Genomic DNA, 56,775 nt, shown 5'->3' with positions numbered 1-56,775 from the left:
CGGCGGAGCAGGGCGGCTGGACGGTGGGTGTGCTGGTCCAGGCCAACCACGGCCAGCGCCGCGAACTGCGCGTCGACGGCTACCCGGTGGGCCGGGTGCTGGGCGACATTCCCTCGCCCTTCGCGGAAAAGGGCGAGCCGGGCATGGGCTCGATCGTAGTCATCATCGCCACCGACGCGCCGCTGCTGCCGCACCAGTGCCAGCGCCTGGCGCAGCGTGCCTCCATCGGCATCGCCCGCACCGGCGGCGGCACCGAGGACAGCAGCGGCGACATCTTCCTGGCCTTCGCCACCGGCAACCGGGACCTGCCGCCGGCCGACTACGGGCGCAAGGGCCTGCCGCAGAGCACGCCGCTGCAGATGCTCAACAACGAGCACATCTCGCCGCTGTTCGCCGCGGCGGCGGAGGCGGTGGAGGAAGCCATCGTCAACGCCATCCTGGCCGGCCGCGAGATGCGCACGGCGGACGGCACGCTGGTGCCGGCATTGGGCGGGGAGCGCCTGCTGGAGGCGTTGCGCGAGGTGGGGTGGCGGCCGCGTTGAGGAAGCGGGGGCTCCGTCCGCGATTCATGCGCAGGGCGTGCTCCTACCTGGGAATGACATCGGCGCGCGGGTTTTCCCTCACCCCAGCCCTCTCCCGGAGGGAGAGGGGGCTGGTCCGTGCCGAGAGGCGGCCTGGTTTCAGCCGGCAATCCCTGTGCTGGCCGGTTAACGCCGAAATACCAACGCACTCCGAACGGTCCCCTCTCCCTCTGGGAGAGGGTTAGGGTGAGGGAGCCGCAGGCTTGCCCAGGCCGAGAGGCACGGCATTTCCCCTGCCCGCGAATCGCGCGCAGGGCGCGCTCCTACAGGGGAATGGAGCGGTGGGGCAGCGTAGGAGCGGATCTCATCCGCGAATCGCGCCGGGACGTCCGGCCATCGCGGACAAGGTCCTACGGTTCCAGGAAGCACGGCTTTTCGTAGGATGGTGTTGAGCGAAGCGATACCCATCACCACGGCAGCATGGGTATCGCAAGCTCAACCCATCCTACGAAGAGCGCCTCGGCGCAGCTTGCGCTATCAGTTACCGCTGTAGATCTGGTCGAACACCCCGCCATCGGCGAAGTGGGTCTTCTGCACCGTGCGCCAGTCGCCGAAGGTCTTCTCCACCGAGAAGAAGTCCACCTTCGGGAAGCGGTCGGCGTACTTGGCCAGGATCGCCGGGTTGCGTGGGCGCAGGTAGTTGTCGGCGGCGATGGTCTGGCCCTCGTCGGACCACAGGTACTTCAGGTAGGCCTCGGCCTGTTCGCGGGTGCCTTTCTTCTCGACCACCTTGTCGACCACTGCCACCGGCGGCTCGGCCTCGGCGGAAACGCTCGGGTAGACCACCTCGAAGCCGCCGCGGCCGAATTCGCGGGCGATCATCTCGGCCTCGTTCTCGAAGGTCACCAGCACGTCGCCGATCTGGTTCTGCATGAAGGTGGTGGTCGCCGCGCGGCCGCCGGTATCCAGCACCGGTACGTGCTTGAACAACTGGCCGACGAATTCCTTGGCCTTGGCTTCATCGCCGCCGTGCTTGAGCGAGTAGCCCCAGGCGGAAAGGTAGGTGTAGCGGCCGTTGCCCGAGGTCTTCGGGTTGGGCACCACCACCTGCACGCCGTCCTTGAGCAGGTCCGGCCAGTCGTGCAGGCCCTTGGGGTTGCCCTTGCGCACGATGAACACGGTGGCCGAGGTGAAGGGCGCGCTGTTGTTCGGCAGGCGGGTGGCCCAGTCCTTCGGCACCAGGCCGCCGTTGTCGGCCAGGGCGTCGATGTCGGTGGCCTGGTTCATGGTGATGACGTCGGCCGGCAGGCCGTCGATCACCGAGCGCGCCTGCTTGCTGGAGCCGCCGTGGGACATCTGGATGGTGATCTTCTCGCCTTTCTCCGCTTCCCAGTGCTTCTGGAAGGCGGGGTTGTACTCCTTGTAGAAGTCGCGCATCACGTCGTAGGAGACGTTGAGCAGCGGCGGCGCGGCCTGGGCGGCGCCGGCCAGGGCCATTCCGGCGGCCAGCAGGGAGGCGGCGAAGAGTCGTTTCACGGGCGGTTCCTTCTCGGCAGTGTTGGATCGCCCGATTATGCCCATGGGTTATATGCCGCTTAAATACCCAAAGGCTATTTACTTATGCAGGGACGCGCCCCGCGGGGCGCGTCGCCTGGTTCAGCGCTTCTCGCCCAGGTCCGCCTCGGCGGCTGCCGGTTCCTCGGCCAGGCAGGCCGCGGCGGTGAAGATCACGTCGGTGGAGGAGTTCAGCGCGGTTTCCGCCGAGTCCTGCAGGATGCTGATGACGAAGCCCACCGCCACCACCTGCATGGCCACCTCGCCGGAGATGCCGAACAGCCCGCAGGCCAGCGGGATCATCAGCAGCGAGCCGCCGGCCACGCCGGAGGCGCCGCAGGCGCACACCGCCGAGACCACGCACAGCAGCAGGGCGCTGGGCAGGTCGATGGCGATGCCCAGGGTGTGGGCCGCGGCCAGGCTCAACACGCTGATGGTCACGGCGGCGCCGGCCATGTTGATGGTGGCGCCCAGCGGGATCGACACCGAGTAGGTGTCCTCGTGCAGGCCCAGGCGTTCGCACAGCTGCAGGTTGACCGGGATGTTGGCCGCCGAGCTGCGGGTGAAGAAGGCGGTCACGCCGCTCTCGCGCAGGCAGGTGAAGACCAGCGGGTAGGGGTTGCGGCGCAGCTTCCAGAACACGATTGCTGGGTTCACCACCAGCGCCACGAAGAGCATGCAGCCCAGCAGCACAGCCAATAGCTGCAGGTAGCCGAGCAGGGCATCGAGGCCGGATTCGGCGAAGGTGCTGGCCACCAGGCCGAAGATGCCCAGCGGGGCGAAGGCGATCACCACGCGGACGATCAGCGTCACCCCGCCGGCCAGGTCGTCGAGCAGGTCGCGGGTGCTCTGCCGGGCATGGCGCAGGGCCAGGCCGAGGCCCACGGCCCAGGCCAGGATGCCGATGAAGTTGGCCTCCAGCAGCGCCTTCACCGGGTTGCTGGCGACGCTGAACAGCAGGCCATTGAGCACGTCGCCGATGCCGCCGGGCGGAGCGTTGCCGCTGGCCGGGGCGTCGAGCACCAGGGTCGAGGGGAAGGCGAAGCTGGCCGCCACCGCCACCACCGCGGCGGCGAAGGTGCCCAGCAGGTACAGCGCCAGGATCGGGCGGATGTGGGTGCGCTGCCCGGCCTTGTGGTTGGCGATGGAGGCGCAGACCAGCACCAGGACCAGCACCGGCGCCACGGCCTTGAGCGCCGCGATGAACAGTTTGCCGAGCAGGCCGACGGCCAGGGCGGCGTCGGGCGCGACCAGCGCCAGGGCGATGCCGGCCAGCATGCCGACGAAGATGCGCATCACCAGGCTGCTGCGCTGGATGCGTTGGAACAGGGTGGGGGAGGGAAGTGTCATGACCTTACCGCTGCTTGCAAATGGAAACGCGAACCCGGCGGGCCGCGGAAGGGCGCGGATTATGCCGTCACGGGCGGGAAAATGCGCGGCGGTCGTCGGAAACCACGCCCACGCCTCGCCAGCATGGCGGCGTGGAGCCGGGCCGGCCTTGACCTGTGCCGGCCTGGATGGGATTGCCATGTGACATGGCGTCACGGTTGGCGCTCGGCGCAATCCGCCTCAGCTACCGGCCAGCGGGGCGCGGCGCGAGGCCGGGCGCAGCAGGCGTTCGCCCAGCAATACCAGCAGGCAGGCGAAGATGAAGGGCGCGGTCATGAAGGGGATGCCCAGGGCGACCATGGCCTGTTGCAGGATGAGCGCCAGCACGGCGCCGGCCAGCGGGGCGAAGGGGCCGGGGCCGCGCAGGGCCAGGGCGAGGGCGGCGAGGGCGCTGTTCATGCCGAGCAGGCCGCTGTGTACGTCGCCCTGGGGAATGCCGGCGAACACCGCCACCGGCAGCACCATCACCGCGCCGAACAGCGCCCAGGTGGCGGCGCGCGGGGCGCCCAGCAGCAGGCCGAGGAAGATCAGCGCGCCGGCCAGCGGGGTGTCGAGGAAGATCACCTGGCCGAAGGCCCGGGAGGTGGCTTCGAGCAGCGTCGGCAGCGGCAGCTCGACCAGCCCGGCCAGGGGCGCGGCAGCTGGCAGCGACAGCAGCGTGCCCAGCGCCGGCAGCGTCCAGCCGAGCAGGACGAAGGCCAGGGTGTAGGGCGGCAGGCCGTGGCGCTGGCGCGAGGCGCGCAGCAGCAGGCGCTGCAGCAGCACGCTGGCGAGGCTGGCGAACAGCACGAGTGCCACCAGCGTTGGCGACCAGGCGAACTTCAGCGGCAGCAGCAGGCCGATCAGCACGGCGTTGTAGCCGTACAGGCCGTCTTCCCTATCCGTCTGGCCACAGCGCAGCAGGCGGGCGAAGGCCGGGCCGGCAGTGGCGCCGAGCAGGGCGCCGGGGAGCAGACCGGGGGCGCAGGCGCCGATCAGGGCCAGGCAGAGCAGGCCGAACAGCGGCGAGGGTTGCAGGAACACCTGGCTGAAGCCGCGCAGCCAGAGGGTCAGTAGCGGTAGTGGGCGCATCGAGTGTCTGGGCAGTTGAAGGGGATGTCCGGGGCGTCTCCGGTTCCGCGTCGGCGGCCGTGCCTTCCATCGGGGGAGGGCATCGCGGGAAGCTCCGTGGGCTGTGTCAGTGGGCGCATTCTGCCATGGCACCATTTTGGGGCGTGAATAAAAAAGAGGCCGGTCCCCGGGATCGCCGGAGGGTGGCCTCGAATGTCCATAGCCTGCGTGGGAGGGTGCGAGGGTGGCTATGGCCGACAGAACTGCTGGCCGTTCAAGGCCAATCCCGGACGGACGGGGTCGCGGCCCCGTTTTCCCGGCCCCGTCCGTCCGGGAGTGACGCGGTGTGGAACCCGGCTTTGGCAGGGTTCCGGAACTCTGTTTTTTCTCTCCAGGCTTTTTCCTGAAGAGGGGGAGGGGCCAGGCCTGGCTCCGGTGTTGGCGGTGGGCCTGGTTCCCTCACCCTAGCCCTCTCCCAGAGGGAGAGGGGACTTGTGTGGCAGAAGGCGGGGCGCCGGAGTTACCGGTGGCGCCTGGTTCCCTCACCCTGGCCCTCTCCCAGAGGGAGAGGGGACTTGTGCGGCAGAAGGTGGGGCGCTGAAGTTACCGGTGGCCTGGTTCCCTCACCCTAACCCTCTCCCAGGGGGAGAGGGGACTTGTGTGGCAGAAGGCGGAACACCGGCATTACCGGCGGCGCCGAACTGCCCCCTCTCCCTCCGGGAGAGGGCTGGGGTGAGGGGCTCTTCAGGCCGACAACGCCGGCGCCACCGTCTCGATCCTCAGCATATTGGTGCTCCCCGGCTGCCCGAACGGCAGCCCCGCCGTCACCACCACGGTATCGCCACGCTGGGCCATGCGCTGGGCCAGGGCGATCTCCAGGGCGGTGGCGCAGATCTCGTCGACGTGGGCCAGTTGCTCGTTGACCACCGAATACACGCCCCAGGCCACGCTCAGCCGCCGCGCCGCCTTGAGGTTGGGCGTCAGGCTGAGGATCGGCGCCTTCGGCCGTTCCCGCGAGGCGCGCAGGGTGGAGCTGCCGGACTCGGTGTAGTTGACCAGCACCGCCACCGGCAGGATGCGGCTGATGCGGCGGATGGCGCAGCTGATGGCGTCGGACACGGTGGCGTCCGGCTCCGGGCGGTTCAGTTCCAGCTGGCCCTGGTAGTCCGGCTCGGCTTCCACCTGGCGGATGATCTTGGCCATCATTTCCACCGCTTCCACCGGGTACTGGCCGGAGGCGGTCTCGGCGCTGAGCATCACGCAGTCGGCGCCCTCGCTGACCGCGGTGGCCACGTCGGTGACCTCGGCGCGCGTCGGCGCCGGGGAGAAGCGCATGGATTCGAGCATCTGCGTGGCCACCACCACCGGCCGGCCGAGCTGGCGGCAGACCTGGATGATGCGCTTCTGGATGCCCGGCACGTTCTGCGCCGGCACTTCCACGCCGAGGTCGCCGCGGGCCACCATGATGGCGTCGGCCAGGCGGGCGATCTCTTCGATGCACTGCACCGCCGAGGGCTTTTCGATCTTGGCCATGATGAAGGCCTTGTCGCCGATCAGCGCGCGGGCTTCCTCTATATCTTCCGGGCGCTGCACGAAGGACAGCGCCACCCAGTCCACGCCCAGCTCCAGGCCGAATGCCAGGTCGCGGCGGTCCTTGGCGGTCAGCGGGCTGAGCTTGAGCACCGCCTCGGGCACGTTGACGCCCTTGCGGTCGGACAGCTCGCCGCTGTTGAGCACGCGGGTCTCGATGGCGTCGCCGTGGTTGTTCAGCACCTGCAGGCGGATGCGGCCGTCGTCCAGCAGCAGGCTCATGCCCGGCTCCAGGGCCTGGATGATCTCCGGGTGCGGCAGGGTCACGCGGCGCTCGTCGCCGGCGGCATCCATCAGGTCGAGGGTGAAGCTCTGGCCCTTGTGCAGCATCACCGCGCCGTTCTCGAAGCGGCCGACGCGCAGCTTCGGCCCCTGCAGGTCCATGAGGATGCCGATGGGCGTGCCCAGCTCGGCCTCCACCTCGCGCACCCACTGGTAGCGCTGGGAATGGTCGGCGTATTCGCCGTGGCTGAAGTTCAGGCGGAACAGGTTGGCGCCGGCGTCCACCAGGGCGCGGATGTCCTCGCGGCCCTTGATGGCCGGGCCGAGGGTGGCGAGGATCTTGACCTTCTTGTCGCTGTTCATTGCTCGTCACTCTCGAGGATCAGGATGGCGCGGAAGTCGTTGACGTTGGTGCGGGTCGGCCCGGTGACCACCAGGTCGTCCAGTTCGGCGAAGAAGCCGTAGCCGTTGTTGTCGTCCAGTTCGTGCAGCGGGTTCAGCCCGGCGGCCAGGGCGCGCCGGTAGCTGCACGGGCTCATCAGCGCGCCGGCGTTGTTCTCCATGCCGTCGATGCCGTCGGTGTCGCCGGCCAGCGCCCAGATGCCCGGCTCGCCCTTGAGCGCGGCGGTGAGGCTGAGCAGGAACTCGGCGTTGCGCCCGCCGCGGCCCTTGCCGCGCACGGTGACGGTGGTCTCGCCGCCGGAGAGCACCAGGCAGGGCGCGGCCAGCGGCTGGCCGTGCTTGCGCACCTGGCGGGCGATGCCGGCGTGGACCTTGGCCACGTCGCGGGACTCGCCCTCCAGGTCGCCGAGGATCAGCACCTCCAGGCCGGCGGCGCGGGCCTTGGCGGCGGCCGCGTCGAGGGCCTGCTGCGGCGTGGCGATGAGGGTGAAGTAACTGCGCGACAGGCAGTCGGCGCCGGGCTTGACGGTCTCCGAGCGTGGGTCTTCCAGCCAGGCGCGGATGTGCGCCGGGGTGTCGATGGCGTAGCGCTTGAGGATGGCCAGGGCATCGGCGGAGGTGGTCGGGTCGCCCACGGTGGGGCCGGAGGCGATCACCGTGGCCTCGTCGCCGGGCACGTCGGAAATCGCGTAGGTGTACACGCTGGCCGGCCAGCAGGCGCGGGCCAGGCGGCCGCCCTTGATGGCCGAGAGGTGCTTGCGCACGCAGTTCATTTCGTCGATGGCGGCGCCGGACTTGAGCAGCGCCTTGTTCAGCGTGCGCTTGTCGTCGAGGCTGATGCCTTCGGCGGGCAGGGCGAGCAGCGCCGAGCCGCCGCCGGAGAGCAGGAAGATCACCCGGTCGTCTTCGCTCAGGTCGCTGACCAGCTCCAGCACGCGGCGGGCCACGCGCTCGCCGGCGTCGTCCGGCACCGGGTGCGCGGCTTCCACCACTTCGATGCGCCGGCAGTTGGCGCCGTAGCCGTAGGGGGCGACCACCAGGCCGTCCACCTGCTCGTCCTTCCAGTGCGCCTCGACCACTTCGGCCATGGCCCCGGCGGCCTTGCCGGCGCCGATGACGATGGTGCGCCCGCCATGCACCCGCGGCAGGTGGCGGGCCAGCGTCTGCGCCGGGTGGGCGGCGGCGATGGCGGTGTCGAACAGCTCGCGCAGCAGGGCGCGTGGGTCGAGGCTCATCTGGGGCTCCTCAGGTTCTTGTCGTTGTTCTTTCATTGCGGCATTGCGCAGGCGCCTGGGGGCAAGCGCCTGGGCAATGCCTTCGATACGCCCGGCCGGCGAAGCCGTGTTCACGCCGGCCGGGGTTCGAAGCCTTGCCTCGCCGCGTCACTCCCATAACGCAGCGGGGCTTTTCGTAGGATGGGTTGAGCTTGCGAAACCCATGCTGCATGAATCGATGGGTATCGCTGCGCTCAACGCCATCCTACGGTCCGCTTTCTCAGTCCTTGCGGATCGAGAAGTTGGCCATGTGCTCCAGGCCCTTGATCAACCCGGAGTGGTCCCAGTTGCTGCCGCCCAGGGCCGCGCAGGTGCTGAACACCTGTTGGGCGTTGGCGGTGTTGGGCAGGTTCAGGCCCAGTTCGCGGGCGCCGGCCAGGGCCAGGTTGAGGTCCTTCTGGTGCAGGCTGATGCGGAAGCCCGGGTCGAAGGTGCCCTTGACCATGCGCTCGCCGTGCACTTCGAGGATGCGCGAGGAGGCGAAGCCGCCCATCAGCGCCTCGCGCACCTTGGCCGGGTCGGCGCCGTTGCGCGCGGCGAACAGCAGGGCCTCGGCCACCGCCTGGATGTTCAGCGCGACTATGATCTGGTTGGCCACCTTGGCGGTCTGGCCGTCGCCGTTGCCGCCGACGCGGGTGATGTTCTTGCCCATGGCCTGGAACAGCGGCAGGGCGCGCTCGAAGGTGTTCGGGCAGCCGCCGACCATGATGCTCAGGCTGCCGGCCTTGGCGCCGACCTCGCCGCCGGAGACCGGGGCGTCCAGGTACTGCGCGCCGGTGGCCTTGATCTTCTCGGCGAAGGCCTTGGTGGCGGTGGGCGAGATGGAGCTCATGTCGATCACCACCTTGTTCGGGCCGACGCCTTCGGCGATGCCGTCCTGGCGGAACAGCACGTCCTCGACCTGCGGGGTGTCCGGCACCATGACGATGATGAACTCAGCTTCCTGGGCCACTTCCTTGGGGTTGGCCAGGGCCACGGCGCCGGCTTCGACCAGCGCGGCCGGGGCCTTGTCGTGGTGGCTGGAGAGGAACAGCTGGTGCCCGGCTTTCTGCAGGTTCTGCGCCATGGGCAGGCCCATGATGCCGGTGCCGATGAATCCGATCTTGGCCATGAGGGTGTCTCCTGGTTCTGTTTGTCTGTTGGCTGCCCGGTGAGACCGGGCAGCGGAGTTCTTTCGTAGGATGGGTTGAGCGAAGCGATACCCATCGATGCCGGTGGTGATGGGTATCGCAAGCTCAACCCATCCTACGGAGCTGTTTCGTTCACACGGCGTTATGGCTCTTCAGCCAGCCCAGCCCCGCCTCGGTGGTGGTGGCCGGCTTGTACTCGCAGCCGATCCAGCCCTGGTAGCCGATGCGGTCCAGGTGGCCGAACAGGAAGCGGTAGTTGATCTCGCCGGTGCCCGGTTCGTGGCGGCCGGGGTTGTCGGCCAGCTGGATGTGGTTGATGGCCGCCAGGTTCTTCTCCATGGTCCGGGCCAGGTCGCCTTCCATGATCTGCATGTGGTAGATGTCGTACTGCAGGAACAGGTTGGGGCTGCCGACCTTCTCGCGCACGTCCAGCGCCTGCTGGGTGGTCTGCAGGTAGAAGCCGGGGATATCGATCGTGTTGATCATCTCCATGACCAGCTTGATGCCCGCGGCCTCGAGCTTCTCGGCGGCGTACTCCAGGTTGTTCAGGAAGGTGTTCTCGATGGTGGCGCAGTCGTAGCCCTGCGGGCGAATGCCGGCCAGGCAGTTGACCTGCTTGTTGCCCAGCACCTTGGCGTAGGCGATGGCCTTGTCGACGCCGGCGCGGAATTCCTCGACGCGGTCGGGGTGGCAGGCGATGCCGCGTTCGCCCTTGCCCCAGTCGCCGGCGGGCAGGTTGAACAGCACCTGCTCCAGGCCGTTCTCCTGCAGCTTGGCCTTGATGACCTCGGCTTCGAAGTCGTAGGGGAAGAGGTATTCGACGCCGCTGAAACCGGCCTTGGCGGCGGCTTCGAAGCGGTCGAGGAAGTCCACCTCGGTGAAGAGCATGGACAGGTTGGCGCAGAAACGGGGCATGTCGGGGCCTCCTGGTGATGAAACACGTATTTCCGTAAGGGGTGGGCCCCGCCGTGCGCAGGCTGTGGTTTTCCCTGCCACGGCTCCCGCGCACGCGGGGCCCGGTACTTCGTCAGTCCAGTAGCGAGATGGCCGTGGGCGCGTCGTCGCGGCTCTGGGCCAGCTCCTCGAACTCGTTGATGGCGTTGATCTCGGTGCCCATGGCGATGTTGGTCACGCGCTCCAGGATCACTTCCACCACCACCGGTACGCGGTGCTGTTGCATCAGTTCGCGGGCCTGGGCGAAGGCCGCGCCGATCTGGTTCGGGTCGAACACGCGGATCGCCTTGCAGCCGAGGCCTTCCACCACGGCGACGTGGTCCACGCCGTAGCCGTTGAGTTCCGGCGCGTTGACGTTGTCGAACGCCAGCTGCACGCAGTAGTCGATCTCGAAGCCGCGCTGGGCCTGGCGGATCAGCCCCAGGTAGGAGTTGTTCACCAGCACGTGGATGTACGGCAGGTTGAACTGCGCGCCGGCGGCCAGCTCCTCGATCATGAACTGGAAGTCGTAGTCGCCGGACAGCGCCACCACCTGGCGGCTCGGGTCGGCCTTGACCACGCCCAGGGCCGCGGGGATGGTCCAGCCCAGCGGGCCGGCCTGGCCGCAGTTGATCCAGTGGCGCGGCTTGTAGACGTGGAGGAACTGCGCGCCAGCGATCTGCGACAGACCGATGGTGCTGACATAGCAGGTGTCCTTGCCGAAGAACTCGTTCATCTCCTCGTACACGCGCTGCGGCTTGACCGGCACGTTGTCGAAGTGGGTCTTGCGCTGCAGGGTGCGCTTGCGTTCGCGGCAGGCTTCGGCCCAGGCGCTGCGGTCCTTGAGCTTGCCGGCGGCTTTCCACTCGCGGGCCACTTCGAGGAAGGCGTCCAGCGCGGCGCCAGCGTCGGAAACGATGCCCAGGTCCGGGGTGAACACGCGGCCGATCTGGGTGGGTTCGATGTCCACGTGGATGAACTTGCGGCCGGCGGTGTAGACGTCCACGGAACCGGTGTGGCGGTTGGCCCAGCGGTTGCCGATGCCGAACACCAGGTCGGACTCCAGCAGGGTGGCGTTGCCATAGCGGTGCGAGGTCTGCAGGCCGCACATGCCGGCCATCAGCGGGTGGTCGTCGGGGATGGTGCCCCAGCCCATCAGGGTCGGGATCACCGGCACGCCGAGCAGTTCGGCGAATTCCACCAGCCTGGTCGAGGCATCGGCGTTGATGATGCCGCCGCCGGCGACCAGCAGCGGGCGCTCGGCGTCGTTGAGCAGGGCCAGGGCCTTCTCGGCCTGGGCGCGGGTGGCGCTCGGACGGTGCACCGGCAGCGGCTCGTAGGCGTCGATGTCGAACTCGATCTCGGCCATCTGCACGTCGAACGGCAGGTCGATCAGCACCGGGCCGGGGCGGCCGCTGCGCATTTCGAAGAAGGCCTTCTGGAAGGCGTAGGGCACCTGGCCCGGCTCCAGCACGGTGGTGGCCCATTTGGTCACCGGCTTGACGATGCTGGTGATGTCCACGGCCTGGAAGTCTTCCTTGTGCATCCGCGCACGCGGCGCCTGGCCGGTGATGCAGAGGATCGGGATGGAGTCGGCGGAGGCCGAGTACAGGCCGGTGACCATGTCGGTGCCGGCCGGGCCCGAGGTGCCGATGCACACGCCGATGTTGCCGGCGCTGGTGCGGGTGTAGCCTTCGGCCATGTGCGAGGCGCCCTCGACGTGGCGGGCCAGCACGTGGTCGATGCCGCCGAGCTTCTTCATCGCCGCGTACATGGGGTTGATGGCGGCGCCCGGCACGCCGAAGGCGGTGTCCACGCCTTCGCGGCGCATGACCAGGACGGCCGCCTCGATCGCTCTCATTTTGGCCATGACCTTTCCTCTTGAGTCGGTGGTTTTCTTGTTGGGGCCAAGGATGCCGGCTGTGCCAAAGCGACGGAATTGATGGATACTTCAGTTCTGTCGATATCTGGAGTATCGAATGGACCGCTATACCCTCATCCGCAGTTTCGTCCTGGTAGCGGACAACGGCAGCTTCGCCTCGGCGGCGCTCAGCGAAGGCGTGACGCCGGTGGTCATGGGCCGGCGCCTCGATGCGCTGGAGCAGCACCTGGGCGTGAAGCTGATGCACCGCTCGACCCGCGGCCTGCAGCTGACCGACCTCGGCGAGCAGTACCTGGAGCGCGCGCGCAGCCTGCTCAAGGACTTCGACGAGGCCGACGCCAGCGTCGCCCGCGGCGGCACCTCGGTGCGCGGGCACCTGGTGGTGTCGGCCCCGGCGGCCTTCGGCCGGCGCCACATCGCGCCCCACGCGCCGGCCTTCCTGGAGCGCTTCCCGGACCTGAAGCTGTCGTTCAACTTCACCGACAGCCTGGTGGACCTGGTGCGCCAGGGCTACGACATGGGCATCCGCATCGGCGAGGTCACCGACCCCAACTACGTGGCGGTGAAGCTGTTCCCCAACCGCCGGGTGGTCTGCGGCGCGCCCTCGTACTTCGAGCTGCACGGCGTGCCGCGCACTCTGGAAGACCTGGCGCGGCACAACTGCCTGGCCTTCAACCTGCAGGGTGGCCAGCAGCGCGGCTGGACCTTCCTGCGCGACGGCCGGCAGGTGGCGGTGCGGGTGTCCGGCAACCTCGACTGCAACGACGGCGAGTTGCTCTACGACTGGGTCAAGCAGGGCCTGGGCATCGGCTGGCGCTCCACCTGGGAGATCCAGGCCGAGCTCAAGGCCGGCGAGCTGGTGACGGTGCTCGACGAGTACGAGATTCCCGCCTACGACATCCAGGCGGTGTACCCGCAGCAGCGCTACCTGCCGGCCAAGGTGCGCTTTTTCATCGACTACCTGAAGGCCATCTACAACACCCCGGGGTACTGGGAAACCCGGCATCCTTGAGCGGCTGATTCGATACTGGCGTTGTATTTTTTTGTTTTTGTTGTTGTGTACAAAATGTCGCAGGATTGTATTTAATCGTTGCGTCCGGGGTTGCCTTCGGCTATTCCATCAAGGGCTTTGCAACGCCGCGCCGTTTTTCGGAAAAGGGCGCGGGCGAACGTCTCATCCCTTTGCGAGGAACCCCTCATGAGCGAAATCAACCTGGATACCGCCCTGGCCATCACCCACGGCGCCCTGGCCGCCGGCCGCGAACTGTCCACCGCGCCGCTGACCGTAGCGGTGCTCGACGCCGGCGGCCACCTGGTGGCCCTGCAGCGCGAGGATGGCGCCAGCCTGCTGCGCCCGCAGGTGGCCATCGGCAAGGCCTGGGGCGCGGTGGCCCTGGGCAAGTCCTCGCGCGCCCTGGCCGCCGACGCCCAGCAGCGCCCGTCGTTCATCGCCGCGGTGAACACCCTGGCCCAGGGCAACGTAGTGCCGGCGCCGGGCGGCGTGCTAATCCGCGACACGAGCAATCGGGTAATCGGCGCCATCGGCATCAGCGGCGACGCCTCGGACATCGACGAGCAATGCGCCATCCGCGGCATCCAGGCCGCCGGCCTGGTGGCCGACGCGGGGTAGGGTGAAAAGGGGCTGAACCCGGAGCGGCCGGATGCGAGGGCCAAACGGCGGATAACGCCTTAGGCGTTATGCGCCCTACAGCGGCAACGGCCGCATGCGGCCGCTGGCCTTGGCCGGCTCGCCGGCGTCCGGCGCGGTGCCGCGCAGCACCAAGCGGGTGATGGTCTCGGCGGCGGCCTCGAAGTCGGCATCGCTGAGGCTGTCCTTGCCGGTGACCATGGAAATCTGCCAGTCGAAGTCGGCGTAGGTCTGGGTCGCCGCCCAGATGGTGAACAGCAGGTGGTGCGGGTCCACCGGGGCCAATAGGCCGCGGTCGATCCAGCTCTGCAGGCAGGCGATGTTGCGCTGGGCCTGGGCGTTCAGCTCGTCCAGGTATTCCCTGGGCAGGTGCGGCGCGCCGTGCATCAGCTCGCTGGCGAACACCTTGGAGGCGTGCGGCAGCTCCTGGGAGATGCGCACCTTGGAGCGGATGTAGGCCTTGAGCGCCTCGGCCGGCTCGTCGTCCTCGCGGAACGGCGCGGAAGCCTGCAGCAGCGGCTCCACCACGCTTTCCAGCACGCAGCGGTAGAGGTTTTCCTTGGACTGGAAGTAGTAGTAGACGTTGGGCTTGGGCAGCCCGGCGCGCGCCGCGATGTCGCTGGTCTTGGTGGCGGCGAAGCCCTTTTCGGCGAACTCTTCGCTGGCGGCGCGGAGGATCAGGCGTCGGTTGCGTTCGCGAATGCTGGTCATGGTCTGCTGGGTCTTCTTGTGCGCGGGTAGCCCATGGCTGGGCCGGCGATGGTAGCACCGGCTCCGCGGGCCTCTCAAGCAAGGGCCTGGCGGCTGAAGTTGACCCGCGGTTCAGGTTTTCTGTAGAGTCTGCCGGACCCCGGTGCCGCCACGGCGCCCGGCCTTCCAAGAGCTCGCCGCCATGTCCGACAGCCAACTGGTCGACCCCTTCGGCCGCCGCATCACCTACCTGCGCCTGTCGGTGACCGACCGTTGCGACTTCCGCTGCACCTACTGCATGAGCGAAGACATGCAGTTCCTGCCGCGCGACCAGGTGCTGAGCCTGGAAGAACTCTACACGGTGGCCGACGCCTTCATCGCCCTGGGCGTGCGGCGCATCCGCATCACCGGCGGCGAGCCGCTGGTGCGCAAGGGCCTGAGCTCGCTGCTGGCGCGGCTCGGCGCGCGCCCCGAACTGGAAGACCTGGCGATCACCAGCAACGGCTCGCAACTGGCCGGCCGCGCGGCCGAGCTGCGCGCCGCCGGCGTGCGCCGACTGAACATCAGCCTGGACTCGCTGCGCCGCGAACGCTTCGCCGCCTTCACCCGCAGCGACCGCCTGCCCCAGGTGCTGGCAGGGATAGAGGCTGCGCGGGCAGCGGGTTTCGAGCGCATCAAGCTCAACTGCGTGGTGCAGAAGGGGCGCAACGACGACGAGGTCTGCGAACTGGTGGAGTACGCGCTGGCCCGCGGGCTGGACATCAGCTTCATCGAGGAGATGCCGCTGGGCAGCATCAGCAGCCACGACCGCGCGCAGACGCTGTGCAGCAGCGACGAGGTGCGCGCCCGCCTGGCCGAACACTGGCAACTGACGCCCAGCCTGGAGCGCAGCGGCGGCCCCTCGCGCTACTACCGCGTCGACGGGCTGCCCAGCCGCATCGGCTTCATCTCGCCGCACAGCCACAACTTCTGCGGCGACTGCAACCGCGTGCGCGTCACCGCCGAGGGCAAGCTGGTGCTTTGCCTCGGCCACGAAGGCGCGCTGGACTTGCGCCAACTGCTGCGCAGCCACCCCGGCGACGGTGCCCGGCTGCGCGCGGCGCTGGTCGAGGCGCTGCAGCTCAAGCCGCAGCGCCATCACTTCGACGCCGCCGAGCAGGTCCAGGTGCTGCGCTTCATGAGCATGACTGGCGGCTGAACGGAAGGCGGCAGTTCCTGCTTGGCAACTGACGGGGCCTTCCGTCAGCCGCAGGCTTTCCCTAGAATCACGCGGCCGATGTGCTGCGAGGCTGATGTGAGCGAGAGTCAACTGCGAATTCCACTGGGCGACTGCTGCCTGGTCTGCGAGGGTTTCCGCCAGCGGGTGGCGGGGCGGCCGTCGCTGGAAGTCGACGGCGATCTGCTCTGGGCCTTGGAGCACAGCAGCTGGCAGCCGCTGGCGGTGACGCTGGAACCGCTGGCCGACGGCGCCCGGGTCCGCCCGCTGCCGCTGGAGCGCCAGGCCGCCTTCGATGCGCCGCGGGCGCTGGACTGGCGCGACGACGAGGTGCGGATCGCCTGCCTGCCCGCCGTGCGCGATGCCCGGGCACTGCTCGACTGGTGCCGGGCGCGCTGGCCGGGGGCGGCCTTCGGCGCGCAGGCGCTCGATGCCCGGGCCTATGCCTGGGGCCGCCTGCTGCGCCTGGACTGCCGGCGCGCCGGGCTGGCCGTGGCCGGCCACGAGCATTTCCTGCTGCCCCATGCCTACCCTTGCGTGTACCTCGGCCACCTGGCCCTGGACTGGCGACGCTTGCGCTTCGAACCAAACGCCTGACGCCGTGATCTGAACAGAAGGTGCCTCGTTCGGCGACGGCGCCCGGGCTTTGCTTGTGCAACCGTGCTTGGCGGCGCGGAACCTCCGGCTTTCCCCGGCGGTCTGCTAGCGCGTCAAAGTGGAGGAGACCCAGAATGACAATCACAAAACGGGTAAGGCGCCTGGCGGCCGTGCTGGTGCTGGCGCAGTTGGGCGTGGTGGCCGAGGTGCCCCTGGCGCAGGCGGCCATGGTGGGCACCGGCGAGGTGCTGCAGGCGCAACAGCAGCACGTCGACCGCGAGCAGCTGCTGCGCATGCTCGATGACCAGGGCGTGCAGAAGAAGCTGCAATCCATGGGCGTGGAGCGCAGCCAGGTCGAGCAGCGCATCAAGAGCCTGTCCAACGAGGAGCTGGCGCAGTTCAACCAGCAACTGGATCAGGCGCCGGCCGGTGGCATCATCGGCATCATCATTCTGTTCCTGCTGATCTTCATCATCACCGACATGCTCTGCATCACGCATATCTTCACCTTCGTGCGGTGCCAGCGTTGAGGCACGCCGCCGCTGCCGTGGCCCTGGCCGCGCTGCTGCTCGGCGGCTGCGCCACGGCGCCGCGGTTGCCGGCGGAGGTCGACGCGCTGCCACGGCGCGTCGAGCTTTCCGCGGTGCAGTTCTTCCCGCAGCAGCAATACCAGTGCGGCCCGGCGGCGCTCGCCACCGTGCTCAACCAGCGCGGCGTGCGGGTGACGCCGAACCAGTTGAAGGAGCGGGTGTTCCTGCCGCAGCGCCAGGGCAGCCTGCAGGTCGAGCTGGTGGCCGCGGCGCGCGAGCGGGGCCTGCTGGTCTACCCGCTGCGCCCGCGCCTGGAGGACGTGCTCAAGGAAGTGGCCGCCGGCAACCCGGTGCTGGTGCTGCAGAACAACGGCCTGGACTGGTTGCCGATGTGGCATTACGCCGTGGTGGTCGGCTACGACCGCGACCGCCACGAACTGGTGCTGCGCTCCGGCATCACCCAGCGCCTGGTGATCGACTTCACCGCGTTCGACGTCACCTGGCGGCGCAGCGGGCGCTGGGCGGTGCTGACGCTGCCGGCCGACCGGCTGCCAGCCAGCGTCGAACCGACGCGCTGGCTGCGCGCGGCCCACGACCTGGAGGAAACCGGGCAACAGGCCCTCGCCGACCAGGCCTACCGCACCGCCACCCGGGCCTGGCCGCAGGAGCCGCTGGGCTGGTTCGCCCTGGCCAACGCCCGCTACGCCGCCGGCGACCTGGGCGAGGCCGAAGCGGCGCTGCGCCACAGCGTGGCCGCGCGGCCGGATTTCGCCGCCGCCTGGTACAACCTGGCCAACGTCATGGCCGAACGCGGCTGCGCCGAGCAGGCCCGCGCCCCGGCGAGCTGCGCGCACCAGCTGGCGCCGACGGATGCGCGTTTCCTCCAGGCGCCCCAGGCGGCACCGGTGGCTGCCGGGCAATGCAGCGCCGCGCCGGCCTGCCCCGTGCGCTGAGGCGCAGCGGGGCATTTTCTTTGAACCGCTGCGCTTGATCGCCGGCCTAAGTTGCATCCCTTGATGAGGTGCAACCCATGGCCAGCGACAAGCAGCAGCCGGCACGCGATACCGCCGGCAAGGGCGATACCGCGGACGATCTTTCCGCCGAGGAGCGCCGCAAGGTCGAGAAGGCCCAGCCACCCCGGGCGCTGGTGCTGCATGAGGTGATCCGCCTGCAGGGCAACCATGAGCTGGAGCGCACCCTGGCGGCGCTCTGGTGGTCGGCCCTGGCCGCCGGGCTGACCATCGGCCTGTCGTTGATGGCCATGGGGCTGTTCCGCGCCAAGCTGCCGGAGCACGACAGCGCGGCCATCGTCACCAGCCTGGGCTACCCGGTGGGCTTCCTCGCCATCATCCTCGCCCGCCAGCAGCTGTTCACCGAGAACACCCTCACCGCGGTGCTGCCGCTGATGAGCGAGCCGACCCTGCGCAAGGCTGGGCAGTTGTTGCGGCTATGGGGCGTGGTGTTGCTGGGCAACGTTGTCGGCGCGCTGCTGTTCGCCTACGCCATGCTGCACCTGCCGATCTTCGATGCGAAGACCGACCAGGCTTTCCTCGAGATCGGCCGCGAAGTCATGGAGAACGACGGCTGGCAGATGTTCTCCCGCGGCATCGTCTCCGGCTGGATGATCGCCACCATGGTCTGGCTGGTGCCGGCGGCGGAGAGCGCCAAGGTGTGGATCATCATCCTGGTCACCTACCTGATGTCGCTGGGCAGCTTCAGCCACATCGTGGTCGGCACCTGCGAGGTCGGCTACCTGATGTGGGCCGGCGAGCTGGGCTGGAAGGCCTTCCTGCTGGACTTCGCGCTGCCGACGCTGGCCGGCAACATCGTCGGCGGCAGCCTGATCTTCGCCCTGATCAGCCACGCGCAGATCCGCAGCGACAGCGGCGCGCCAACGAAAACGGCGCCCTAGGGCGCCGTCGTCGTCGTTCGCAGGGCGGGTTACACGCCCAGCTTGTCGCGCAGGTTGTAGTACCAGGCGCCGATCGCGGAGAACGGCACCTGGAACATGCGCCCGCCCGGGAAGGGGTAGTGCGGCAGGTCGGCGAAGGCGTCGAAACGCTCGGCCTGGCCGCGCAGGGCTTCGGCCAGCACCTTGCCGGCCAGGTGCGTGTAGGTGACGCCGTGGCCGCTGCAACCCTGGGAGTAGTAGATGTTGTCGCCGATCCGGCCGACCTGCGGCAGGCGCGAGAGGGTCAGCAGGAAGTTGCCGGTCCAGGCGAAGTCGATCTTCACGTTCTTCAGCTGCGGGAACACCTTGAGCATCTTCGGACGGATGATCGCCTCGATGTTCGACGGATCGCGGGCACCGTAGACCACGCCGCCACCGAAGATCAGGCGCTTGTCGCTGGTCAGGCGGTAGTAGTCGAGCAGGTAGTTGCAGTCCTCGACGCAGTAGTCCTGGGGCAGCAGGGTCTTGGCCAGCTCGTCGCCCAGCGGCTCGGTGGTGATCACCTGGGTGCCGCAGGGCATCGACTTGGACGCCAGTTCAGGGACCAGGCCGCCGAGGTAGGCATTGCCGGCGACCACCACGAACTTGGCCTTCACCCGGCCTTGCGGGGTATGCACCACCGGGTTGGCGCCACGCTCGATCTTCACCGCCGGGGACTGCTCGTGGATCACCCCGCCGAGGGATTCCACCGCCGCGGCTTCGCCCAGGGCGAGGTTCAGCGGGTGGATGTGGCCGCCGCTCATGTCGAGCATGCCGCCGACGTAGCTGTCGGTGGCCACGACTTCGCGGATGCGCTTGGCGTCCAACAGCTCCAGCTGGGTGTGGCCGAAGCGCTCCCAGAGCTTCTTCTGCGACTCCAGGTGGCCCATCTGCTTGGCGCTGAGGGCGGCGAACACGCCACCGTCCTTCAGGTCGCACTGGATGTCGTACTTGGCGATGCGCTCACGGATGATGCGGCCGCCCTCGAAGGCCATCTGGCCGAGCAGTTGCGCCTGCTTCGGGCCGACGGTGCGTTCGATGACGTCGATGTCGCGGCTGTAGCTGTTGACGATCTGGCCACCGTTGCGGCCGGATGCGCCGAAGCCGACCTTGGCGGCTTCCAGCACGGTCACCTTGAAGCCGTTCTCCAGCAGGAAGAGGGCGGTGGACAGGCCGGTGTAGCCCGCGCCGATGATGCACACGTCGGTTTCGGTCTCGCCCTTGAGTTCGGGGCGCGCAGGGACCGGATTGGCCGAGGCTGCATAGTAGGAAGTGGGATAAGAAGTGTGCGGCATATTGCACCTGTGTTTGTTATTTTTTACGAGATGGGCTGATGCTACCCGAGTCGAAATCACTCGGCTAGTGGCCGTGCAAAATTTTTTACGCAAGGACGAACATAAAAAAATTCCCTTTTTCAGGGGGTTAGCGAAAAAATGCTTGACGGTTCAACGCCTTCGCGTAGAATGCGCCCCCATCGCTAGGCACATAGCTCAGTTGGTTAGAGCACCACCTTGACATGGTGGGGGTCGTTGGTTCGAGTCCAATTGTGCCTACCAAATTCCCGCTTCGGCGGTAGCGAGAGGGCGATCTTAAGCGGTCGCCCTTTTCTTTAGGCACATAGCTCAGCTGGTTAGAGCACCACCTTGACATGGTGGGGGTCGTTGGTTCGAGTCCAATTGTGCCTACCAATTCACCGCTTCGGCGGTAGCAGAAAGGGCGATCCGAGAGGGTCGCCCTTTTTGTTTGCGCGCGATTTGGGCTGATCGCGGACGGAGTCCGCTCCTACCGCATGAGCGAGCATGGCTTTTTGTAGGATGGTGTTGAGCGAAGCGATACCCATCAGCGCAACCGCATGGGGTTCGCAAGCTCAACACCATCCTACGAAAAGCACCTCGGCGCGGCCCGCAGGAAAGCGCGGGCGTAGGAGCGGACTCCGTCCGCGATTGGATTCACCGGCCGCGCCGGGCGCCCCTGCGTGCTCAGCGGCGCTCGAAGCCGGGCCCGCCGCCATGGCCGCCACCGCCATGCCCGCCGCCTCCCGGCCCACCGAAGGGCGGGAAGAACGGCCAGCAGCCGGAGAGCGAGACGAGGGCGAGCAGCAGGGCGACTTTGGTCAATCTGGAAAGCATGGCGACACCAGGGTTGGAAAAATGGGCGCAAAGTAGACACGCCCGCACCGCGGGTGTCCCGAGAAACCTGGTATCGGCAGGGTAAGGTTTGTATCGGCGCCGATGCGTTCGTCCGGCGGCTCAGGCGGCGTTGGCGCTGTGCCTGAGGTCGGGGATCAGGGCGCGCAGCGCAGGGCGGGGCAGCGGACGGCCGGTGAAGTCGCCCTGGGCTAGGTGGCGGCCAGGCGCCGCTCCGGGGTGGCGACGATCGGCTGGTAGGCCAGGGGCAGTTCGCCGAATTGCAGCGCGCGGCTGGGTGTCCGCCACGCAGAGCACGCCCAGGGCGCGGCCGCTGGCGTCCTTGGATTTTTCGCTGCGCATCACGTATTCCCTCGTGGGCGTTGTCGGTCCCTGGCGTTGCGGGCGCATCGAGCGACGAATTGCCGGCCGGGGTTCAGCAGCCAATCGACGGCAATCGGTGTAGTTTGTCCGGCAAAAGTGCGGTGGCGTTTCGTGGCTACTGCTGGTCGGGAAGTGCGGGAGGCGTGGCATGAGTGGTGGGTGGGGCCGGGGGCTCGGGGTGTTTCTGCTGTGCGCGGCGAGTGGGTTGGCAACGGCCGCCGGGCTGGCGGAATGGCCGGAGGGCTGGCAGGTGACGCGTTCGCCCGAGGCGCCGGACGACGCTGCGGCGCTGCGCCGCGAGCGCGGCGTCAAGCTGGCGGCGGATGGCTCCCAGGCGCTGGTGGTGGAAATCACCCGCAGCCGCCTGGCCGAGGTGAAGGATGTGGATCTGCAGCGGGTGATCCTGCAGATGCGCAAGTCGCTGCAGGTCGACTTCCTGCGCCAGGGCTTCCAGGCGGCCTGCAGCAAGCCGCGGCAAGCTTCCCTTGGGGGCTTGGACGGCCTGGAGCTGGTCTGCTCGATCAGCCAGAACGGCAACGAGGCCATGAAGCAGGGTGTGCAGGTGGCGCTGGGCAGGGAGGCGGCCTATTCGCTGACCTATGCCGCGCCGGCGGCCGATTACCCGCAGCGACTTGCCGAGGTGGCGGCGCTCAAGGCTGGCCTGCGCCTGGAGTGAGCGGGCCGGAAATGAAAAAGCCCCGCATTCGCGGGGCTTTTCGTCGGGTGCCGGTCAGGCGGCCAGGGTGCTCTGCACGCGGGCGATGACGGCCTGCAGCGGCTCTGCGGCCTGGTACTGCTGCGGATAGAGCCGTTCGCTATGGCAGGCGACGCCGTATTCGTCCACCAGGGCGAAACTGAAGCTGTCTTTGCGCGGTGCCAGGATGATGCAGTTGAGCGGGGCGAAAGCTGCCTTGAGGGTGCCGATCGCCTCCTGGATCTGAGTGCTTTTTTTCATATTGTCTTTCTTCCAAATAGTCACGGTCTTATGACCGCGTGAAACGTAAAAAACTCCGGTCGAACGCAGAATGCGTGATATCCATGACCGGAATGTGGCAGCGAATGAAAACTCGAAGAGGTCTTTCGAGGGCGCCATGGCGGGAGAATACGCCAACCCCCGAAGTTCGGGCTTGCCAAATATGTAAGGACGATTTGCTGCGCCTTGAGGGGCGCGCTGGATGCGCCTGCCAGTGACTGGCTGCTGGCCGTGGCCCTGTGTGTCCCGGCTGCTGCGCCCTGGTTTGGGGTGGGCGGCGACGGGAGGGGCGACCTGAAGTTCATGACTCGCGGGCAGCATTATCCGGATACCGGGCGGGTCTTTCAAGTGCGGATCGTCAGAGGATGTTTCCGAGGAGCTTCCCGCGGCGGCGTCGGCCGCCGCGGGGCGGGCATCACTTCTGCAGCCAGGACTCCACGGTCTCGGCGCCGTACTGCTGTTTCCAGGCCTTCAGGGTCTTGTGGTTGCCACCCTTGGTTTCCACCACTTCGCCGTTGTTCGGGTTCTTGTACACCTTCAACTGGCGGCTGCGGCGCGGGGCGCTGGCGGCCGGCGCGGCGGCGGCGTTGTTGGCGGTGCCCTGCGGGTCGAGGATGTCGATGACGTTGCGCAGGTTCATGCCGTATTCGTCCATCAGGGCCTGCAGCTGATCCTTGAATTCCAGTTCCTTCTTCAGGGAGCTGTCGTTCTTCAGCTTTTCCAGCAGGGCCAGTTGTTCTTTGAGCAGGCGTTCGGCTTCACGGAATTCCGCGAGTTTGGACATGTTTGCACTCCAGGGCAGGTCATTCCGAAACGGATATCGGTGCGCAGCTATTCGGCGACCATTGTGTTCGGAAAGTTATGTGGGCGGCGAATTATTAATTTAAATAAGCGAGCGATGCAATAATTAATCTTCGATAAGGTGTTTTTCACGGCATTGCAAAGGTCCTTCCGAATGTATGGCTTTATCGCCATGCCGCGAATCGCGGATAATCGCCTCCCATCAACTAGATGGCGGTTCGCCATGGGGATCGCCGATATCTTGCGTGCGCCATGGGATAGGGGATGTAGATGCTTTCGAATGTCCAGTCGTATTCACTCAATGGACATGAACTGGTCTGCCTGGTGCAGGGGGAGGGGGTGCCGCTGGTATTGGTGCACGGCTCGCTTTGCGATTACCGCTACTGGCAATGGCAGTTGCGCGGTTTGGGCGAGCGCTATCGTCTGCTGGCGCCCAGTCTTCGACATTATTATCCGCAGCGCTGGAATGGCGAGGGCGCGGACTTCACTACCGCGCAACATGTCGAGGACCTGCTCGCGCTGATCGACATGCAGGGCGAGCCGGTACACCTGCTGGGGCATTCGCGCGGCGGCAATATCTGCCTGCGGCTGGCGCTGGAGGCGCCTGGGAGCCTGCGTTCGCTGGTGCTGTGCGACCCCGGCGGGGATTTCGCCGCCGACCTGTTCCAGGCGGCCGGCGTGCCCGTGCCGGCGGCGCCGGCCGAGCGCAACCGTTTCCGCGAGCAGGCGCTGCAACTGATCCGCCAGGGCGAGGTCGAGGCGGGCCTGGAGTTGTTCGTCGACACCGTCAGCGGGCCGGGGATCTGGCGGCGTTCCTCGCGGCACTTCCGCGACATGGCCACCGATAACGCCATGACGCTGATCGGTCAGGTCGCCGATCGGCCGGAGCCGCTCGGGCGCGCACGCCTGGCCACGCTGGCGGCGCCGACCCTGCTGCTGCGCGGCGAACTCAGCCCCGAGCCCTTCCCGCAGGTGGTCCAGGCCCTGGCGCAGACGCTGCCGGACGTGCACAGCCAAGTCATCGCCGGCGCTTCCCACGGCATGAACGCCACGCGCCCGGCCGCTTTCAATCGCGCCGTGCTGGAGTTCATCGACGCGCACTGATGCCGCTCGTCAGTTGCCTCCACATGCAGTACCATGGCGACCTGCCCCGCTTGTCGGGGCTTCGTTCGTTTTTCTTCCAGTGATCTCCGTCCGCGCGCGCAAGCGCAGGGTGCCGAAAAGGCGCCTGCCACTGTGAGGCAGGCCTGCCCGGCGGGCGACGCTTACTGGCACATCCCAACCCATGTGGCCTTTCGTAGGGGTCACCACTAGGAGAGGAGGCGCCATGCCCATCATTACTCTTCCCGACGGTAGTCAGCGGTCCTTCGATCACCCGGTCAGCGTGGCCGAGGTGGCGCAATCCATTGGTGCGGGCCTGGCCAAGGCCACCGTGGCCGGCAAGGTCAACGGCAAGCTGGTCGATGCTTGCGACAAGATCGAACACGACGCGACCCTGCAGATCATCACCCCGAAGGACGAGGAAGGGCTGGAAATCATCCGCCACTCCTGCGCGCACCTGGTCGGCCATGCGGTCAAGCAGCTGTACCCGAGCGCGAAGATGGTCATCGGCCCGGTAATCGACGAAGGCTTCTATTACGACATCTCCTTCGAGCGCCCCTTCACCCCTGAAGACATGGCGGCGATCGAGAAGCGCATGGCCGAGCTGATCGACAAGGACTACGACGTCATCAAGAAGATGACCCCGCGTGCCGAAGTCATCGAGGTGTTCAAGTCCCGCGGCGAGGACTACAAGCTGCGCCTGGTCGAGGACATGCCCGACGAGAAGGCGATGGGCCTGTACTACCACGAAGAGTACGTGGACATGTGCCGCGGCCCGCACGTGCCCAACACCCGCTTCCTCAAGGCCTTCAAGCTGACCAAGATTTCCGGCGCCTACTGGCGCGGCGACTCGAAGAACGAGCAGCTGCAGCGCATCTACGGCACCGCCTGGGCCGACAAGAAGCAGTTGGCCGCCTACGTCCAGCGCATCGAAGAGGCCGAGAAGCGCGACCACCGCCGCATCGGCAAGCAGCTGGACCTGTTCCACCTGCAGGAAGAAGCGCCGGGCATGGTGTTCTGGCACCCCAACGGCTGGACCGTCTACCAGGTGCTCGAGCAGTACATGCGCAAGGTGCAGCGCGAGCACGGCTACGTCGAGGTGCGCACCCCGCAGGTGGTCGACCGCATCCTCTGGGAGCGTTCGGGCCACTGGTCGAACTACGCCGAGAACATGTTCACCACTTCGTCGGAAAGTCGCGATTTCGCGGTCAAGCCGATGAACTGCCCGTGCCACGTGCAGATCTTCAACCAGGGCCTGAAGTCCTATCGCGACCTGCCGCTGCGCCTGGCCGAGTTCGGCGCCTGCCACCGCAACGAGCCCTCGGGCGCGCTGCACGGCATCATGCGCGTGCGCGGCTTCACCCAGGACGATGCGCACATCTTCTGCACCGAGGACCAGGTGAAGAAGGAAGCGGCCGACTTCATCAAGCTGACCCTGCAGGTCTACGCCGACTTCGGCTTCTCCGACATCTCCATGAAGCTGTCCACCCGTCCGGCCAAGCGCGTGGGCTCCGAAGAGCTGTGGGATCGCGCCGAAGGCGCGCTGGCGGACGCCCTGAACGAATCCGGCCTGGAGTGGGAATACCAGCCGGGCGAGGGCGCCTTCTATGGCCCGAAGATCGAGTTCACCCTGAAGGACTGCCTGGGCCGTAACTGGCAGTGCGGCACCCTGCAGTACGACCCGAACCTGCCGGAGCGCCTGGACGCCAGCTACATCGCCGAGGACAACAACCGCAAGCGCCCGGTCATGCTGCACCGCGCCATCCTCGGTTCCTTCGAGCGCTTCATCGGCATGCTGATCGAGCACTACGCCGGCCTGTTCCCGGCCTGGCTGGCGCCGACCCAGGCGGTGGTCATGAACATCACCGACAAGCAGGCCGATTTCGCCGAGGAAGTGGTCCGTACGCTCGAGGAAAGCGGATTCCGTGCCAAGTCCGACTTGAGAAACGAGAAAATCGGCTTTAAAATCCGCGAGCATACTTTGCTCAAGGTTCCCTATCTCCTGGTTATTGGAGACAGGGAGGTTGAATCGAAGGCCGTCGCCGTACGTACGCGCGAAGGGGAAGATCTCGGCTCGATGCCGCTTTCCCAGTTCGTCGAGCTGTTGACTCGGGCGGTTTCCCGGCGTGGTCGCCAAGACTCGGAGTAATCATTATTAAGCGTGAAATGAGACAGGATAAGCGGGCTCTCCCGAAACCACCGATCAACGAGAACATCACCGCACGCGAAGTGCGTCTGATCGGTGCCGACGGTCAGCAGATCGGCGTAGTGACCCTTGATGAGGCGCTGCGCCACGCCGACGAGGCCAAGCTGGACCTGGTTGAAATCTCTGCCGATGCGGCGCCTCCTGTCTGCCGCATCATGGATTACGGCAAGCACCTGTTCGAGAAGAAGAAGCAGGCGGCTGCGGCGAAGAAAAACCAGCACCAGCAACAGATCAAAGAAATCAAGTTTCGTCCAGGGACGGAAGAAGGGGATTACCAGGTAAAACTACGCAACCTGGTACGTTTCCTTAGTGAAGGGGACAAGGCCAAGGTATCCCTGCGATTCCGTGGTCGTGAGATGGCCCACCAGGAGCTGGGCATGGAGCTGTTGAAGCGGGTCGAGACCGACCTCGCCGAATACGGCACCGTGGAACAGCATCCTAAGCTGGAAGGACGCCAGCTGATGATGGTCATCGCTCCCAAGAAGCGTAAATAACCTCCCGGGCACTGGCAGGCCTGATGGTTATCAGTTGTTAACGAATGCGGAGTACTAAACATGCCAAAGATGAAAACCAAGAGTGGCGCCAAGAAGCGCTTCAAAGTGACTGCTGGTGGCATCAAGCACAAGCACGCTTTCAAGAGCCACATCCTGACCAAAATGACCACCAAGCGTAAGCGTCAGCTGCGCGGCACCTCGATGCTCGCTGCTTCCGACGTTCGCCGTGTAGAACGCTCCCTGCGTCTGCGTTGATTTCTGGTAGAGGATAGATAAATGGCTCGTGTTAAGCGTGGCGTGATTGCCCGTCGTCGTCACAAGAAGATTCTGAAACTCGCCAAAGGCTACTACGGCGCGCGTTCCCGCGTGTTCCGCGTTGCCAAGCAGGCGGTGATCAAGGCCGGCCAATATGCCTACCGTGACCGTCGTCAGCGCAAGCGTCAGTTCCGCGCCCTGTGGATCGCCCGTATCAACGCTGGTGCTCGTCAGAACGGTCTGTCCTACAGCCGTCTGATCGCCGGCCTGAAAAAGGCGGCCATCGAGATCGACCGTAAGGTCCTGGCCGATCTGGCTGTGAACGAAAAAGCGGCGTTTACCGCGATTGTCGAAAAAGCGAAGGCAAGCTTGGCTTAAGCCCTAAGACAATCACCGGATTTTTATCCGGGACGTAACGTCACCGATAGGGGAAGAGCCTAACCGCTCTTCCCCTATTTCGTATCTGGAGTTGGTACATGGAAAACCTGGACGCGCTGGTCTCCCAAGCCCTGGAGGCTGTGCGACATACCGAAGACGTCAATGCCCTGGAACAGATCCGGGTTCACTATCTCGGCAAGAAAGGCGAGCTGACCCAGGTGATGAAGACCCTGGGCGACCTGCCGGCCGAAGAGCGCCCCAAGGTGGGTGCGCTGATCAACGTTGCCAAGGAAAAGGTCCAGGAGGCGCTCAACGCCCGCAAGACCGACCTGGAAGGCGCCGCGCTGGCGGCGAAGCTGGCGGCCGAGCGCGTCGACGTGACCCTGCCGGGCCGCGGCCAGACCTCCGGTGGCCTGCATCCGGTGACCCGTACCAAGGAACGCATCGAGCAATGCTTCACCCGCATCGGCTATGAAGTGGCCGAGGGCCCGGAAGTCGAAGACGACTACCACAACTTCGAAGCGCTCAACATCCCCGGCCACCACCCGGCGCGGGCGATGCACGACACCTTCTACTTCAACGCGAGCATGCTGCTGCGCACCCACACATCGCCGGTACAGGTGCGCACCATGGAGAGCCAGCGCCCGCCGATCCGCATCGTCTGCCCCGGCCGCGTGTACCGCTGCGACTCCGACCTGACCCACTCGCCGATGTTCCACCAGGTCGAAGGCCTGCTGATCGATGAAGACGTCAGCTTCGCCGACCTCAAGGGCACCATCGAGGAGTTCCTGCGCGCCTTCTTCGAGAAGGAATTCTCGGTGCGCTTCCGCCCGTCGTTCTTCCCCTTCACCGAGCCTTCGGCGGAAGTCGACATCCAGTGCGTGCTGTGCAGCGGCAAGGGCTGCCGCGTGTGCAAGCAGACCGGCTGGCTGGAAGTCATGGGCTGCGGCATGGTGCACCCCAACGTGCTGCGCATGTCCGGCATCGACCCGGAGAAATACCAGGGCTTCGCCTTCGGCATGGGCATCGAACGCCTGGCCATGCTGCGCTACGGCGTCAACGACTTGCGCCTGTTCTTCGACAACGACCTGCGCTTCCTCGGGCAATTCCGCTAGGCCGCGTACGACGTCAACGAATTCTTAGGAGAGCAGGATGAAATTCAGTGAACAATGGCTGCGGAGCTGGGTGAACCCGCAGGTTTCCCGCGACGAGCTGGTGGCTCGTCTGTCCATGGCCGGCCTTGAGGTCGACGCCGTAATCCCCGTCGCCGGCGCCTTCAGCGGCGTGGTGGTGGGCGAGGTGCTGAGCACCGAACAACACCCGGACGCCGACAAGCTGCGCGTCTGCCAGGTCAGCAACGGCAGCGAGACCTTCCAGGTCGTCTGCGGCGCGCCCAACGTGCGCCCGGGCCTGAAGATCCCCTTCGCCATGATCGGCGCCGAACTGCCGGGCGACTTCAAGATCAAGAAGGCCAAGCTGCGCGGCGTCGAGTCCAACGGCATGCTGTGCTCGGCCAAAGAGCTGGAAATCAGCGACGACAACGCCGGCCTGATGGAACTGGCCGCCGACGCCCCGGTGGGCGCGAGCATCCGCGACTACCTGGAACTGGACGATGCCTCCATCGAGATCGGCCTGACCCCCAACCGTGGCGACTGTCTGTCCCTGACCGGCCTGGCCCGCGAAGTGGGCGCGCTGTACTCGGCGCCGGTCACTTTCGTCGATGTGAAGCCGGTCGCCCCCGGCATCGATGACGTCCGTCCCATCGAGCTGCTAGCGCCGAATGCCTGCCCGCGCTATTTGGGCCGCGTCATCCGCAACGTCGATCTGAGCAAGCCGACGCCGCTGTGGATGGTCGAGCGCCTGCGCCGTTCCGACATCCGCAGCATCGACGCCGCAGTGGACATCACCAACTACGTGATGCTGGAGCTGGGCCAGCCGATGCATGCCTTCGACCTCGACGAGATCAAGGGCGGCATCCGCGTGCGCATGGCCGAAGAGGGCGAGAAGCTGGTGCTGCTGGACGGCCAGGAAGTCGCCCTGCGTACCGACACCCTGGTTATCGCCGACCACGAACGCGCCCTGGCCATGGCCGGCGTGATGGGCGGCGAGCACAGCGGCGTCAGCGCCAAGACCCGTGACCTGTTCCTGGAAAGCGCCTTCTTCGACAACATCGCTGTTGCCGGCAAGGCCCGTTCCTACGGCCTGCACACCGACGCCTCGCACCGCTACGAGCGTGGCGTGGACTTCCAACTGGCCCGCCGCGCCATGGAGCGCGCCACCGAACTGCTGCTGCAGATCGTCGGCGGCGAAGCCGGTCCGGTGGTCGAGCAGGTCAGCCAGGCCCACCTGCCCAAGGTCGAGCCGGTGGTGCTGCGCATCGAGCGAGTCACCCAGATGCTCGGCATGGAAATGGATGCTGCGGAAATCGAGCGTCTGCTCACCGCGCTGGAGTTCCAGGTGCAAGCCGATGGGGAAGGGCGCTGGAAGGTCGGCGTGCCCAGCCACCGCTTCGACGTTTCCCTGGAAGTCGACCTGATCGAGGAACTGGGCCGCCTGTACGGCTACAACCGACTGCCGGTGCGCTACCCGCAGGCGCGCCTGGCGCCCAACACCAAGTCGGAAACCCAGGCCGAGCTGCCGGCGCTGCGCCGCCTGCTGGTCGCCCGCGACTACCAGGAAGCCATCACCTACAGCTTCATCGATCCCAAGCTGTTCGAACTGTTCAGCCCGGGCGTGCAGCCGCTGATGCTGGCCAACCCGATCTCCGCCGACATGGCCGCCATGCGCGCCTCGCTGTGGCCGGGCCTGGTCAAGGCACTGCAGCACAACCTGAACCGCCAGCAGACCCGCGTGCGCCTGTTCGAGAGCGGCCTGCGCTTCGTCGGCCAGCTCGAGGGCCTGCAGCAGGAAAACATGCTGGCCGGCGTCATCTGCGGCAGCCGCGAGCCAGAAGGCTGGAGCAACGTGCGCGAAGGCGTCGACTTCTTCGACATCAAGGCCGACGTCGAAGCGCTGCTGGCCAGCGCTAGCGCCGCCGATGCCTTCGCCTTCGTCCCCGGCGAACACCCGGCGCTGCACCCGGGCCAGACCGCCCGCGTCGAGCGCGATGGCGAACTGGTCGGCTACGTCGGCGCCCTGCACCCGGAACTGGCCAAGGCTCTGGACCTCGATCGTCCGGTCTACCTGTTCGAGCTGGTACTGGGCGAACTGGTCCGCGGCCGCCTGCCGAAGTTCAGCGAACTGTCGCGTTTCCCCGAGGTGCGCCGCGACCTGGCGCTGGTGGTCAACCGCGATATTCCAGCCGAATCCGTCCTGTCGACCATCCGCGAAGAGGCCGGCGAATTCCTGACCGACCTCAGGCTGTTTGATGTCTATCAGGGTAAAGGTATTGATCCGCTTGGAAAAAGCTTGGCCGTCGGCTTGACCTGGCAGCATCCATCACGCACTCTTAACGATGACGAGGTGAACGCGACTACGCAGAAAATCGTCGCCTCGCTGGAGCAAAGGTTCAACGCCACGTTAAGGAAGTAGCGTATGGGGGCTCTGACGAAAGCTGAGATTGCCGAACGTCTGTATGAAGAGCTGGGCCTGAACAAACGGGAAGCCAAGGAACTGGTGGAACTCTTCTTCGAAGAGATCCGCCAGGCGCTGGAGCACAACGAACAGGTGAAACTGTCCGGTTTCGGCAATTTCGACCTGCGCGACAAACGCCAGCGCCCGGGTCGCAACCCGAAGACGGGAGAGGAAATCCCGATCACGGCCCGCCGCGTCGTCACCTTTCGTCCAGGCCAGAAACTGAAAGCCAGGGTTGAGGCTTATGCTGGAACCAAGTCATAACGACGAACTGCCCCCCATTCCGGGCAAGCGCTACTTCACCATCGGTGAAGTGAGCGACTTGTGCGCAGTGAAACCGCACGTGCTGCGGTATTGGGAACAGGAGTTCCCGCAGCTCAACCCGGTCAAGCGCCGCGGCAACCGCCGATATTATCAGCGCCAGGACGTGCTGATGATCCGCCAGATCCGCGCGCTCCTGTACGACCAAGGCTTCACCATCGGCGGGGCGCGCCAGCGCCTCTCCGGCGACGAAGCCCGCGAAGACATCACCCAGTACAAGCAACTCATCCGCCAGATGATCGCGGAACTGGAAGACGTTCTTCACGTGCTGCGCAAGTAGCTGAAAAAAATGAAAAAAGTGCTTTGCCGAAAGAAAACCTTACGGTATAGTGCGATCCGCCAACCGGGCAACCGGAAGGCAACGTCGGGGCGTAGCGCAGCCTGGTAGCGCACTTGCATGGGGTGCAAGGGGTCGAGTGTTCGAATCACTCCGTCCCGACCAAAAAAACCTAGAAAATCCAGTCACTTAGCGGTGACTGGATTTTTTTATGGGCGCATTTTTTATCTCAGGCCCTAGAGAGTACTTGTGGTGACCGTTTGGTGACCGTTTGTGCTGGGCTTGGTTCTTTAACTTGGGGTACCCCTTAAGTAATCGGCCAAAAGCGGACGTCTGTGACTGGCTCTATCGACCCGAAGTGGCCATTCGCTTTCCCAGGATCCCATTGAGTTACTCGGCCGCTAGTCGCTTGCCACTGGATATGCCATGCAGGTCCATTGGCACTCGTTTCTTCACAAACGCATCCGCCCCCTGAGACGTTCAACAAATGCGAGGCTCAGCAAGTAGCTATGATTTGCGTTGATTGCATAAGGCCGGCTCCACTCAAGAAATTGGTCGACACACACGGCGCGGAGGGTGACTGCAAGTACTGCGGCCGTCCTGGGCATGCTATAGAGTCGAAGCAGCTGTTCAACTACGTTTACGAGCGCGTTGCGGAGAATGTTGCCAGCAAGGATGACCTGTCCCACTACGAGCTCGGCTTGCTATATCACTGTGGATCGGACTTCGTTGCCGTTTCGACTATCGATATCGTCCTCGCGGAGTGGTTTGAGCTCGGCAACGAACCTTACTTTGAGGATCTCTGCGGTGCCGTTCCACCTGAGTTCAAGGTGGATGACGCGGGGGACGAAACGCATTTTTATAGCGATGATGGCACGTTGGAGCAGAACATCTACGAGGGCCGCTGGAAGAAGTTCATTGAGGATGTCCACTACAAACACCGCTACTTCAATGTCGGAGCCGACCAGTTCCTCCATTCCGTTTTTTCGGTGCTGGTGACCGACGGCAACCAGCCAAAGCCGGAGGTAGTGCGGACCATCGCACATGGCGAGGTGCTCTACCGGGCACGCCATGCCCAGAACCAAAAGCAGGCGGAAGAAATCATCGGCAATCCTGCCGGTCAGTTCGGGCCCACACCAAAGCATCTGGCCAGCAGCCAACGGATGACCCCGAGTGGCATCTCCGCCCTATATTGCGCATTGGAGCGAGAGACCTGCCTCAGCGAAATCCGCTCCATCACTGGCGACCATGTAATCAGTGTCGCCCTAACACCTATCGGCGAGCTGCGACTTCTGGACCTCACTGCTCTGGACCGCGTAGAGCCACCGGCGCTCACATTGTTAGACGAAGGGTTCCGCGAGTCACTACATCAGAAAGTGTTCCTAGGCTCGCTGGTAAAGAAGATGTCCCGGCCCAAGGTGCGCAACAACGAGTTGAGCTATTTGTCGACGCAGGTGGTCTTCGAGTATTTGCGGCTGCATTTCGGCAAGTACGTGGATGGCCTGGTGTTCCCCTCCGTCCAAACGGGCGAGGCAGGGACCAACGTGGTCATCTTCCCTGAAGCCAGCCGACTTTCCTACGTGCCTCCGGCCGATCCTGATCCGGTGGGCGGGCCTGCCCCAATCGCCGTACCACCGGAAAACCTATTTGGGTCGCCGGCCAAACTGGCCGTCGTGGCTGACTCCATCCGGTTTCACAAGGTCACTGCGATTGAAACTAAGGCCAAGGAGTACAAACATATTTACGGCCTGTTCATGAGTGACTTGAACCGTAAGCGCCTAGGCTCGGAATTCGAATAAGTGGGGTGATGGCGAAAGTTTTGGCTTCTGCTAGGAGAGAGCCCTATCCATAGGGGCCAGTTATGGACGTCCGCTCCGGCCAGAAGCAGCCACTTAGGTTGCGCTGCTTTCGACCCGCTCGCATTGTTTTGTCCGAAGGTCGCTCGTGCGCGGACGGAAACATCCCCATACCGGTCTTGTTAACGTACTGGCCACATGACAGGATCTAAAACTTGATCCTGTAGCGATTGCATAGCATGTCGAACGCCTCCGATACCGAAGAAGCCGCAGCCCCGTCAACGGGGTCGGTTTTTCGTGACGCCTTCCGCCTCCTATGCATTCTTTTAGAGGGGAGCACACTCGCAACAGAGGGCGAAGGCGCCGAAGGATTTGATCGGGTTTTTCACGGCGAGAAGCGTGCTCAGGCGATCGTATTCTACGTTTGCTACCCCGACTACCTCGCGAATAGGCTGCTCGACCTACACGATGCTGGCCAGCCAGGGCTTCTTAGTACGGTCGAGAAGATCTTCGCCGAAGATGAGCCGAGCGTAAGGTTGGCAAAGATGATCCGCTGGCACCGCGGCGCCTACTTTGATCTTGATAACTCGCTCGGCGTGCTGAGCTTCTATGAGTTAATCCGCCCCGTTCAGAGGACGCTCCCCAATCTCGGTTCTCAGCATGACTACCTGCTCGGACCTAAGGCTGCAGCCTTCGTGCAAGACGCCGTAAAGATGCAGCCTGCCCTCGCTTGGTATCTCGAGCGGGCGCGACTCGCAATGAAGGTTAGCGGTCTGAAGTCCGGTCACGCCCTCAAGGCCGAACAGTATAAGTTTGAGGAATATGAAGGAACGAAGCACAGCGGTGTGATTCCGTCGATCGCCGATCAGGTCAAGAAGCGCTTCGATAAGGCCAAAGTGGGGGACAGGGATGAGCGTCAGTAACACAATCAATTGGATTGACGAGATCGCCGCTAAATCGCGTGTCGAACGAGACGAAGTCACTAAGATCCTCCTCTCCCACGGTATAGAAGAGGACTCAACTCTTCCTCGAAAGCGCTCTCTCACCCTCAAACGGGTGCTGTTCCGCGGGATAAAGCACGGCGAAGAAGACCCATTTGAATTCCTGTGGGACGGTCTTGGCAACGGGATTTGGGGCCTTTTGACCGACGACAACGGCAAGGGTAAGTCCTCGATTCTTGGGCTGGTGCGCGGCGCTCTCCGTGGCGAGCTCCCAGGAAGTCGGCTCAAGCCAGATGTTTGGGGTTGGCTGAGCGAGTTCGAACTTGATTTCCTTATTGACGAGCACATTCACAGGATTTGCTTGATGAAACCTGCGGGTGCGACCGAGGCTGCAGCTGCTGTCGCCACTTTGTCGCGATTCGATAACGGTAGGGAGTTGGTGATTAAGCGAGGAATCCCCGACGACGCTTTTGGGAAGGCGGTCGACTCGCTGTTCATGGATGAGCTCGGCTTTTCCCGAGTGAGGGCGTACCGGGCTAGGCAAGGAGAAGCCGCGGAACATGGCTGGCCGGCCATGTGCGCTGCGCTTTTCATCACCGGACCAGGCGACACCCTTTTCGGCGATACCGCTCAAGACGCCATCCATTTACGCCTGATCCAGCTCTTCATCGGCTTGCCCTGGATCACAACTTACACTTGCGCGTCTACCGGCCTGAAAGCGGTGTCAGCTCGCCTCGCGAAGGAGACAACTGGCAAGAGCGACCGGGTCGTGAGCCGTATCAGGGAGCTCGAGGATCAGATCCAAGAACTTGAGATCAAGCTTAAAGACGAACCCGACCTGACCAAGCTTAGATCCGATTTGCCTAGTCTCGATCAGGAGCTGGTAGAGCTGCGCCAGATGGCTGAGGATGCGGGCGCCCTCGTGCTTAAGCGCAACGCCCTATACGACGACGCGAAGATCGCTCGGGCGGAGGCTCGTCGAAGGCTATTGCAGGCGAAAGATGACGCCGAAGCGCGTGTTGTGTTCAAGAGGCTCAAGCCAACCTGCTGTCCCTCATGCGCTCGCGAATTTGAAAAAAATAGGTTCGCGGCGACTGAAGCACCAGCGTGTGGGCTTTGCGGAAAGGAAGAGGATGAGGTCGGTTCGACAGAGGAATTGATCACAGAGTTAGAAGCGGAGGCTGCCGATACCCTGGAGTCTCAGAAAACGGCTGAAAAAGCTGTGGACGAGGCCAAGATCGCTTGGGAGAAGGCTTCCGCTGCCGTCACTGCCGCCAGTCAACGGATCGCAAAGGTTCAGGCCGAGCTTCGCAAGGGCAGTGCTGCAGAGGAAATCAGGCTGGACATTGCAAAGCTGAAGGCGCGAATCGAAGAACTGGAGCTTGCGACTGGGCCGTCGGTCGATGTCGACCTCATCCGTCGAGAGGAGACCGTTCTAAAGGCCGCCGAGAAGGTAACAAAGTCGCTCTTTGAAGATCTTCAGACTGAGATCCTCACGGAAGTTTCGGGCGCACTAATGAAATTCTCAGAGGCGTTCGGGGTTCGTAACCTGCAGAGCATGACCCTCAATGGTGCCGGCCATCTCAAGATTGAGCAGGGCGGGCAGATCACTTCCTTCACAAAGCTCAACGCAGGCGAGAATCTTCGCGTTAGGATTGCGGCGGCGCTCGCGGTTCTCGAGGTCGCCGAACGGCGTGGCCACGGGCGGCATCCCGGGTTAATAGTCCTCGATTCCCCTGCGGCGCAGGAGATGTCACACCAAGACTTCGCCGCATTGGTCGAGAGCGTTGTTACTGCCGTCGATGAATTCCCTAATGTTCAGATAGTGGTCGGTGCCGTCAATAGGCAGGAACTGATCAGCCGCGTGCCTCGCGAACGGCGTCGCCATGCTGAGGGTGCCAATCCCTTGTTCTAAGGTATGCCGATGGATGACTTGACCGATCGCCTGATAGAGTCGGCCGGCGATGGTCGCCCGATCACGCTAAAGGGCCGAACCGATTTAGAGATCGAGTGCGTGATCAACACGCTAGCTGACCATCCGTTCGGACCAGACGTGTTCGTGGGGCTGTGCAGATCGGGCGAGCCGCGTGACGCCGCTTTGGCACTGAAGATCGTCGAGCGCACCTCCAGTCCCGCTGTAATGGGGGAGATCGTGCGTGAGGTCGTCTCCGGCCTACCGCTACCAGCTGCACTCATCGACGCTCTGCACGGTGCGATGATTGACCGCTCAGTCGATCATGCCGGGCATTGGGGCTTGAGGAGCCAGGCGCTGTTGGGAGCTTGGCTTCTAGCGCGGTCTAAAACGAGTCTCGGGTACAAGCTGGTAGCCAGCCTTTTGGAAACGGCGTCTGACGACGATGTCCAGTACCTTAGGCATGTCGCCAAAATCACCGGCCTCGTGAATGCACATCTTGCGGTTCCTGATCTCCAAGCAAAGCTAGTCAATCTTGTCGAGATCGCTGCATGCCGCGACGAGGCGGCCATGGAGCTTGGTCTAATCGAACTCAAGAGAGGCTTGGAGGACCGACAACGCGGGACGGCCCTTGAAGCCTTTACGAAGGCCAGAGATCTGTTCGCTATGGCCAGCGCTACCTCTGAAAGGCGTGCGGATGCGGAACTCTATCGCCGTAGCTTGACTATGCTCCTAGAGTTCCAAAACGGTCGCCGATCGGTTCCGGTAGCCGATGAGGTAAGTGCGATCACACAAGCTGCGTTCGAATATTCAATACACGCGATCCCGAACGATCCGCGTCTCGTGAACACTTGGCTTACAGACCGCGCCGGAGAAGCAATAGCTTGGGCCACGCTCGCGCTCAGACTTGAACGGCTGGAGGAGAGTCTTGGTGAGGCTGTGTGGCTCGAGGCGGCGATGGTCATCGAGCGACAACTGCTTGTCTGCTACTCGGCCAGTCGCTCAACCTTGAAGCGTACCTCCGACGGAGGTCTAGAGGCCATTCTCCGGCCGGCAATCTCAGATGCGGTCCAGCGGGAGCACACAAGGCTTCAGATGCTTGAGCTCTGGATCGATAAGTATACAGGCAGCGACATGATCGTGGACGCACGGATGCTCCGGAAGGAGGCGTCGGCGGCTAGGGAGGCCAGCATCTTACGAAACCCTACCGAGGAGGCGTCTACTGACCGAGTCGCCGCCTTGCTGGGCTTGGGCCTCGTTACGCATGCGGGCAAGTCTTTAGCACTTGAGGAGGTCGCGGCTGGAGTTGTGCAGGTAATCCTCACTTCAACACCACTCGTGGTGAGGCAGAAGCTTGAGGAGCTGGTCGCGGCGCTTCGGGCTAACTACGACTACGCCAACAACCCCGAGGCGCGGGCACTATTCAACAGCGTCCTAATTAGGACTTTGGCTTGGCAGTACGAACTCGAGAACATCGAACCGGGCAAGCGTTTGCTTTCGGACTACCTGTTCAATCCCAACGCCAGCGAGGCGGATCTACAACAGGATTATTTGGCCACGGTTCAAGCAGGTACAGGCGGAGGTGGAGTGAGGTCAGAAGCTCGGGCGATAGGACATGGCCGAGCCGATGTGGCCTTTGACATGGGCCTCGTGACGATCGTTGCAGAGCTCAAGAAGACTAACCACAACCGCACTCTGGAGGAACTGCTCGACGATCATGGCCTCCAGGCGACCGCATACCAACGATCCAACGTCCGACTGGGCTTGCTAGTCGTTTTAGACCTTGTGGATCGCGGCGGCACCGGGGAGCACTTCTCCGCATCGTCGAAACTCCTTGAGAAAACCCCTCCGGGGACAACGACATCATACTCCGTAGCGGTATTCAGAATTCAAGGGCGCAAGACCACACCGTCTGCTATCAAGAAATCCCCAAAGCGCAAGCACTGGGCACAGACATAAAAGCGTTAAATCCAGCACGACGGCGCAGATGGCGAGACTAAGGCCATATAAGTCAAGTACATCGTTCGCCACAGACTATAAGGCCAAGCCAACAGCTTGAACGCTCAGCCAAGTGCGAATGCCCACTTCGGGTCTGAAACAGCCCGACCTTAGTGGCTGCTCCTAGCCGACTCCGGTCTGATGCGATTGGCTCGAGCCGGCCACTTCTAGCCGTGTCCTAAATAACGTTTAGGATAGTTCGGTGATACCGCCCAGCTCAGAAGAGTAGGAAGTGTCTCTTACTCTCCACCAGCACTCGATTTTCTTGGCCCACTCGGAGATCATTTTCCCGCCAGCCCCACGATGAAGCGCGTCATTGACCTCTTCTGCCCATATCGCAATCTGCCGATGTAGCTGGGGAGAGATCGATTGTTCCTGCCAGATGCGGTTCAGATTGAGGGTCGCTCCGAGCTTGAGCGCTAGAATCGAAACTGTGTAGGACGTGATGTTGGCTTGGAATGCCGGGAACATGGGGCGGATGATCTTGTGAGCAGACTTGAACAGGATCGCCTTCGCGATCATCTGTTTGTACTGCTCCTGATCCGGTATCACGTTCTCACCAGCACTTTCCCTTTCCATCAGCTCATCCATGAATGCTTGGAAGTTTTTCTGACTGCCGAGGCTGACGATATGGGGCTTCTGATCCCAGGCAAACAGGAATTTGGCTAGGTCGGGCTTGGTAAGTTTGCGGTAAGGGGGGATTGTCGCCTGGAGTTTTTTCTTCTGTGCAGGGGTAGTTGCTTCCTTCTCCAGCATCACCTTGTAGCTGCCAGCTGAACGCTCGTAGAACCAGCGTCCAACGCCATCGGGGCAGTAAGTACGCATGGACAGTTTTTCCAACTCTCGATGGAAGGGCTTGTTGGCGGACAGGTCGGACTGTTTGACAACGTTCTGGCTGTTTGCATACCGCGAAATATTGGCAATCAGCTCCTCATCATCAGCCTGCCCGGAGCGGAGCACGATGATCTTGGCCGGAACTCGGACACTGGAAAGATCAATGTCCGGGTGCTTTTTCTTGGCGAAGTAGATGGATGCAGTAGTCTGACCGCCATTTACAATCTGCATGCCTTGGAGCCAGAGAATGCCTGTCGAACCATCTGCGGCGGTGTCGAGCTTGGCTTGGTCGGCAACAACGACGATGCCGTTGTTATAGGCCATGAAACGGTCGGGGTGGTCGCGCAGGCTGTCACGGATTCCCTTGTTGACCCCCTTGCTGCTAACTCCCAGAAAGGAGCGCACGTTTGCCTCAAGGATGCGGGGACCATACTTCTCGTAAAGGAATCGCAGGGCTTCGCCTGGTACGGCTGTCAGGGCATAGTCATACTCATCGTCACCGGATCCAGGAACCCATACGCTAGGCAGGGCAGTCCCGCAGATGTCCCTGAAGTTTACTACCAGTTCATCCCGCGGACGCCCCTGCTGCCAGTGGTTGAAGAGGCGTTGAATGTCCATGATCTCTAGGCGGACCTGCTTGCCCTCGACCTCCTGCGGTGCATAGTTTCTCGTTTTGGCTACGGCATCCGTGATGACGAAAATACGGATGCTATCCAGCGTCTTGAAGATGCGCTCGACTTCGGTAACAAGGGCATAGGCATCGTTGGTTTCATCGAGCTTGCCGGATAGCTGGCCTGTTGCGCAGAACTTCAGAAACTGCAGCCCTTCCTTGGCAGCCTTTCCTGCTTCGGAGTCTGGAAGCGGCTCTAGCTCATCCACTCCCTTGTAGAGACTGACAAAAAGATCGAGGCGGTCTGGGTTGCCAGAGTCATCAATAGTGTCGGATACGGAGTAGCCGCTGATTTTTACCTTGTACGTACCTACCTTCGCTTCGTAATGGCAGACAGTTGGTTCAAAGGTGATTCCCTCTTCTGCCATGTGTGTCATGACATGCTCGGTGAAAACGGCCTCAGGAGGAATGGGGGCCTCTCCTGGGCCAATATCCTTTTCAACTTCATCGCGGATCGCGGCCTGCGTTTCACGCAGAAAGTCGACGAGCTCCATCAAACGACTCCTAAATGTTCGAGTACATCACCCATTGAGTGGTTGTTTGCCGTAACTAGAGAAAGGTCCAGCTCATATGCGGCATGGCGAATTGCCGAAGAAACGTTGAAGAGGGTTAGCCTGGGAAACTCCCCGTCCACAAGATGCAACCTTGTGTCGGTCAGCAGGAATCGACGTGTATAGACTGTCGCGTGCATGTCCAGATATCCGGCCTTATGGAGAGCCAGCTCGAAAAGGCGCATTGCGGCGGGGTCAGCGTCAAGGCGCTGCCGAGTTGCATCAACGAGCTCAGTGAGCGTTTTACCCGCCTCCTGAGCGCTGAATCGAAGCCCGGCCAGAAAGAGAGGCGGGCAGTTGGTGTCATCCAACTGCTCAAGTGAGCCAATCCGAACTGGGAAGCCGTCCGGAATCATTGTCGACTTAATTTCCACGCTGCCAAGGCCGATCTGGAAGTCGTGCAATCCGTCATGCGGACCTTTCCATGCATCCACTGCCGTAAACTGAAGGATTCCCGCATCCAGCAGAAGATTCAGAAATCGCAGCTCCCCGACCAGCCCCAGCTCCTTCTCTGGGCCTAGGCCTTCTCGTCCCTGACGCATGAACTCCTGCCACCCCCGTACCCGCCCGAGGAAGCGCTGATAGAGCGTTTCCTCGGGAGAATCGCTGAATGACTGGAGTAGGTGCACGATATCGGAGACTACCTTGGCAAACAGTTCAAGACTGCCTGCGGGCTGACGAACAATAGCGAGCCAATTGTGGTTGCCGCCAGTTTCTCCGAGTGTGGCTCGCTCCATACGGAAGCCCTGCCCTTGGGGAAGCTGCGTCGCCGGTGCGATTTTTGTAGTCGCAAATCCGACTAGAACCGCCTCCTCGTTACCTGGTGAGTGTCGGGCGGCCTTGATTCGGCAGGAGCCCGTCTGCTGAACCAGATCTATTGCACGCCAGCCGGGAGTGGAGGCGTTGCCAGGTAGTGCTCTCCAGACTCCCAGAATTTCGAGGTCACTCACTTGAGCCATACTGCTGCTCCCAAAGCACATTGGTGACCAGATAGGGCACGGATTTGCCGGCATTACTGGAGGGGAAGCTGATGGCAAATGCCACGACAGGTGTGGTTACACCGCTGACGTCTGAGTCCTCGGGATCCAGTAGTGAAATGATAAGGAGCCCTTTATCCGGTCGAGGTTCTATTCCATCTGCACCCAGGCCTTTTACATGCCTAATTGCAGGACCATTGGGGGTCTCGGGGGGCTCTTTGCGTCTGGAGCGCCCCGGGTCTTTCACCCAGGCCCGTTTGGTTAACTCAAGCGCTGCGTTCCATCCGGCCTCATCAAGATCCATGGCCTCATCTTGGGGGGATAGCAGTCTGCCGATGGAGTATTTGCCTTCTCCTTCGGTTGCCTTGTTCTTTCGCTGCATCATTCTGACTGGGCTGCCTACGACATCTAATGTCCTCTCTGTCCCACCGCCTATAACAGCCACCGTCCAAGATGTCAGTTCCCCGGAAAAACTCATTTCTTCAATGAAGTCTGCCAGAAGATCACTCTTTACCTTTCTTGAGTCGGGATGGGTCTGATAGCCACGCAGAAAGCGGGTAACCGATTGCGCTGTAGCGTTGGTCCACTGAATCCCGCTCCAGCTATCCTTCTTACCATTGCGCTGCTGCGGAGGGATTGGGGAGGGACTTCCAAGCTCATCAGCAAGGGTCATGAGAGTCGACAGATTCTTTTCCAGAATATCCTTGTCGGTGTAAAAGCTGACGGTCTCGACGACATCGCCACTGAAAGAGAGATACAGAGTTTTGGCTGTGCGCATCTTCAGCGGCGATGTGACCATAAGTACCGGGTGAGAGCGCACCTTGAGGCCATACTCCCTAGGCGTCAGCCTGCTCTCCATCATGAAGTCGAACTCGGCCCGCAACTCCTCGGCGGCGTCGGCAATATGTTCGAACCACTCAACCAGATCATTGGTCGTGTAAAGGCGGCACAAATCGAGGTAGCCGGGCCGGTAGCCAAACCAGCGCCCCATCTGCATCAGGGTGTCGTACATCTTGGATGCGCGCAGGAAGTAGCTGGTGCAGAGCCCTTCGAGGGTCAGCCCCCGGGCAAGCTTGTCGCCTCCAATAGCAATTACTTTTAGTCCCGTTGCGCTGTCGGCATAGTCAAGAACATCCGTGGCCTTGCCGTTGATCATGCGCACATCGATTTCATCAAGCACATCCAGCAGCACAGCCTCGATGTCCTGCCAAGAGGTAGCAGGGTGGCGCGACTCTTCCTCTATCTGGGCTGCGATCTCGTGGCTGGTGCTGACAAAGTCTCTTTCCCAGAGGCTCCTCAATTCCGCCAATGCGCTCAGATGGTCGGTGCGTCTCCTGAATCGCTGCTTCAGGCCGTGAACGTAGCCCAGAACCTGGCGGTGGACATGCTGCTGCACCTGATTGAATCTGGTTACGTGAATCAGCATCGAGCTGTGCTGGGAGCCCTGTCCACGAAGGCCTCTGATCGCGCATGAAAGAACGAATGCGTGTACGGCCTCGGTCAGCGAGGCAGGCATTGCGTCCTGACCTTCAAGCAGTGGGATATGGCTGCTTTTGTGGCTGACCGGCATCCAGCCACTCTTGCCGTCTTGGGAGCACTGATCCTTAACTATTCGGACTAGGTTCAGTGCACCTGTGCGTCCGCTCTCACCGGCGAGTCCGAATACCCTCGAAGGCCCTACATAGCTGGACGGCGCCGAGAGATTGGTGATGAAGGCAGAGGGGAACAGGTCCGGGCCTTCCTTGGCGGTTTCACCATGCTCGTGAATGTAGATGTTGGCGAATGGGGTAGCGGTATAGCCGACATAAGCCTTTCTTGAGAACGCATGGAGAATTTGGCGGATCAGGCTGTTGATGGCTGTCGGCTCATGATCCAGATCGGGGTTGCCGTCTTCGTCGACAACTTTCTCGCCAGTGTCGACAGATGCGTGGTCGGCCTCGTCATCAATTATCAGCAACGGCAGATGTGTAACGAGCGGGCGACCGCTTTCCGGATCCTTGGTTTCGGCTACATGGGACTGGATCCAGTTGAGCAGCCGCGTCAGAACCGTCTTGTTCTTCTTGACGACAAACAGCCACGGGCGCTGCTCCGGAGAGACGCCCAGATTCTTCGCAAACTTGGTGTTGAAGTCGCCGGTTTCCGTTCTGTTGGTCACATACTGGGGGCGCAGTGCCGGAGATGGGTCGATTTTGCCGACCCCGATGAGTTTGTTTCCTTCACCTTCGATGGCACTTGTTTCGTAGCCCAGAAAGCCCTCGTCCAGACGCATCTGGGTCTGTGCTCGCAGGTTGTTGTGCAGCCCTGCAAGCACAATGATGATCTTGTAACCGGCATCTGCTGCCTTGCAGATGAGGCCAGTGTAGTTGCCGGTCTTGCCCGACTGTACATGGCCAACCACCATCCCTCGTCGATCCCAAGCACCATCTCGCTTTGGGTCTTCAAGCATCGACAGAACGTTGTCAGTGGTCTTGTCCAGTGCTTCCATGGCGCTGAGGGGCAGTTTCAGCTCCTGCCACTCACGGTAGCGCCGCCAGTATCGCCAGTCCTTTTTCCGATCGCTTGGTTGCCAAGGCTCATGTCCAGTGGTGTCAATCAGAGATGAGTCATCCCCAACCCAGACACTGAAGCGTCTGATCAGCTCCTCCGTGACCGAGTCGCGATCCAGGCCCTCGGCCTTTCCCGGCATTATCTTCAGCACCATGTCGATCTTCTGGGAAATGAGCTGAGGGGTGATCGCCGACTTGTCCTTTTCATCAGCCAGCATTTCCTGAACGAACTTGACCACACTCCATTTGTTTTCCTCAGACATGAGGCGTCACTCCTTAAAGACTTTCTGGCAAAGCGCTGATTAGGGCAGGGTATGCGTGGAACGGCTCCACTTGCTTCAGCTGCTCCTTTGCTGCGCTGGGGGAATAGCCCTTTCTTTCGATCATGTTGCGGTACATAACCATCATGATGTCGCTGACTTCTTGAGGCGGCGTCTTGTCGAATCCTGTGCAGGGGGTGTCCTTGTTTTCGGCGGTATCTATCCAGATTCGCTGAACCGGAACCGTCTCCTCGATCACGCGGAGCATTGCCTTGAGCTGGGGTAGAAGGCTGCCGGCATCATCCAGAACCGCTCTTATTGCCGGATGTTCCGTATCGATCCGATATCGCATACCGTCCGCAAGTCTTTCGACCTTCCAGGCCTCTGCAATCTGTCTGTTGCCCAGCATGGTCGGCTTGCCTCGATGGGCAAAGGCTCTTCTTGCGCGGCCGCGCGTAACCTCGGCAAGTCTTGTCAGCCAGTCCCGCAGATACACTGGCGGCCGTGCAGTTGATTTCCTGATGTCGATCTTCCAGTCCGCATCTGCGGAGTTGGGTATGTCGAGGCGAATTCGCGCAAGGCGATGAGCTTCATCCTTAGTCCATGAACGTCCTGTACCAAGACCTAGCCAGCTGCCTGCCACCAGCAGTCTTTTGTTTCGATAGATGTAGAAACCCTGCTGTGCAGTCCAGCCTTCCGGGCCTGCCAGGCGCTCGAAGTCTCCGGGAGAGAGCATGTCCTTGTGCGGCAGAACGTGGCACTCGGCCTCGATATCCTTGCGGCTGGGGTGTTTGAATACCGGAGGGTTATATGGCTTTCCGGGATGATCCGTCATGAAGGGATCCCAGGGTTTGACCGGCTGGCCATTCAGTAGAATTCGCAGTCGAGGCCTAGTGCCTTCCAGGTATCTGTGAAACACCATTCCCAAGTGCTGTTCGACTTTGTCGACCAAATTGAGAAAGTCCTGCACTGTTGTCCCTGGCGTGACGATGCGATCCAGTTCTTCCCAGAGAACCAGGGTGCCCGTTGCGCTGGTGAGTCGTTCCAGAAATCCTTCCGAACCGGGATGGGGGCCCTCCAGCAAATGCCAGCCGTCGTCGGCACTGCTTGCCAGGAAGTCGAGATCCCAGCGGAGGGTATGTAGGCCATCGGAGCCACGTGTGGCAACGGTCATCCTTCGGCACTGAGAAAAGGACGCAGTCTTTAGGCCGAGGCCGAAACGACCCAGATCGCCTGCCGATCTCTCCTCAAGAGGATTCCGATCGCCCAGACGCATCGCCCGATCGAGTCCGTCTGCAGTCATCCCCGAACCGTTGTCCAGGCAAAGCACACGGCTTTCCTGCTCAGACCAGATGAATTCGATATGTACTTCGTTCGCGCCGGCAGCAATGCTGTTGTCGATGATGTCTGCCAGAGCTGTCTGGGTGTTGTATCCCAGCCCACGCAGTGCTTCGACCATGGCGCTGGCCTTGGGAGGAGCACTGCGGCTTTTGAAGGAGGATTGCATGGCTGGACTCCCTGTCTTCACAGCTCTTCTATCGAGCTGCCTTTCCGAGGTTGATGATACGGGCGACCACGCTGGCGATTTGATTCGCCAGAAGCGGGGGAACCGCGTTGCCAACCTGGTGGAACTGTTGGGTTCGGTTCCCCAGAAAGAAATAGTTGTCCGGGAAGGTCTGTAGCCGGGCTGCTTCACGAACGGTAAGGCTGCGGCACTGCCTTGGGTCGTAGTGAATGAAATAGTGACCGTCCTTTGCAATGTGGCTGGTGATCGTCGTGGACGGAATCCCCCTGCGCTGAACACGGAAACGATCGCTGAATTTGCCGGTTTTCCAGTTCTTGTGGTCCGGCTCCAGCCCCGGGAGATTGAAGTCGTGATGGCCTTTGGGAGAGTCTTTATAAAGCTCGGCGTACTCAGCCGCGTATACGTATCTGCGCAGGTCGGACTCCATGTGTCCGCGAGCCTCGTGGTTTAGCCAATATCTGAGACGATCATCAAGGAGCCAGCCATCCAGATGTGTGCCTGTCAGCCCATCCCATTCGCTCTTGCGGTGAATGCGGAGTGCACCATTGCTCATCCCCTCGCCCGAGAATGTGCTTGCAAGTATTTCTAGGCGCTTTGCGAGTGTGAGTCTGCGGGGGACATCAGTCAGCTTGCTGCACTCGTGACTCAGCATCTCCAGGTTCTGGCGAATTAACTCTGCCCATGCCTCTGGAGAGTCCTTCATTCGTGTGAGTGTGCTTCGCAGAGGTGGGAGGCGGCCAATTACCTGGTCGATTGAGGGCCCAGTCGAGGGAACAAGTTTGTGGTCGCCCAAGGCGCCGAAATATTCCTCCGAAACCCCGAGCAGAATGACCCGGTGTCTTGCCTGCGGGATCCCGTAGTTCTCTGCTCGGATGATGTAGTTTGCCGGGTCGATGCTATCCGGAGATGCGCCATCCTCGAAAATGTCGTCTGCCACGAGCGAGCAGATTCTGTACTTGGGGCCGTTGCTGTTTTCTCCGAATGCCGCATCCGGATCTGAAAGATCCTGCAGGATCTTCGGGAACATCTGCTCGCCAGCGACACGTGACGAGAGGATGCCTTTGACGTTTTCCATTACGAAGACGGCGGGGCGCTTCTTCTGGATGATGCGCAGGTACTCTCGGTACAGGAAGTGGCGATGGTCGTCCTCTGCCCTGTAGTTTTGCTTGCCGCGATTTCTCGCCCGGCCAACGATAGAGTAAGCCTGGCAGGGGGGGCCACCGATCAGAACCCATGGTTTGGTCTCGTCCAAGCGGGACTTGAGAATGCGATCGAGACGTTCGTTGCCCTCTGCGGTACCCAGTTCGAGCTGTTGCGCCTCTTGTTCGGCGTGCCTCCAAGCATCCCGAGTTCTGCTGGTGTATGGAGGAGCGGCATCGGCGGTTTCGCAGAAACTGTAGTATTCCTCTAGATCTTCAGGCTGGTTGCGCTTGAGAAGCCTGTAAAAGGCCCTCAGTTGAAGAGTGGAATGTGCAGACTTTTCCATTTCGGCTGAGACTTTGATTTCAAAGGCCTCGCCCTGGCTGTCCCTATAGGATGAAAAGCCTTCTCCAAGGCCACCTGGGCCTGCAAAGAGATCTACTACCTGAATGGGGTGGGTACGACTCATGAATCCACGCTGTATCGAAACGGTTCAAGATGGACATCGTTGAACCTGCCCGAAGATCCCGAATGATGTCGGGCATCAGGGGGAAGGACACGAAACCTGAGATGCTGGTGCGCAGGTTTTTGCACGCCCACGGCTATCGTTACCGGCTGCATCGCAAGGATTTGCCGGGAAAACCAGACATTGTACTGTCTCGGCTGAGGGTCTGTATCTTCGTACATGGGTGCTTCTGGCATCGCCATCCTGGGTGCCGATTTGCTGTGCTTCCCAAAACTCGAACAGAGTTCTGGGAAGCCAAATTCTTGGGGAATGTGGCAAGGGACGAACAAGCGATTAAGTCTCTGCATGAATCTGGTTGGAGGACGATTGTCGTATGGGAATGCCAGCTTCGCGGGTCATCGACTGTTCTGCATGAGCTGCTTGGGGAGTTGCAAAAGCTTGCCTCGCGTTCCCAAGGTCGCCTAGATCACCCCGCCTTATGATTCTCGTTGAGAGCAGACAGTACCGGCTCGACCCATGGATGGCATTCCCATCCACCAGAGTCCGTTTTCTTAAGGTAGTGTCCGAGAGAGCCCAGCAAAAGGCGACGAATTTCCGTCATGGGGTATCCGAGCACTGCCTCCGCATGTACGGCCCTGTCGCCCGGGTTGTCAGAAAAGTATCTCAGAAGATCGAGGGCAATCATGCCCAGCTGCGAGGTTCGCTCGACCAGCGCACTCTCGTTCAGGAGCGGGGGGGCTATCGGACTTATGAAGGTCTCTTGTTCACTGGCCAGATCTTCAAGTCCTGGGATGGGCGCGCCTGACTCTCTTGCGCGGTACGAACCGATGCTTTCCTGCAGGTTGGTAGCGGTAGCCCTGAGTGAACTGTCGTCCACATCCGGCATTTCTGGATCATCTAAAGACGCGGACCACTCCCAATCCATATCTACTCCGGATAGGTGCGCTGATTCCGGGGGCAGCTCGGCCACAGAGGAGGGAATGATACCAGCGCTGTCTTGAGTCCTTCCCGCCCGTTCCCGGAACAGCAGCTGCATCTGCACAAGTCTAAACAGCCGGTGAGCGTTGCGATGCTCTCTGAGAAAGTCCACCAGCAGCCCGCGGGCTTGTTGTTCAAATCTCAGCGCCGCCAGCGAGGCTACAGCCTTAGTTACACCAAGCGGTAGGCTTCCCCTAAAGCAGTCCTGCAGCAGTTTCTCGCAGGAATCTGTTTGATCAGGAAGCACCGGCGGTAAAAGATTCTGGATGAGAACGGCCCACTCTGCGGAGCTACATTCCTGGTTGGCAGGCCTATCTAGCTGTATGCAACCATCGACAACAGGCCAATATTGCTCGCGATATTTGACCGCAGGCATGCCTTCGTCGAGCTTGGTTGAGCAGACGATCCGGTCAATCTCTCGACCGTCGGACATTACTCGAATGATTTCTTCCATCGCCTGATCCGTGCTGCTCAGCTCCATACCTTGGGCCGCCATAGAGGCCTTGTGCCATATGATGCCCTCAAGATGGTCGGTATCCAAGTGTGAAGTGGGTCACGAGGTAGCCTGAGCCTCCGCAGGCTAAAAATCAGGCAGATGCATCCGCGATGATTTGACTCCTTGAACCTATACGTCAGCCGGTGTGCTGCGTTACTGATCTTGGTCATTCTTTCCATAGAACATCTCTTCAATCTCATCGGCAAAAGGCGTCTTTATATCGTCGGGAACTGGGGGCATGCCGGCTAGCAGGCCGATCCGTTTTCTGTTGGCGGGAATGGCTCTGAACGCTGGAGTACCATTTATGGTTATCAGTACGCTCTCGCCCTGTTCGGTGATTTTAATTATCTCATTTAGTTGAGGCGTTACTTCTGTTATGTCCATGCTTTTCATATTTTTCTCATGATTTGCGGTTTTGATAAAATTCGTAGAAGTGCTCTCTTGCGATGTTCTCTTTTACAAGAGCCATGCCGAACCAGCGGTAGCTCCATAGCAAAAGCTCCCGTAGATTATTTATGACATATGGTCTGGTTATGTTTTCTGGCAGTTCTTTTAGGTAGATATCTGTGTTTACGGTTGCTGGTATCAGTATGTCACGACCATTTTCATCTTTTCCTATCCATGTGGTTTTGTAGGAAAAAGTGTAGTCTGAGTGGGCTGTAAATATGCAATATTTCGTATCTGGGCTCGGGATTTGTGCTTGGCATATTCTTCTGTGTATTTCAACTGATTTATCTATAAGTTTCTTTGGTTTGATATTTATTTCAATAAGAAATTCCGTGAAGTCTGAAAAGCCGATTAGTTTGGCTTTATGATCTAGGAGCTCTTCGGGGGTTGCGGTGATGTTCTCCTGTTCGATAAGCATGTTTTTCAGGGTGATAATTAGAACTTCTCTATCGCTCATTCGTGCTCTCTCGGCATTGCTGGTTTGTTCAGTTTGAAAGGCGAGGAGGGCGCTGTAAAGACTGGTTTGGGGATGGTAGCTAATTGTTTGGTTATAAATTAACTATTTTGTTAGTTATTTTGCCTGCTGTAACTTGTTGTGGTTCTTGGGTGTTTGCGAGGCATGGTTTATTTTCAGTAGCGTCGTATCGAGCGAATCATATTTGGCGTGATCCGACGAGTGGTCGTCGATAGCCTTGCGGGCTTATCAAAACCTTCTGGGGGTGCGTTGCTTCAGTGTGGGTGCGCTTGTTGAGGGTCGCTTGGCCCGGTTCTGGTGGTGGGCGTGCCTGTGTAAGGTTAATTTCGCTGCGTTTGTTGGTTTAAATTAGGGAGTGCGCACTGTGAGGGGTTCTTACACTTAACATTTACACAGTAAATTCTTTAACTTGTGATGAACAAATTTTAACTTGAAGTATGTGTAAGGGAGTTGGTTGGGGAGGCTGCTCTTTTAGGATTGATTAGGGCCTGGCTTGTTCGCGGCGTCTAAGAATTTGACAAATGCTGTCTTGACTGTGTGTTATTGTCTTTTGTTGAGTGAAAGTTGAAACGTTCCGGTGTCCTAGCTGGCGTCCGAGGCCTCAATTCCTATCGAGTGACTTACAAGGGGGCTCAACCAGATTTGGCAGAGAATGAATCGAGCACCAAGGCAGGAATGAGAACGCTGGCACTGAAGTCGCAGACGTGTCGCTGTTTCTGATTTTTTGCGACACGTCATGTAGTCATGTCGCTAACGACGACACATTTTATAGATTCAGACGGCCGGAGTGAATCAAGCTGCAGGCAGGACGCCGGCTTCAAAAACCGGCGTATCTTGCTCAATCTTCAGCACGACACCTGGGAGTAGAACTCTATTCGGTGTTCGCCCATTCCCCGACCCCGGGAAGCCCTTTGTAGCGCTCTGTAAGCGTTTCTGAGCATTCGGGTTTGTCGCTGGTGCGCATTCCTGGAATCGTGCTCATAACGCGCTCTGCGCGCGTTGTATTTGATGCGCTAAGCGCTGTCGAGGCTGCACGGAGTTTTTCGACCAGCTCAAGCCTGAATTGATCCGGGCTCTCACTTGCAAGGCGCTTGTAGAGTCGAGTCTGTTCTCTACGCTTTCTCCGCATCTTTTCCAGATGATCACGATGCACCTGAATTCTGCGAGCGAGCTCTTGGTTCGGCCGGGATTTGATATGCGGCCGAATTAGAGTATCAAGGTCGCTTTGTAACCTATCCAGATCCGGAAGGTGCCTGAGCCAAGTCATTACCCGATCGTAAAGATCTACACCGGCGCGACTCGCTGACTTTGTGGCAAAAATGGCACGGTCATCAGTCTTGTCATTTTTTGGAAGTCTCTTGCAGCAGTAGCTGGCCCAACGGCCGGGCTGGCTTATAGGCTTGATGAGGACTGCCTTGTTACTTGCTACTTCCTTGTAGTCGGAGGCAAATACCTTTCTTAAGGCCTTTTCAACTAAGGGTAAGTGACTTGGGTGGATTTGTAGGGCCGCATGGAAGTGCAATCCCGGGTTGCATCCTTTTCGGGTTGTTTCGTCTTCAAGCACTGCAGCAATCTCTGGTGGAGAATACGGAAGGTTGCGGATTTTGCGACCTACGTAATCTGCTGCTCCTCTAGAGGCTTGGTCCGCATTGGTTGCGGTTGTTTCCCCAAGATTACAAGTAATTGCAGCAGCATTCTCTTGGCTCCCACAGGCTGCGATTCTAAAGACCTGCTTCAGGTCCTCCCGGAGATTTTTCCATACCGGGAGCCTGAGATTTTGGAAAATCTGCTTCGCCAATCGCTGGTTGTTAATTATCTCTATTTCTAGATCTAGCCTTCTATCTATCTCTTCTTCTGTCAAAGAATAACTAGATAGATAGTTATCTATAACTACAAGCGAAATGTGGTGCAGGTAGAGATCAATCAGAATCCCAATGTTTACTGGGGTTTGCCGGCGCCTATGGCTCTTGCGGGAGCCGGTTGAACGGTACAATTCTTCCATTTTTGACTCGCGACCCTTTCCTCAGTTGGAGGTTTGGTTTGACTTCACAAGTCGTTCGTTTTGCCACTGTTCGATGGCCTGAGAGTCCCAGGCCACGGCGCGTAACCCGAGCTTCACAGAGGCGGGGAAGCTACCTGCCTTCATCAGGTTATAGATGTGTGAGCGCTTGAAACCGGTCAGTTCCTCGACCTGGGGTAGGCGGAGGAACCGGCGGGGATAACTAACGGCTGACTGAGTAGGCAGGGAATGGATGTTCATCGAGGAGTCCTTAGCGCATAGCGCAGGTTGGTTTCTCGCTCAATACAACCTTGCGACGCGGCAGATGTCATTCCATTTGGATTTCCTTTAAATCCAACCGGATTTTTGTTCCCTCGGGCCGTTCTAACTCGTCCGCTGCTTTACGCGCCCTATTCGCGTCTGCGAAAAGGTTGCGTAGGTTCGTAGCTCCGAGGCCGAGTATGCCTTTGTACTTTTCCTCAATGGCTGCAACGATAGATTGCTGGTTGTGCCTTGGGCGGGAGTCATCCTTCAGCATTTCTATAAGCTCGGATATCACTACCAAATGATTCGCGTGCGTAGGTGGTGAGGATGTCAATGGCGCACTTCCAGATGACGTAATCGCTTTTTTCAGCTCTGTTCGCCTGAAAAGGAAACGCAGGGAGCTTCGCTTGGCTGAAAGCTCCCATTCAACCTGGAGTAGCCGAGATGCCGCGGGGTCCGGGGCGTCAAACACATCGCCAAGCAGGTAAAGCGTCGTGTCGTCAGCCCCATTGAGCGCGTCCTCGGGGTTGAGAACCAGATACTCACCAACACCATACACGGAGGCTCGGCTATCCAGCTCTTCGCCCTCAACCATCCTGAGGCGTACATAAACTTGGAAAAGCTTCAATTCCGTGCAATAGCCGGCCAGATCTTCCATGGTGAGTTCAGGATCATGTTTTCGCAGTAGGGCAAGCGCCTGCTTTGGCGTTAGCCACTCGGCTTCTGTTAGAAGGCGGGACATGGATGATTCACCCTTGATGGATTTATGCGAGTTTCAGCGTCACGACGTTGGAGCAGTCTTCGCTCGTCAGTCGATGGAGGTAAGTTCCGAGCTTTTGCCAGGCTTCGGCCATTTCTGCGGCATAGCTATGGCGCTGGTAGATGCGCTTCACCTTGTTCTCTTCGGTGTGATTCAGGCAGCGCTCTGCTACCTCCGGCAGGACGCCCAGCATCGTCATGAGGGTGGCCCCGGTTCGCCTAAGGTCATGCGGAGTCCACTTGCCACCGGGGAGAAGGAGGGCGTGTGCCATTGCGCTGCGATTGCTCATGATCTTCTGGCCTGGTGCCCGTTGCCTATCGCCGATCTGCTTCGTAACTGTTTTCGGGCAAACCGGGCCGCTGTTATCGGTGTTCGGATAACACCAAAAGGAATTGCCTGTGATCTCCCTTAGCCGAAGGAACTGCTGTATGGCGAAATCAGAAAGCGCAATCATGTGAGCCTTCTTGTTCTTGCTGTTCTCGGCCGGAATTGTCCAGGTACGCTTGGCGAGGTCGACGTGTTCCCATCTGGCTGCCAGCAGTTCGCCGATGCGACAGCAGGTGGAGAGCGCGATCCAGATTGCGGCCTGGGAAGTAACGAGTAGACCGGCTGTGGGGACTTGTTGGGCGAGAGCTCTGATTTCGTCCTCGCTTAGTACGCGATCACGTTCGACATCTTTGCCGCCGATCTTGGCTTTTCGGATGCTGGCTGTCGGGTCGTTATCGATAAGGTCGCGATCCACCGCGAAACGGAACATCTGGCGCATTAGCGAGAAGATCAGTTTCGCCATGCGGTTGACCCCCCGGGACAGAAGCTTGTCCGTCACTTCCGTGATGTGCCCCTTTCTGACGTCTTCGACGGCCAGGTGACCAATCAGAGGCAGCACATCCTTGTTGAACATGCGGCGCACCTCGGCGCCGCCGTCCTTTCGGTTGACCAGATCGACACGTGCCCAATGCTCGAAAAGCTCAGCTACCGTTTTGCGGGCAGCTTGGCGGGCTAATGCAGCTTCGGATGCTGCTCTTTCTGCTTCGAGCCTGGCGATCTCGGCGTCTCTTGCAGCCTTGCGGGCAGCTTCCTCGGCTTCGAGATGCTCGCGAACGTCCGTAATTCCGCTCAGGTACAGTTCTGTCAGCTCCCGGGCACGCTGACGGGCAGCCTTGAGCGTCAGCCCCGAGGTGCCATCCCGGTCATAGGAACCAATTGGAAGGCGCACTCGAGCACCGGTTGAGTCGGTGTAGCGGTAGTAGAAGAGGCGCTCGCCGTTGGGTCTTATGCGTGCCAAGAAGCGGCCGTGACCTTTTGGAGCGGACTCGTTGAGCCAGATGTCCTTAGGGCCGGGTTTGGTGCTCATCTGGCGGTCTGTGATGTCTGCCATTTCGTCCTCCGTATCGATGCGCGAGCGGTAATCGCCGTGCGTGGATGCGGGCGAAGGCTACAAGCTCAGGGCGTACGCCAAAATGAGGCATTATCGACGGGGTAACTAAATGTTACGAAATGACAACTGTACGCAGTGCTCGGAAGATCGACTCATCGAGTCCATGAGCAAAGAGCAGTGCAATTAGCATGGAGCCCAAGCGGGATCGGAGTTGGGGCGCTTGCCTCACTCTAAAGGAACCAGCTGTTCTTTGCCGTCCTGCAGCACCTCGCGTAAGGGAGGCTTACGCAACGCATCGAGCATGTGCTTCAGCGTATCCCTGAGGTCCTCTACCGAACCCTCGCTAAGCTCTGCTGGATGTTCTGTCCACATGCTGATATCGCCGTTTTCGTCATAGTAAACCTCGTGTATTTCGTAGATTTCGCCTTCGATTGTGTCGTGGCGCATTAGTACTCGATAGTTCCAGTAGGTCATATGAACTTTAGATAGAGAGGTCAGGGGTTTGTGGAGCATTTCAGCCGTAGCAGTAGCCACTGTCTATTACCATATCTGGCGGCCGATGAGGAGGATGTGCGCACCTCGGTAGATTAGGTCACGACTGCACGATAGAGGCACTCAACGTTGGTTGGGCGCGACTCTGATATTGCTTAGGAACAGCCTCTAGCCTTGAGGTTTGATCCTCAGCTTGCTACCGGATAGGCGTTGCCACTCTGCTGTCCATGTCAAGACGATTTTCGGTGACCGTTTGGTGACCGTTTGGGTGTGGATTCGGGCGTAGTCAACAAGACGACAGTGGAAGAAAGATGAGGTAATTATTGATATAAAACAATTGGTTGCGATTTTTAAGTGGTTTTCTGTGGTTAGCTCTGGAAGGGGTTTTACCCTTATGGGGTGCAAGGGGTCGAGTGTTCGAATCACTCCGTCCCGACCAAAAATCCCTAGAAAATCCAGTCACTTAGCGGTGGCTGGATTTTTTTATGCCTGATGCTTTTGGGTGCTCCCCGAATTTTGCCCCACTTTTTGCCCCACCCGAGATTTTGGAGTGTTATCTCCCTTCTTTTGATGGTGAGTTGACACCTTCAAGCATTGGATGGGGACGATGCATTTGCCGACTGGCTCAGGTGGCGAGGTTATAGATGTAATCGGATTGCTGCGCAGACAGGCAGCAGCACTCACTCTTTGGCGGAGCGGGCGTATCTTCCCATTCTCTGCTCTTCGCGACAGGCAGACATCGGCCAAAAGCGGTCGTCGCCGGCAAGCACGCTGTGCCTGCTGAACGATGCTAGCGCAACACCGGGTGTCGTTTGGGCCTCTGAGCCGGCCATGGGCGCACCGGCTCGGCGCCGAACACCTGCTCCCTGGCACGAGCGTTTCGGCTCCTGGGTAACTACAAACCGCCGCCCGGCTATCGGATAATGGCGGGCGTATCGAATCGCTTACTCGCCAGCCGATAGGGAAATCCAGTCGATGAAATTGCCGTTCCGCTCCACCCTGCTCGTGTCTGCCCTGCTCCTATCTCCGCTCAGCCAGGCCAACGACAGCGCCCTGGAAGACACCTTCAAGGCGTTCAGCCAGTGCGACGCCCGGTTCTTCTCCAGCCTCCGGAGCCACGCCGCCGCCTGGCAGTCCTTCGCGCCGCTCAAGCAGACCGACGACCATGCCTGGATCACGGTGAAGGACCGCTCCAGCAGCGCCACCAACAGCGTCGCCCTGGACAAGGCACCCAGGCTCGCCGGTCTGAAACTGCTGTCCTACTACGACGAAAGCTCCGACCTTGGCACCCTGGGCTACTACCTGTACTGGGGCTTCCTGGTCGACGCCCGCCCCAAGCAGGTCGCCCAACAACTCACTCCGCTGATCGCCGACCGCGACCGCCTGCGCCAGGACGGAGCGTCCTACGTGCGCAGCGAAGTGAGTGTGGGCGGCCGCTGGCAGGCCATGCGCACCCAATCCGGCCAGGCGCCCGGCACCCAGCGACTGGAGCGGGTACTGCTGATTGAACCGGAAGGCCCCAAGGGCGACCGCACACGCGTCAGTTGCTCCCTGCAAGGAGCAGTGGACGGTGCCCTGCTCGCTCGCATGCGTCCGGACATCCCCGCCGCCGAATACCCGAATCGCACGCCGCCCACCGCCTTGGACGACGTCGCCGTACCCGAGGCGCTGCGCAAGGGCATCGACACACCGTTGCTGCAACCGAAGTTCAAATCGCTGCGCTACATCTACGTCACGCAGAAGGCCAACGGCAAGCGCGAGACCCCAGTGTCCGTCGAAATGCGGGCGCAGGACGGCCTGCTGCGCAAGACTGAAATCTATAGCGAGAACTTCTATGTCGACCGCCTGACCCAGGCCGACATGATCCAGCTGAAATCGAAACTCAACGGCATCGGCGACGGCCGAGTACTGGTCACCCAATCACTCGAATCGAGCATCCCGCCCGGCTGGATCCTGGGTCGCACGCTGAAGGCGAAGCAACTGATGGACTACGTCCCGGCCAAGTCCGGCGACCAACAGGCCGAATCAGAACTGACCTGCAAGATCGGCCAACGCTTCCCGGCCAAGCAGGTCTTCCCAAGCCTAACTGGCGACGCCATCCACCTCGACTGCAAGCAAGGCAGCTACAGTTCCTCCCGCGCCTTCGTCGAAGAACTGGGCATCGCCTTCGTCCTCGACTCCACGTCGAAATCGGGGAAGGAAACCAATGAAGTGACGGTGCTGGAGGTGGTGCGCTAGTCGGCGGATTCGGGACCGTCCTCTGCTTGCAAAATAGGACAAAAAGAGGGTATAGCAAAAAGAGCTTTGGACCCAGAAACGGCCCAAAAGGGGACGGATTTTCCTACTCTAAAAGCTGTCTTGGTTATTAGGATTAGAGTGATTTAAATAAATCCATTTTTCGCTAGGCGCCCAAGCCGATAGTG

The 56,775-nt window shown here is 61.6% G+C and carries 51 protein-coding genes and 3 tRNA genes (1 of these 54 cut by a window edge); 27 read left to right on the top strand and 27 right to left on the bottom strand.

What is annotated here, in order from left to right; translation table 11 throughout:
- Positions 1-542 carry the final stretch of a DmpA family aminopeptidase gene (locus tag QSJ95_RS20985; protein ID WP_285645076.1) on the top strand. Its footprint begins 559 nt before the window's first position, so the window shows 542 of its 1,101 coding nt (coding positions 560-1,101); its start codon lies off the left edge, out of view; its stop codon occupies positions 540-542.
- Between the two features lie 516 nt (positions 543-1,058).
- Here the strand turns inward: QSJ95_RS20985 and QSJ95_RS20980 are convergent.
- From QSJ95_RS20980 to gcl, 8 genes are all read right to left on the bottom strand, one after another.
- A complete protein-coding gene (locus QSJ95_RS20980) occupies positions 1,059-2,057 on the bottom strand; it encodes a sulfate ABC transporter substrate-binding protein (protein WP_024128603.1) in 999 nt (332 codons plus the stop codon).
- A 120-nt stretch (positions 2,058-2,177) separates the two neighbouring features.
- Positions 2,178-3,425 (bottom strand): serine/threonine transporter SstT, encoded by a 1,248-nt coding sequence (gene sstT, locus QSJ95_RS20975; RefSeq protein ID WP_285645073.1) that lies wholly within the window; start codon positions 3,423-3,425, stop codon positions 2,178-2,180.
- A 219-nt stretch (positions 3,426-3,644) separates the two neighbouring features.
- Positions 3,645-4,535, bottom strand: coding sequence for an urea transporter (locus QSJ95_RS20970; RefSeq protein ID WP_285645071.1), 891 nt, complete (start codon positions 4,533-4,535; stop codon positions 3,645-3,647).
- 723 nt (positions 4,536-5,258) lie between these two features.
- On the bottom strand, positions 5,259-6,689 hold the full coding sequence (gene pyk / locus QSJ95_RS20965) for a pyruvate kinase (RefSeq protein WP_043270670.1): 1,431 nt from the start codon (positions 6,687-6,689) through the stop codon (positions 5,259-5,261).
- Entirely contained in the window at positions 6,686-7,963 is a 1,278-nt protein-coding gene (locus tag QSJ95_RS20960; protein ID WP_058071226.1) for a glycerate kinase type-2 family protein, read from the bottom strand. The genes pyk and QSJ95_RS20960 overlap by 4 nt, the downstream gene beginning before the upstream one ends.
- Before the next feature lie 259 nt (positions 7,964-8,222).
- Positions 8,223-9,185: a 2-hydroxy-3-oxopropionate reductase gene (locus tag QSJ95_RS20955; RefSeq protein ID WP_333546029.1), complete on the bottom strand. Its 963-nt coding sequence runs from the start codon at positions 9,183-9,185 to the stop codon at positions 8,223-8,225.
- 79 nt (positions 9,186-9,264) lie between these two features.
- Positions 9,265-10,047 (bottom strand): hydroxypyruvate isomerase, encoded by a 783-nt coding sequence (gene hyi / locus QSJ95_RS20950; protein WP_116426004.1) that lies wholly within the window; start codon positions 10,045-10,047, stop codon positions 9,265-9,267.
- A gap of 112 nt (positions 10,048-10,159) precedes the next feature.
- Positions 10,160-11,935: a glyoxylate carboligase gene (gene gcl, locus QSJ95_RS20945; RefSeq protein WP_285645068.1), complete on the bottom strand. Its 1,776-nt coding sequence runs from the start codon at positions 11,933-11,935 to the stop codon at positions 10,160-10,162.
- Between the two features lie 109 nt (positions 11,936-12,044).
- Between gcl and QSJ95_RS20940 the strand changes: the two genes are divergently transcribed.
- Together QSJ95_RS20940 and QSJ95_RS20935 are read left to right on the top strand one after the other, a co-directional pair.
- On the top strand, positions 12,045-12,959 hold the full coding sequence (locus QSJ95_RS20940; RefSeq protein WP_058071223.1) for a LysR family transcriptional regulator: 915 nt from the start codon (positions 12,045-12,047) through the stop codon (positions 12,957-12,959).
- A gap of 186 nt (positions 12,960-13,145) precedes the next feature.
- On the top strand, positions 13,146-13,577 hold the full coding sequence (locus QSJ95_RS20935) for a GlcG/HbpS family heme-binding protein (protein WP_009616982.1): 432 nt from the start codon (positions 13,146-13,148) through the stop codon (positions 13,575-13,577).
- 75 nt (positions 13,578-13,652) lie between these two features.
- Here QSJ95_RS20935 and QSJ95_RS20930 read toward each other — a convergent pair whose 3' ends face one another.
- The gene (locus tag QSJ95_RS20930) at positions 13,653-14,306 is read right to left on the bottom strand and encodes a TetR/AcrR family transcriptional regulator (RefSeq protein WP_058490350.1); all 654 of its coding nucleotides are present in this window, start codon (positions 14,304-14,306) and stop codon (positions 13,653-13,655) included.
- 181 nt (positions 14,307-14,487) lie between these two features.
- Here QSJ95_RS20930 and moaA point away from each other — a divergent pair, with 181 nt between their 5' ends.
- The 5 genes from moaA to QSJ95_RS20905 all read left to right on the top strand — a co-directional run bounded on the left by moaA (position 14,488) and on the right by QSJ95_RS20905 (position 18,540).
- Complete coding sequence (gene moaA / locus QSJ95_RS20925; RefSeq protein WP_285645059.1) at positions 14,488-15,483, top strand: GTP 3',8-cyclase MoaA; 996 nt, start codon at positions 14,488-14,490, stop codon at positions 15,481-15,483.
- 96 nt (positions 15,484-15,579) lie between these two features.
- Positions 15,580-16,098: a hypothetical protein gene (locus tag QSJ95_RS20920; protein ID WP_285645057.1), complete on the top strand. Its 519-nt coding sequence runs from the start codon at positions 15,580-15,582 to the stop codon at positions 16,096-16,098.
- A 134-nt stretch (positions 16,099-16,232) separates the two neighbouring features.
- Complete coding sequence (locus QSJ95_RS20915) at positions 16,233-16,628, top strand: PA2779 family protein (protein WP_009616989.1); 396 nt, start codon at positions 16,233-16,235, stop codon at positions 16,626-16,628.
- Positions 16,625-17,581 carry a PA2778 family cysteine peptidase gene (locus QSJ95_RS20910; protein ID WP_285645054.1) on the top strand — a complete coding sequence of 319 codons (957 nt, stop codon included), beginning with the start codon at positions 16,625-16,627 and terminating at the stop codon, positions 17,579-17,581. Before QSJ95_RS20915 ends, QSJ95_RS20910 begins: the two co-directional genes overlap by 4 nt.
- A gap of 77 nt (positions 17,582-17,658) precedes the next feature.
- Positions 17,659-18,540, top strand: coding sequence for a formate/nitrite transporter family protein (locus QSJ95_RS20905; RefSeq protein WP_285645052.1), 882 nt, complete (start codon positions 17,659-17,661; stop codon positions 18,538-18,540).
- Positions 18,541-18,569: 29 nt separating this feature from the next.
- On the opposite strand, the gene QSJ95_RS20900 is transcribed toward QSJ95_RS20905, so the two are convergent.
- On the bottom strand, positions 18,570-19,853 hold the full coding sequence (locus QSJ95_RS20900; RefSeq protein WP_285645050.1) for an NAD(P)/FAD-dependent oxidoreductase: 1,284 nt from the start codon (positions 19,851-19,853) through the stop codon (positions 18,570-18,572).
- Between the two features lie 184 nt (positions 19,854-20,037).
- Here QSJ95_RS20900 and QSJ95_RS20895 point away from each other — a divergent pair.
- A tRNA-Val gene (locus tag QSJ95_RS20895) sits at positions 20,038-20,114 on the top strand.
- Between the two features lie 55 nt (positions 20,115-20,169).
- Positions 20,170-20,246 (top strand) — tRNA-Val (locus tag QSJ95_RS20890).
- 291 nt (positions 20,247-20,537) lie between these two features.
- Here the strand turns inward: QSJ95_RS20890 and QSJ95_RS20885 are convergent.
- Positions 20,538-20,687 (bottom strand): hypothetical protein, encoded by a 150-nt coding sequence (locus QSJ95_RS20885; protein ID WP_162839902.1) that lies wholly within the window; start codon positions 20,685-20,687, stop codon positions 20,538-20,540.
- A 120-nt stretch (positions 20,688-20,807) separates the two neighbouring features.
- Positions 20,808-21,047, bottom strand: a complete 240-nt coding sequence (locus QSJ95_RS20880) for a hypothetical protein (RefSeq protein ID WP_285645047.1) — start codon at positions 21,045-21,047, stop codon at positions 20,808-20,810.
- Positions 21,048-21,216: 169 nt separating this feature from the next.
- Between QSJ95_RS20880 and QSJ95_RS20875 the strand changes: the two genes are divergently transcribed.
- Positions 21,217-21,744 carry a DUF4946 domain-containing protein gene (locus QSJ95_RS20875; protein ID WP_285645045.1) on the top strand — a complete coding sequence of 176 codons (528 nt, stop codon included), beginning with the start codon at positions 21,217-21,219 and terminating at the stop codon, positions 21,742-21,744.
- A gap of 54 nt (positions 21,745-21,798) precedes the next feature.
- Here the strand turns inward: QSJ95_RS20875 and QSJ95_RS20870 are convergent, their stop codons facing one another.
- Positions 21,799-22,023 (bottom strand): hypothetical protein, encoded by a 225-nt coding sequence (locus QSJ95_RS20870; protein WP_009617001.1) that lies wholly within the window; start codon positions 22,021-22,023, stop codon positions 21,799-21,801.
- Positions 22,024-22,456: 433 nt separating this feature from the next.
- Positions 22,457-22,825, bottom strand: a complete 369-nt coding sequence (locus QSJ95_RS20865; RefSeq protein WP_009617003.1) for a histone-like nucleoid-structuring protein, MvaT/MvaU family — start codon at positions 22,823-22,825, stop codon at positions 22,457-22,459.
- 287 nt (positions 22,826-23,112) lie between these two features.
- Between QSJ95_RS20865 and QSJ95_RS20860 the strand changes: the two genes are divergently transcribed.
- The 14 genes from QSJ95_RS20860 (at position 23,113) to QSJ95_RS20795 (ending at position 38,055) form a co-directional block, all read left to right on the top strand.
- Positions 23,113-23,946: an alpha/beta fold hydrolase gene (locus tag QSJ95_RS20860; protein WP_285645042.1), complete on the top strand. Its 834-nt coding sequence runs from the start codon at positions 23,113-23,115 to the stop codon at positions 23,944-23,946.
- Positions 23,947-24,169: 223 nt separating this feature from the next.
- Entirely contained in the window at positions 24,170-26,092 is a 1,923-nt protein-coding gene (gene thrS / locus QSJ95_RS20855; RefSeq protein WP_043270648.1) for a threonine--tRNA ligase, read from the top strand.
- Positions 26,092-26,643 (top strand): translation initiation factor IF-3, encoded by a 552-nt coding sequence (gene infC / locus QSJ95_RS20850; protein ID WP_173427906.1) that lies wholly within the window; start codon positions 26,092-26,094, stop codon positions 26,641-26,643. Before thrS ends, infC begins: the two co-directional genes overlap by 1 nt.
- Before the next feature lie 60 nt (positions 26,644-26,703).
- Positions 26,704-26,898 carry a 50S ribosomal protein L35 gene (rpmI, locus tag QSJ95_RS20845; RefSeq protein WP_009617012.1) on the top strand — a complete coding sequence of 65 codons (195 nt, stop codon included), beginning with the start codon at positions 26,704-26,706 and terminating at the stop codon, positions 26,896-26,898.
- Between the two features lie 21 nt (positions 26,899-26,919).
- Positions 26,920-27,276 carry a 50S ribosomal protein L20 gene (gene rplT / locus QSJ95_RS20840; RefSeq protein ID WP_003099086.1) on the top strand — a complete coding sequence of 119 codons (357 nt, stop codon included), beginning with the start codon at positions 26,920-26,922 and terminating at the stop codon, positions 27,274-27,276.
- A gap of 98 nt (positions 27,277-27,374) precedes the next feature.
- The gene (pheS, locus tag QSJ95_RS20835) at positions 27,375-28,391 is read left to right on the top strand and encodes a phenylalanine--tRNA ligase subunit alpha (RefSeq protein ID WP_285645036.1); all 1,017 of its coding nucleotides are present in this window, start codon (positions 27,375-27,377) and stop codon (positions 28,389-28,391) included.
- Between the two features lie 37 nt (positions 28,392-28,428).
- Complete coding sequence (gene pheT, locus QSJ95_RS20830) at positions 28,429-30,807, top strand: phenylalanine--tRNA ligase subunit beta (RefSeq protein ID WP_285645033.1); 2,379 nt, start codon at positions 28,429-28,431, stop codon at positions 30,805-30,807.
- Between the two features lie 3 nt (positions 30,808-30,810).
- A complete protein-coding gene (ihfA, locus tag QSJ95_RS20825) occupies positions 30,811-31,113 on the top strand; it encodes an integration host factor subunit alpha (RefSeq protein WP_003090661.1) in 303 nt (100 codons plus the stop codon).
- Complete coding sequence (locus tag QSJ95_RS20820) at positions 31,094-31,450, top strand: MerR family transcriptional regulator (RefSeq protein ID WP_009617038.1); 357 nt, start codon at positions 31,094-31,096, stop codon at positions 31,448-31,450. Before ihfA ends, QSJ95_RS20820 begins: the two co-directional genes overlap by 20 nt.
- Before the next feature lie 85 nt (positions 31,451-31,535).
- Positions 31,536-31,612: transfer RNA gene (locus QSJ95_RS20815), tRNA-Pro, on the top strand.
- 344 nt (positions 31,613-31,956) lie between these two features.
- Positions 31,957-33,246 carry an RES family NAD+ phosphorylase gene (locus tag QSJ95_RS20810; RefSeq protein ID WP_285645028.1) on the top strand — a complete coding sequence of 430 codons (1,290 nt, stop codon included), beginning with the start codon at positions 31,957-31,959 and terminating at the stop codon, positions 33,244-33,246.
- A gap of 236 nt (positions 33,247-33,482) precedes the next feature.
- On the top strand, positions 33,483-34,166 hold the full coding sequence (locus QSJ95_RS20805; RefSeq protein ID WP_285645026.1) for a hypothetical protein: 684 nt from the start codon (positions 33,483-33,485) through the stop codon (positions 34,164-34,166).
- On the top strand, positions 34,153-36,099 hold the full coding sequence (locus QSJ95_RS20800) for a hypothetical protein (protein ID WP_285645025.1): 1,947 nt from the start codon (positions 34,153-34,155) through the stop codon (positions 36,097-36,099). Before QSJ95_RS20805 ends, QSJ95_RS20800 begins: the two co-directional genes overlap by 14 nt.
- Before the next feature lie 9 nt (positions 36,100-36,108).
- Positions 36,109-38,055 (top strand): hypothetical protein, encoded by a 1,947-nt coding sequence (locus tag QSJ95_RS20795; RefSeq protein ID WP_285645023.1) that lies wholly within the window; start codon positions 36,109-36,111, stop codon positions 38,053-38,055.
- A 228-nt stretch (positions 38,056-38,283) separates the two neighbouring features.
- Here QSJ95_RS20795 and QSJ95_RS20790 read toward each other — a convergent pair whose 3' ends face one another.
- From QSJ95_RS20790 to QSJ95_RS20770, 5 genes are all read right to left on the bottom strand, one after another.
- Positions 38,284-40,092, bottom strand: coding sequence for an AIPR family protein (locus QSJ95_RS20790; protein WP_285645021.1), 1,809 nt, complete (start codon positions 40,090-40,092; stop codon positions 38,284-38,286).
- Positions 40,092-41,108 (bottom strand): PD-(D/E)XK motif protein, encoded by a 1,017-nt coding sequence (locus QSJ95_RS20785; protein WP_285645019.1) that lies wholly within the window; start codon positions 41,106-41,108, stop codon positions 40,092-40,094. The genes QSJ95_RS20790 and QSJ95_RS20785 overlap by 1 nt, the downstream gene beginning before the upstream one ends.
- Positions 41,092-43,935: a Z1 domain-containing protein gene (locus QSJ95_RS20780; protein WP_285645017.1), complete on the bottom strand. Its 2,844-nt coding sequence runs from the start codon at positions 43,933-43,935 to the stop codon at positions 41,092-41,094. The genes QSJ95_RS20785 and QSJ95_RS20780 overlap by 17 nt, the downstream gene beginning before the upstream one ends.
- A gap of 13 nt (positions 43,936-43,948) precedes the next feature.
- Positions 43,949-45,391, bottom strand: coding sequence for an ATP-binding protein (locus QSJ95_RS20775; RefSeq protein ID WP_285645092.1), 1,443 nt, complete (start codon positions 45,389-45,391; stop codon positions 43,949-43,951).
- A gap of 76 nt (positions 45,392-45,467) precedes the next feature.
- Positions 45,468-47,066, bottom strand: coding sequence for a DNA cytosine methyltransferase (locus QSJ95_RS20770; protein ID WP_285645015.1), 1,599 nt, complete (start codon positions 47,064-47,066; stop codon positions 45,468-45,470).
- A 29-nt stretch (positions 47,067-47,095) separates the two neighbouring features.
- On the opposite strand from QSJ95_RS20770, the gene QSJ95_RS20765 reads away from it, so the two are divergent.
- Positions 47,096-47,545, top strand: a complete 450-nt coding sequence (locus tag QSJ95_RS20765; protein WP_285645014.1) for a very short patch repair endonuclease — start codon at positions 47,096-47,098, stop codon at positions 47,543-47,545.
- Here QSJ95_RS20765 and QSJ95_RS20760 read toward each other — a convergent pair.
- The 8 genes from QSJ95_RS20760 to QSJ95_RS20725 all read right to left on the bottom strand — a co-directional run bounded on the left by QSJ95_RS20760 (position 47,530) and on the right by QSJ95_RS20725 (position 54,334).
- A complete protein-coding gene (locus tag QSJ95_RS20760) occupies positions 47,530-48,522 on the bottom strand; it encodes a hypothetical protein (RefSeq protein WP_285645012.1) in 993 nt (330 codons plus the stop codon). The two genes, QSJ95_RS20765 and QSJ95_RS20760, sit on opposite strands and share 16 nt — an antisense overlap.
- 168 nt (positions 48,523-48,690) lie before the next feature.
- Positions 48,691-48,930, bottom strand: a complete 240-nt coding sequence (locus tag QSJ95_RS20755; protein ID WP_285645010.1) for a type II toxin-antitoxin system Phd/YefM family antitoxin — start codon at positions 48,928-48,930, stop codon at positions 48,691-48,693.
- A 7-nt stretch (positions 48,931-48,937) separates the two neighbouring features.
- Positions 48,938-49,441: a hypothetical protein gene (locus tag QSJ95_RS20750; protein ID WP_285645008.1), complete on the bottom strand. Its 504-nt coding sequence runs from the start codon at positions 49,439-49,441 to the stop codon at positions 48,938-48,940.
- An 889-nt stretch (positions 49,442-50,330) separates the two neighbouring features.
- A complete protein-coding gene (locus QSJ95_RS20745) occupies positions 50,331-51,461 on the bottom strand; it encodes a hypothetical protein (RefSeq protein ID WP_285645006.1) in 1,131 nt (376 codons plus the stop codon).
- Between the two features lie 21 nt (positions 51,462-51,482).
- Positions 51,483-51,719, bottom strand: a complete 237-nt coding sequence (locus QSJ95_RS20740; protein ID WP_285645004.1) for a helix-turn-helix transcriptional regulator — start codon at positions 51,717-51,719, stop codon at positions 51,483-51,485.
- 67 nt (positions 51,720-51,786) lie between these two features.
- The gene (locus tag QSJ95_RS20735) at positions 51,787-52,464 is read right to left on the bottom strand and encodes a hypothetical protein (RefSeq protein ID WP_285645002.1); all 678 of its coding nucleotides are present in this window, start codon (positions 52,462-52,464) and stop codon (positions 51,787-51,789) included.
- Between the two features lie 22 nt (positions 52,465-52,486).
- Positions 52,487-53,860, bottom strand: coding sequence for a tyrosine-type recombinase/integrase (locus QSJ95_RS20730; RefSeq protein WP_285645000.1), 1,374 nt, complete (start codon positions 53,858-53,860; stop codon positions 52,487-52,489).
- Positions 53,861-54,085: 225 nt separating this feature from the next.
- Positions 54,086-54,334 carry a hypothetical protein gene (locus QSJ95_RS20725; protein ID WP_285644998.1) on the bottom strand — a complete coding sequence of 83 codons (249 nt, stop codon included), beginning with the start codon at positions 54,332-54,334 and terminating at the stop codon, positions 54,086-54,088.
- A gap of 993 nt (positions 54,335-55,327) precedes the next feature.
- Here QSJ95_RS20725 and QSJ95_RS20720 point away from each other — a divergent pair.
- Positions 55,328-56,590, top strand: coding sequence for a hypothetical protein (locus QSJ95_RS20720; protein ID WP_285644996.1), 1,263 nt, complete (start codon positions 55,328-55,330; stop codon positions 56,588-56,590).
- Positions 56,591-56,775 lie beyond the last annotated feature (185 nt).

Source organism: Pseudomonas sp. NBRC 100443 (assembly GCF_030268185.1).
In the GTDB taxonomy this organism is placed as follows: Bacteria; Pseudomonadota; Gammaproteobacteria; order Pseudomonadales; family Pseudomonadaceae; genus Pseudomonas; species Pseudomonas citronellolis.
This window is presented reverse-complemented; position numbering and strand designations above follow the sequence as displayed.

Bases quoted from the DNA above. Each gene is read 5' to 3' on its own strand.
- thrS (WP_043270648.1), top strand. From the start codon at position 24,170: ATGCCCATCATTACTCTTCCCGACGGTAGTCAGCGGTCCTTCGATCAC.
- QSJ95_RS20970 (WP_285645071.1), bottom strand. From the start codon at position 4,535: ATGCGCCCACTACCGCTACTGACCCTCTGGCTGCGCGGCTTCAGCCAG.
- pheS (WP_285645036.1), top strand. From the start codon at position 27,375: ATGGAAAACCTGGACGCGCTGGTCTCCCAAGCCCTGGAGGCTGTGCGA.
- QSJ95_RS20940 (WP_058071223.1), top strand. From the start codon at position 12,045: ATGGACCGCTATACCCTCATCCGCAGTTTCGTCCTGGTAGCGGACAAC.
- QSJ95_RS20960 (WP_058071226.1), bottom strand. From the start codon at position 7,963: ATGAGCCTCGACCCACGCGCCCTGCTGCGCGAGCTGTTCGACACCGCC.
- QSJ95_RS20735 (WP_285645002.1), bottom strand. From the start codon at position 52,464: ATGTCCCGCCTTCTAACAGAAGCCGAGTGGCTAACGCCAAAGCAGGCG.
- QSJ95_RS20770 (WP_285645015.1), bottom strand. From the start codon at position 47,066: ATGAGTCGTACCCACCCCATTCAGGTAGTAGATCTCTTTGCAGGCCCA.
- QSJ95_RS20860 (WP_285645042.1), top strand. From the start codon at position 23,113: ATGCTTTCGAATGTCCAGTCGTATTCACTCAATGGACATGAACTGGTC.
- QSJ95_RS20780 (WP_285645017.1), bottom strand. From the start codon at position 43,935: ATGTCTGAGGAAAACAAATGGAGTGTGGTCAAGTTCGTTCAGGAAATG.
- QSJ95_RS20800 (WP_285645025.1), top strand. From the start codon at position 34,153: ATGAGCGTCAGTAACACAATCAATTGGATTGACGAGATCGCCGCTAAA.
- QSJ95_RS20930 (WP_058490350.1), bottom strand. From the start codon at position 14,306: ATGACCAGCATTCGCGAACGCAACCGACGCCTGATCCTCCGCGCCGCC.
- QSJ95_RS20865 (WP_009617003.1), bottom strand. From the start codon at position 22,825: ATGTCCAAACTCGCGGAATTCCGTGAAGCCGAACGCCTGCTCAAAGAA.
- QSJ95_RS20750 (WP_285645008.1), bottom strand. From the start codon at position 49,441: ATGAGCGATAGAGAAGTTCTAATTATCACCCTGAAAAACATGCTTATC.
- QSJ95_RS20745 (WP_285645006.1), bottom strand. From the start codon at position 51,461: ATGGAAGAATTGTACCGTTCAACCGGCTCCCGCAAGAGCCATAGGCGC.
- moaA (WP_285645059.1), top strand. From the start codon at position 14,488: ATGTCCGACAGCCAACTGGTCGACCCCTTCGGCCGCCGCATCACCTAC.
- ihfA (WP_003090661.1), top strand. From the start codon at position 30,811: ATGGGGGCTCTGACGAAAGCTGAGATTGCCGAACGTCTGTATGAAGAG.
- QSJ95_RS20785 (WP_285645019.1), bottom strand. From the start codon at position 41,108: ATGGCTCAAGTGAGTGACCTCGAAATTCTGGGAGTCTGGAGAGCACTA.
- QSJ95_RS20810 (WP_285645028.1), top strand. From the start codon at position 31,957: ATGATTTGCGTTGATTGCATAAGGCCGGCTCCACTCAAGAAATTGGTC.
- QSJ95_RS20755 (WP_285645010.1), bottom strand. From the start codon at position 48,930: ATGAAAAGCATGGACATAACAGAAGTAACGCCTCAACTAAATGAGATA.
- pheT (WP_285645033.1), top strand. From the start codon at position 28,429: ATGAAATTCAGTGAACAATGGCTGCGGAGCTGGGTGAACCCGCAGGTT.
- QSJ95_RS20720 (WP_285644996.1), top strand. From the start codon at position 55,328: ATGAAATTGCCGTTCCGCTCCACCCTGCTCGTGTCTGCCCTGCTCCTA.
- QSJ95_RS20740 (WP_285645004.1), bottom strand. From the start codon at position 51,719: ATGAACATCCATTCCCTGCCTACTCAGTCAGCCGTTAGTTATCCCCGC.
- QSJ95_RS20725 (WP_285644998.1), bottom strand. From the start codon at position 54,334: ATGACCTACTGGAACTATCGAGTACTAATGCGCCACGACACAATCGAA.
- QSJ95_RS20790 (WP_285645021.1), bottom strand. From the start codon at position 40,092: ATGGAGCTCGTCGACTTTCTGCGTGAAACGCAGGCCGCGATCCGCGAT.
- hyi (WP_116426004.1), bottom strand. From the start codon at position 10,047: ATGCCCCGTTTCTGCGCCAACCTGTCCATGCTCTTCACCGAGGTGGAC.
- QSJ95_RS20870 (WP_009617001.1), bottom strand. From the start codon at position 22,023: ATGAAAAAAAGCACTCAGATCCAGGAGGCGATCGGCACCCTCAAGGCA.
- rpmI (WP_009617012.1), top strand. From the start codon at position 26,704: ATGCCAAAGATGAAAACCAAGAGTGGCGCCAAGAAGCGCTTCAAAGTG.
- QSJ95_RS20805 (WP_285645026.1), top strand. From the start codon at position 33,483: ATGTCGAACGCCTCCGATACCGAAGAAGCCGCAGCCCCGTCAACGGGG.
- pyk (WP_043270670.1), bottom strand. From the start codon at position 6,689: ATGAACAGCGACAAGAAGGTCAAGATCCTCGCCACCCTCGGCCCGGCC.
- QSJ95_RS20915 (WP_009616989.1), top strand. From the start codon at position 16,233: ATGACAATCACAAAACGGGTAAGGCGCCTGGCGGCCGTGCTGGTGCTG.
- QSJ95_RS20730 (WP_285645000.1), bottom strand. From the start codon at position 53,860: ATGGCAGACATCACAGACCGCCAGATGAGCACCAAACCCGGCCCTAAG.
- QSJ95_RS20875 (WP_285645045.1), top strand. From the start codon at position 21,217: ATGAGTGGTGGGTGGGGCCGGGGGCTCGGGGTGTTTCTGCTGTGCGCG.
- gcl (WP_285645068.1), bottom strand. From the start codon at position 11,935: ATGGCCAAAATGAGAGCGATCGAGGCGGCCGTCCTGGTCATGCGCCGC.
- QSJ95_RS20820 (WP_009617038.1), top strand. From the start codon at position 31,094: ATGCTGGAACCAAGTCATAACGACGAACTGCCCCCCATTCCGGGCAAG.
- QSJ95_RS20935 (WP_009616982.1), top strand. From the start codon at position 13,146: ATGAGCGAAATCAACCTGGATACCGCCCTGGCCATCACCCACGGCGCC.
- QSJ95_RS20760 (WP_285645012.1), bottom strand. From the start codon at position 48,522: ATGGAGCTGAGCAGCACGGATCAGGCGATGGAAGAAATCATTCGAGTA.
- QSJ95_RS20885 (WP_162839902.1), bottom strand. From the start codon at position 20,687: ATGCTTTCCAGATTGACCAAAGTCGCCCTGCTGCTCGCCCTCGTCTCG.
- QSJ95_RS20880 (WP_285645047.1), bottom strand. From the start codon at position 21,047: ATGCGCAGCGAAAAATCCAAGGACGCCAGCGGCCGCGCCCTGGGCGTG.
- sstT (WP_285645073.1), bottom strand. From the start codon at position 3,425: ATGACACTTCCCTCCCCCACCCTGTTCCAACGCATCCAGCGCAGCAGC.
- QSJ95_RS20765 (WP_285645014.1), top strand. From the start codon at position 47,096: ATGGACATCGTTGAACCTGCCCGAAGATCCCGAATGATGTCGGGCATC.
- QSJ95_RS20795 (WP_285645023.1), top strand. From the start codon at position 36,109: ATGGATGACTTGACCGATCGCCTGATAGAGTCGGCCGGCGATGGTCGC.
- QSJ95_RS20775 (WP_285645092.1), bottom strand. From the start codon at position 45,391: ATGGTCGAAGCACTGCGTGGGCTGGGATACAACACCCAGACAGCTCTG.
- QSJ95_RS20905 (WP_285645052.1), top strand. From the start codon at position 17,659: ATGGCCAGCGACAAGCAGCAGCCGGCACGCGATACCGCCGGCAAGGGC.
- QSJ95_RS20900 (WP_285645050.1), bottom strand. From the start codon at position 19,853: ATGCCGCACACTTCTTATCCCACTTCCTACTATGCAGCCTCGGCCAAT.
- rplT (WP_003099086.1), top strand. From the start codon at position 26,920: ATGGCTCGTGTTAAGCGTGGCGTGATTGCCCGTCGTCGTCACAAGAAG.